Here is a 55,827-nt window from a genome sequence, read left to right as displayed (position 1 = left end):
GCGGGCGGCATGAAGTGCCCGGCCCGGCCCGCCAGGCGCCGGGCGATGCTCCCCCGCGTGCCGTGCAGGTGGAGGAACCGGACTCGCGGCGCGTGTGCGCGCAGCAGGTCGCGGTAGACGACCCTGAGGGCCGAGCAGCTGATCACCCCGCCGCTCTCGTCGTGGTCGGCCAGCCACCGGCCGACGAGCTGCAGCCACGGGAGCCGGTCGGCGTCGTCGAGCGGCGTTCCGGCGGCCATCTTGGCGATGTTGTCCGGCGGATGGATGCCGTCGGCGTCGGCGAACGGGACGCCGATGCGCCGGGCGATCGCGGCACCTACGGTCGACTTGCCCGACCCGGAGACCCCCATGACGACCAGGAGCGCGGGCCGGTCGCCCGTCATGCCTGCGCTCGTCATCGGACCTCCCATCCTGGCGCGCCGATCAACCCAGTGTGCCGTCCGAGTAGGCTCGGGGACGATGGAGAACACGCCGGACTTCGCGAAGCTGATCGAGCACCTGCAGGGCGAGGAGTACGCCGTCACCGAGCCGGTGCCGGGCGTCCTCCACATCAAGGGCCGGTTCTCGAACCCGGAGCGGATCGCCCTGCGTGCCGCTGCCGAGGCCGGCGACGTGGCGCTCGCGGTCTGGGCGACCAGTCACCACGACGACTGGGCACTCGTGGCCTGGGACCGTCCGGAGCTGGTGACCATCACCCAGAAGGGCGCCACGCCGCAGCGCTGGCGGCACCGTCGGCCGCCGGCCACGCTGCGGCCCGACGCGCAGACCTTCCTCGAGGGCGCGTCCTCGCCGTTCGACATCGTCACCCGGCCCAAGCACCAGCCGACCGACGCCGCCCGCGAGATCCTGGCCCGCTTCGGCATCACCGACCCGCCGCCGCCGGGCTGGGTCCCGCCGGTCGTGGAGGCGCCGACGGTGCCCGACGTCCGCGAGACCAAGGTGCCCGCCGCCGGGGCCAAGCCGGCCCGGGCTCCGCGCGCCACCAAGCCGAAGCCGCCGGCCAAGCCCGTCGCCGCGGAGCCGGTGATCGCGATCTGCCCGACCTGCTTCATGGCGCTGCCCGCGACCGGCATCTGCGACAACTGCGGCTGACGATCCGCGATACTCGACCCGTGACCGAGGCGAGTGCGGCGAGCGCGGCCGGCGACGAGCGCAACGTGCTGGGCGGCGCGCTCCAGCCGTGCGGGACCGATCCGATGACCGGCTTCCTCCGCGACGGCAACTGCTCCTGCGGCCCGCAGGACATCGGGATCCACGCGGTCTGTGCCGTGATGACCGAGGAGTTCCTCGCCCATCAGCAGGCCGTCGGCAACGACCTCTCGACGCCGCGCCCCGAGTGGCGGTTCCCCGGCCTGCACCCCGGCGACCGCTGGTGCGTGGTCGCGGCGCGCTGGCTCCAGGCGTACGCCGACGGCGTGGCCGCGCCCGTCGTGCTCGCGTCGACCAACGAGCGCGCGCTGCGGCTCATCCCGCTCGAGGTGCTGCGCGAGCACTCCGTCGACGTACCGGACGACCTGAGCGGGCTGGGCTGACGCCGAGCATTCACAGCGTCAGGCCGCACCCGTCCCGCCGCAGAGGTCGTCGGGCGATGCCACCCGCACCTCGACGTCGTTGGCCAGGTGCACCGGCCAGCGACCGTCGAGGGTGACCAGACCACGGGCCCAGGCGAGGTCGCCGGGCGTGCGCATCGACGGCCCCGGGCGGGCGTAGAGGAAGGCACAGGCGAGGCCGTGCTCGAGGGCGTGGCAGGTCAGCACCCGCAGGTTGTCGAGGTCCTCCGGCCCCGGCTCGAGCGGGACACCGACGACCTCGGCCAGGTGCAGCGGCCGGTCGCCGTCGAGGAAGAGCGTCCACAGCTGCGCCTCGGCGAACCCGAGCCGGCCCATCAGCGCCCGCCACAGGTGGTGGAGAGCGGCCTGGTCGCCGATGGGCGGCATCTGGTCCGGCGGGAGGAGGGGCGGGATGTCGTCGTCGGTCATGTCCCGAGCCTGCGCCAGATCGGCGCCCGGCGTCGGCGTCCTCCACAGGGCCCTCGCCGGGGCCGCGGTCACAGCGCCGCGCGGACCGCCTCGCCGTCGACGGTCGCAGCGAGATCGGCGATCGTCGTACCGGCCAGCGAGGTCCGCCAGGCCCGCTCCGCCTCGGCCATCACCTGCGCGACCCCGCAGGGCCGTCGGCACTCCTCCGGCGGCGCGGCCAGGTCGCCCTGCTGACGGATCTCGGTGCAGCGGAAGGCGGGGTCGGGTCCGTCGATGGCGCGAACCACGTCGAGGACCGTGATGCCGGCTGGGTCGCGGGTGAGCGCGTACCCGCCGTCACGGCCCTCGCTCGGCTGCACGATGCCCGCCCTGGCGAGCGCCTGGAGGTGCTTGGCGAGGTAGGTCTTGGAGACGCCGTGCAGCTCGGCGAGGCGCCCGCCGGACAGCGGCCGGTCGGCCTGGCTGAGCACCACGCAGCAGTGGATCGCCCACTCCACGCCCGCCGACAGCTTCACGCGCCCACCCTAGTGTCGCCTCGCGTCGCCCTCAGGTGCGGGCAGCCAGCCACGCGTCGTACGTCGTGGGGGCCAGCCAGGCGTCCGCTCCGGGCGTCGGCGTCAGGGCCGCGTCGTCGAGGACGGCGCCGAAGTAGCCGGCCGCGGGATCGGCGGTGACGGTACGCCGGTCGCCGGTCGCCGCGAGCCACCGGCGGACCAGCTCGTCGATGCCGAGCGGCTCGGGGCCCGCGATCTCCACGGTCCCCTTGACCGGCGCGGCGGTGACGATCTCCGCCAGGCGCCGCACGACGTCGGCGGATGCGATCGGCTGCAGGTGGGCGGGCGTCGCGCGGACGGTGTCACCGTCCGTGCCGGCGTCGGCGATGCCGGCGACGAACTCGAAGAACTGGGTCGAGCGGACGATCGTGAACGGCACCGGGCCGTCGAGGACGCCCTCCTCCTGGGCGAGCTTGGCGCGCATGTAGCCGGCGTCGGTAAGCCGGTCGGCGCCGACGATGGAGAGGATGACGTGATGCGCCACGCCGGCCTCGGCCTCGGCGGCGAGCAGGTGGCGCGTCGAGTCGCGGAAGAACGCGAGGACGTCGTCGTCGGCCCAGGACGGCGAGTTGGTCAGGTCGACCACGACGTCCGCACCGGCGACCGCGGTCGCGACGCCCTCGCCCGTGGTGGTGTCGATCCCGGCTTCGCGACCGAGCGCGACGACGTCATGCCCCTCGTCTCGCAGCCGGTCACGCAACTGACGGCCGATCAGCCCTGCCCCGAAGATGACGATCCTCATGCCGCACTCCTAAACGTGGATAGTGTTTGTCGTAGATTACTCGGACAAACACTATCCACGTCAAGTCGGGCGCCTCGCGCGCGGAGGTGCGGGCGCTCCAGGAAACCGCCCGCCGAGGACCGAGGTCGCGGGCGCTCCGCGCCACCGCGCGGGCCGGCGTCAGCCGACGCCGGCCTGCGCCTCGTCGGTCACCGTGACACCCTCGGCGAACTCGACGACCTGCTGGTCGCTGAGGCCGAGCGTCTCCCAGGCCTGGACCACGACCCGGTGCTCGCCGTCGTCGTACGTCAGGACCTGCGCACCGTCCTCCGTCGTGCGCAGCCAGCCGTCGTGCGTCCCGACGGCGACCGGCGCGCCCTCGGGCTCGCCCGTGACCGAGGACGACTCGAGCATCACGACCAGCTTGTCCTCGAACACGTCGAGACCGCTGTGGTCGTCGGCGCGGGCGACGTTGAGGTTGTACGGCGTCGCGCCCTCGAGCACGAAGCCCGCCGGGACCTTGGCGACGACGAAACCGGGCTGCTGCGCACCGGTGTAGGCGACGAGCTCGACACCCACGTCGGGGCTCGGCGCCGCGACCGGCGGCGGCGTGGCCGGCGTCCGGTCGGCGCTCACGGCGATCGCCACCCCAACGCCCGCGACGGCGGCCAGGGTGAGGCCGGCGGTGCCGACCCGCAGAGCTCGGCGCCGCGACGCGCCTCGGCCACGCGCGAGGTCGCGGCGTACGGTCTCGTCGGTCGGCTCGGGCTCGGCGCCGCCGAGGCGGTGCAGGCGGTCCATGAGCTCGCGGGCGTCGGCGTCGGTCATGACTGATCTCCTTCGTAGGGTGCGGCCGGGATCGGCGCGGCCTGCGGGAGGAGCTCCCGCAGCTTGGCGAGACCGCGAGCCGTCTGGCTCTTGACCGTGCCCGGGCTGCACCCGAGCGCGTCGGCGACGTCCTCGACGCTGAGGTCCGTGACGTGGCGCAGCACCACCGCCGCCCGCATCCGCTCCGGCAGCGCCCGCAGGGCGCCGAGGAGCTCGGCATCGACCGCCTCCTCGGCGAACGCTGCCGTCGTCAGCCGGGCCGGCCGGTCCGGGAGGTCGGCGGTCACCGTCTCCCGAGCCACCGACGGGCGCCGACGGTGGTCGATGAACGCGTTGACGAGCGCCCGCCGCGCGTACGCGTCGATGCCGCCGCGACGAGTCGCCCGTCCCCAGGCGAGGTACAGCCGCACCAGCACGCCCTGGACCAGGTCCTCGGCGAGATGGTGGTCACCGGCGGTCAGCACCACGGCCGTGCCGAGCAGGTGGGAGCGGCGACGGCGTACGAAATCCTCGAACTCGGCGTCGCGGGCCTTCGGTCTCATGCTCCCTACACGTGCGGCGGATCTCCTGGGGTTGCATCCACCGTAGGTCGGTTCAGCCGTAGTGGCAGACGTACCCCAGGGTCTCCGCGACCTCGATGTCAAAGGACGAGTCGCCGGGCACGCCGAAGGACTCGCCCGCGGCGTACTCCTGCCACTCGTCGGTGCCGGCGAGCCGGATCCGGCATCGCCCGGCGTTGAGCTCCATCACCTCGGGCGCCGCGGTGCCGAAGGTCAGGCTCGCCGGGAAGATGACGCCGGCGGACTTCCGGGTGCCGTCGGCGAGGAAGAACGTGTGGCTCACGCAGGCGCCGTCGAAGTAGACGTTGGCCCGCGGATCGAGGGTGACGTTGTCGTACGTCGCGCGCTGGGTGCTGTCGGTGGTCACGGGCGCGAAGCCTACTGGCGCGCGTAGGTCAGCACCGCGCAGCCGTTGTCGAACGTCCGCAGGCCGTCGAGCCGGAACGCCTCGGGCGCGAACGGCCGATCGAGCATCCGGACGCCGCTGCCCGCGATCACGGGATACTTCTTCACCACGAGCCGGTCGATCTCGCCGCTCACCTCCCCGGCCAGGCGACCACCGCCGGCCAGGTAGACGTCGTACGGCGAGTCGGTCGCCTTGAGGCGGCGGACGACCTCCAGCGGCGACTCCGCGGTGATCTCGACCGGGCCGTCCGCGGCGGGCAAGGAGCCGCTGACGACGACGGTGCGCAGGTGGTCGTAGGGGTCGGCGATGCCGGCCGCGAGCGCCGGGGCGTAGGTGCGCCGGCCCATCACGACGGTGTCATAGCGAGCCAGCGGCGCATCGGCCACGCCGAGCGCGGCGCGCAGGTGACCGGGCTGGAGGTCGGCGTACTCCTCGGCGAGGAAGGCCAGGAAGTCGTCGGAGAGTCCGAAGAAGTCCACCTCGTCCTGGGGTCCGGCGATGAAGCCGTCGAGGGTGACACCGATGTAGTAGGTCAGCGCGGGCATGACGAAGAGACAACCACTACAGATGAAGTACGTCAAGTGTCCTTGTTCAACGGCGGTCGTTCGGGCAGGATGCGGCCATGGCCCACAACCCCGCTCGCCGCGGCGAGCTGCTCGACGCCGCCACCGACCTCCTCGCCGCCGTCGGCGCGCGCGGGCTGACCTTCCGCGGGGTCGACGAGCAGGCGGGAGCACCGACCGGGACGACGTCCAACTACTTCCGCTCCCGCGACGAGCTCCTGCGCGAACTCTGCGACCACGTCTTCGCCCGGCTCGCCCCGGACCCGGCCTACGTCGCCGACCGGCTGGACGCCCCCCGCACCCGCGAACTCGAGACCACCCTCATGCACGACCTGATCGAGCGCGCGAACGCCGACCGCGCCGGCCACCTCGCCCTGTTCGAGCTGCGGATGGAGGCCTCGCGCCATCCCGCGCTGCGCGAGGTGTTCACCGCGCGGTTCCGCGCCAACCTCGACGCGATCACCGCCGACCACGTCGACGGCGGCTTTCCAGGCGGCCCCGAGGCCGCGTGCGTGCTCTATCTCGCGATGACCGGCTTGCTCTTCGAGCACCTGACCCTTCCCGGGCTGCACGCCGACGGACCGGAGGAGCTCGGCGCGTTGGTGTCCGGCCTCGTGGAGCGGATCGTGCCCGCCCGCTGAGCGCGTCGGTCGGCTCAGCCGGGCGTCGGGGCACGCGGACTGCGGCGGTATGCCGACACCGTCGGGTCGCCGTCCAGCCAGAACCGCCACGGCACGTCGGCCGCCTTGGACACCCCGACTCGGGGGCCGCTGGCGATCCGCGGCCGGCCGCGGCACTCGGGTCCGAGGCGGACGCCGGTGAACTCGCCGTCGTCGCCCTGCTCATGGTCCGCCAACAGGTCGGTGCCGAGGTCGGCAAGCGTGATCCCCAGCGCCTGGGCGAGATTCCCCGGTCCCCTGGCCAGCTGGACATCCCGCTCCGGCGGGGTCTCGCCGCGACGGAACCGGGCCAGCTCGTGCCCGCTCGTCACCTCGCCGGCGCGCAGCAGCACCGCTGCGCCGATCTCGGTCGGCCCGGTCACCACGTTGGCGCAGAAGTGGATGCCGTAGGAGCGGTACACATAGAGCCGGTACTCCGGGCCGTACATGATCTCCGAGCGCGGCGTGCGCGTGTAGGCATGCGAGGCCGGGTCCTCGCACCCGCCGTACGCCTCCACCTCGGTGATCCGCACGGTCACGCCGTGGCCGGAGATCGTGCGGCCCAGCAGCGCCCGTGCTCGCCGTACGACGTCGGCACGGTGGCTCACCTCGCCCCCCGCCTTGCCAGCGCTCCCCCGGTCCACCGTTCGTCGGCGCTGACCTCGGCCACGACCTCCAGCCAGTCGGGCACCTCCCGCGGCGCGGCGTCGCCGTCATCGATCTCAGCCAGGAGCGTGCCGTCCTCGAGCTCGTCGACCACGAGGTGCAGATCATCACGGTGCACGTGGTGCCGCCGCTTGCGCAGTCCCTGACCCGGCAGCTGGTCCCACAACAACGCCCACTCCGCGTCGTCGAGGTAGAGGGACGTGCAGGCCACCGCAGCCGGGCCGTCCTCGAGCCGCACCTTGTGCCCGAGCTTGCGCACCACGGATCCGTCCGGCATCCGCACCTCCCGCAGGCGCAGCCGCGAGCCGTCGACGTACCGGTCCTCGATCTGCCACACCTCGCTCACCCCGTCCGGGACCGCCGCCACGAGGAACCGCCGCTCACGCTCCACCACCGCGTACTTCAGGGACACCATGCGCCCATTCTCGTGCACCTGCCCGCGACGGCAGGTCGCGATGATCGAGAGACATCAGACATCGCGGCCACGCAAGGCAGTGAGCGCCGCGGCACCGGTCCCGGCGACGACGAGGGCGAGGATGCCGAGTCCGGCGCCCGGGGCGAGCGCCCCCGGATGGTGGACGACGTCGTACGACGCCTGCCCGGCGGTGATCGGCCAGTACTTCTCGAACCAGCCGCCGAGGCGGCCGGGCAGGCCCGGCCCCAGGGCCGGCACCAGGAGGAGGACGCCGACCAGGACGGCCAGGCTCGCGGTCGCCGAGCGGCCGAGCACCCCGACGGCGATGCCGGCCAGGGCGACCAGGGTGAGGTAGAGCGTCGCGCACAGGAGCGCTCGCACCACCCCGGGGTCGGTGAGGCCGGCGGCAGGGATGCCGGTGCCGTCGAATGCGAGCTGGACGGCGAAGAAGCTGGCGAGCGTCGTCACCAGAGCGGTCCCGAGCGCGACGGCGGTGAGCACGATGGTCTTGGCGGCCAGCAGCCGCGCCCGCGAGGGGACGAACGCGAGGCTCGTCCCGATCGTCCCGGTGTCCTGCTCGTTGGTGATCGCGAGTGCTCCCAGCATGCCGACGAGGAGCTGAGCGAAGAGGAACCCCTTGAGGCTGGTCGCGGTCGGATCCCAGTCGCCGGGGAGGCTCGAGGCCGGGTCACCGAAGAAGTCGGAGGAGCCGAGCACACTCAGGGCCACGCCCGCGACGACGGTGCTGAGGACGACGAGCCAGGTGCTGCGCAGGCTGCGGAGCTTCGTCCACTCGGAACGAACGAGGCTCATCATGCTCGACTCCCATGGTCGGTGACGTCCTGGGTGATGCGGAGGAAGACGTCCTCCAGCGATTCGCGGAGCGGAGTCAGCTCATGGAGCGTGATCCGCTCGTCCGCCGCCAGCCGCCCGATCGAGGCCGACTCCATCCCGGTGACCTGCAGTCCGGCGCGAGGCGTCAGCTCGACGCCCGCGCCCGCCTGACGGAGTGCGTCCGCGAGCCGTGCTCGCTCCGGCGTACGGACGGCCACGGCCTGCGCGGTGCGGGCGCTGACGAAGTCGTCGAGGGACGACTCCGCGATGAGCCGTCCCTGGCCGATCACGATCAAGTCGTCGGCGGTGAGCTCCATCTCGGACATGAGATGGCTGGAGAACAAGATGGTGCGGCCCTCGCGGGCCAGGTCGCGCAGCAGGGTGCGGATCCACCGGATCCCCTCCGGGTCGAGTCCGTTGAGGGGCTCGTCGAAGACGAGGACGGGCGGGTCGCCGAGCAGCGCGGTCGCGATGCCGAGCCGCTGGCCCATCCCCAAGGAGAACTCGCCGGCCGGTCTGTTCGCCGCTCCGGTGAGGCCGACGAGCGCCAGCACCTCGGCGACTCGCTCGCGGCCGAGACCGGCCGTCTGCGCGTAGGCCAGCAGGTGCTGGGCGGCACTGCGCCGCGGATGCACGGATCGCGCATCCAGCAGGGCGCCGACGGCACGCGCGGGGTCGCTCAGGTCGACGAGGCGACGTCCCCCGATGGTGATCGATCCGCCCGACGGCGCGGTCAGCCCGAGCAGCATCCGCAACGTCGTGCTCTTGCCCGCCCCGTTGGGTCCGAGGAAGCCGGTGATGACGCCGGGGCGCGCGGTGAAGGTCAGATCCTCGACGACCGCCGTGACGCCGTACCGCTTGGTCAGGCCCTGGGCCTCGATGGCCAAGCCCCGCTCCACGCCCTCGTGGATGGTTCCGATCGGTCTCAGAGGTGCTGTCTTCATGACCACCACCCTGGTTCCGGATCCTCAACGTCCGCCTGCGAGAAGGTCAACAGGTCCTCAACGAGGGCGCCGGCCCGCCCCGGCTCGACCGGCGCAGGGGGAGGATGGCCTCGTGCAAGATGCAACGACGGTGCTGGTCGCCGACGACGACGAGGACATCGCCGGCCTCATGCGGGACTACCTCGAAGCCGGCGGATATCGAGTGAGCGTCGCCCACGACGGGCTCACGGCGCTCGACGCCGTCGGACCGCACCTGAGCTGTGTGCTGCTCGACGTGGACATGCCGGGGCTCACCGGGTTCGAGGTCCTGCGCCGCATCCGCGAGACCTCCGACGTCCCGGTCCTGCTGCTGACCGCGCTGGGCGAGGACCGGGACAAGCTGCGCGGCCTCGGACTCGGCGCTGACGACTACATCGTCAAGTCGGCGTCGCCCGCGGAGGTCGTCGCACGCGTGCACGCCGTGCTGCGGCGCAGCCGGCGATCGGCGACCGACGATCCCGGCGAGGAGCTGCTCGACTACGGCCGGCTGGTGATCGACGTCCACGCTCACGAGGTCCGCATCGACGGCGCGGCCCAGCCCTTCACCGCCCGCGAGTTCGAGCTGCTGGAGCATCTCGCCCGACACCCGCGCCGGATCATCACCCGCGAGCAGCTCTTCGACCGCTTCTGGGGCGAGTACGGCGACCGGCACACGCTGACGGTCCACATCAGCCGGGTGCGGGAGAAGATCGAGGAGGACCCCGCCCGACCCCGCCATATCGTCACCGTCCGGGGCGTCGGCTATCGCTTCGAGGGCGAGCGCGTCACGGCCACCGCCCGGGGAGATGACGGGTGAGCGGGCACCGGCGCAGAGCCCTGTCGGTCCGCGCCTGGTTCGCCCTCGCCGCGGTCACGATCTTCCTGGTCGTGATCGTGGTCGCCCTCGCCGTCGTCTCCCTGATCGGAGACCGAAGCCCCTGGGCCACGTCGGCCGGCGACGGTGAGGGCCCGGTGACCCGGCTCCTCATCACCACGCTCGTGATCGGCACGGCCGCGGCCATCGCCGCGTTCGCCTTCAGCCATCCGTTCGTCCGGCCGCTCCGCGCCGCCCGGCAGGCAGCGGACCGGGTCACCGAGGGCGACCTCACGGTGGCGCCTCCCCGCTCGCGGGTGACCGAGATCGACGAGTTCGGACTCGCCTTCGGCTCCATGACGACCGCGCTGCGCCACTCGCTGCAGCAGCAGGAGGCGCTGGAGAGCGAGCGACGACTCTTCATCGCCGCGATCGCGCACGACCTGCGCACCCCGTTGTTCTCGCTGCGCGGCTATCTCGACGGTCTCGAGACCGGTCTGGCGGACGACCCCGAGCGACGGCGCCGCTATCTGACGGGGGCCAACGAGAAGGCCCGCATGCTCGACCGGCTCGTCGGCGACCTGTTCGACTACGCCCGGCTCGAGTACCTCGACCCGGCCCCCGATCGCCGGCGCCTCGACCTGGCCGAGCTCCTAGACGACGTCGCCGAGGGCATGCGCCCCCAAGCCGAGACGAAGCGGATCACGCTGACGTCCCGACCCGCCCTCGGCCCTTGCCCGGTCGACGCCGACCGCCATCAACTCGCCCGGGCCATCAACAACGTGCTCGACAACGCCCTGCGCCACGCACCCGAGGACGGCCGTGTCGAGCTCGGGTGCGGCCAGGCCGGCGACGCCGTCTGGCTCACCGTCCACGACAACGGCCCCGGCATCCATCCCGACCACGTCCCCCACCTCTTCGAGCCGCTCTACCGGGCCGATCGCAGCAGCCACGCCGGGAGCGGTACCGGCCTCGGGCTTGCGATCACCCAGCGCATCGTCTCCGCCCACGGCGGCACCATCGCCGTCGACAACGCCCCCGCAGACGGCGCCTGCTTCACGATCACCCTGCCGCGACCAGGCGACGGCGAAGATCGCCGGTGAGGTCCCTGGTGACCCGTGCGACGATCGGCCCGTGGAGATCGAGGTCGTCGGCGCCGTCATCGTCCGGGACGGACTCGTGCTGTGCGCGCGGCGCCGGCCCGGCGGGGAGACCGGCGGGCTGTGGGAGTTCCCCGGCGGGAAGATCGAGCCCGGCGAGACCCCGCGGCAGGCCCTCGAGCGCGAGATCCGCGAGGAGCTGTGCTGCGAGGTTCTGGTCGGCGATGAGATCACCACCACGACGCACGCCTATGGCTTCGGGATCGTCACGCTGACGACCTTCCGCTGCGAGCTGATGAGCGGTGCACCGGTACTGACCGAGCATGCCGCGGTCGCCTGGCACCCGATGGCCTCGCTCCTCGACCTGGCGTGGGCGCCGGCCGACGTACCGGCCGCACGGCTGCTCGTCGCCGGTGCGGCCGACGTACCGAAGGTGTGACTCGCCGGCCAACGGGCATCTGGCTTCAGAAGGCCGCTTGCGCGGACACGATCGAGGAGCTGAGCACATGCAGACCCTGCTGCGACGGACCACGAGCACCCTGGCCCTGCTGATCGGCGGCGTCGCGCTGTGGGCCGGCGCCGGGACCGTCCCGGCGTCGTACGCCGCGCCGGCGGCGGTGTGCGAGGGCGAGCCGGCGACCATCGTCGGCACCGAGCGAGCCGACAAGCTCCACGGCACCCCGGGCCGCGACGTGGTCGTCCTCAAGGGCGGCAACGACCAGTTCCGCGGCGGCGACGGCGACGACCTGATCTGCGCCGGGGACGGCGACGACAACATCTTCGGCGAGGGCGGCGACGACACCGTCCTCCTCGGTGACGGCGACGACCTCGGCTATGCCACGGACGGTCACGATCTGATCGTGGGCGGTCGCGGCGACGACTTCCTCACCAGCACGGCACTCACGGCCGACCTGCGTCCCGGGCCTGGCGACGACTGGGTGTCGGCCAACTTCCTCACCAGCCCGGTCCGTCTCGGCCGCGGCAACGACCTGTTCATCGGCTACCGCGTGACGGGCGAGATCCGCGGGGGCAGCGGCGACGACCGGTTCCACTCCGAGGTCAGCGGCGCCACGCCGCCGAGCGGCGCCCCCGCCACGACCGACGCCCGCTGGATCGGCGGCTCCGGCCATGACGCCTTCTCCGCCCAGACGCTCCGCAGCCCGCTGACCATCGACGTCGCCGCCGGCGTCGTCGGCTGGGCCGGGGGCAAGATCCGTGTGGCTGGCTTGGAGTCCTTCATGGGCGGCATCGGCGACGACGTCATCACGGGCACCTCCGCCCCCGAGACGCTGTACGGCTGGAAGGGCGAGGACCTGCTCATCGGCCGGGGCGGTGCCGACGAGATCCACGGCGACGGCGGACACGACGTGCTGCGCGGCAACGGTGGCGACGACCGGCTGATCGGCGACCGCGGCAACGACCGTGCCGACGGCGGGCGGGGTCGCGACCGCTGCGACGCGGAGACCACGACGAACTGTTGACGTCGGCCGCTCGGGGTCATTCCAGCGGGCGGCAGCCACGACCGGTTCGCCGATCAGCTCGCCGTCATGGTCAGACCGTCTCAGCCCGCCCTAGATGAGCCCGGCTTCGTAGGCGGCGATCACGAGTTGGACCCGGTCACGAGCGTCCAGCTTCGCAAGGATGCGCCCCACGTGGGTCTTGGCGGTCAGCGGGCTGACGACCAGCTCGTCCGCGATCTCCTGGTTGCTTCGGCCCGCGGCGACCAACCGGAACACCTCGCGTTCGCGCGCCGTCAGGGTGGCCAGCCGCTCGGGCTTGGGCACGTCCGGGCGACTCAGCGCGCGGGTGATGACCGCCTTCGTCGCGCCGGGCGACAGCAGCGCGTCCCCCGCTGCGACGGTGCGGATGGCGTCCAGCAGAGCGTCCGGACGAGTGTCCTTGGGCAGGAACCCACCCGCCCCCGCGCGAAGGCCGCGCAGCACGTTGGCGTCCGTCTCGAACGTGGTCAGGATCAGCACCTTACTGCCGCTCGGCTCATCGTCGGCGACGATCTGCCGAGTCGCCTCGATGCCGTCGGTGCTCGGCATCCTGATGTCCATCAAGACCACGTCGGGGCGCAGGTCGCGGGTCAGCCTCACCGCCTCGTCGCCGGTGCCGGCCTCCCCGACAACCTCCATGTCGTCGGCGGAGTCGACCAGCAGCGCGAACGCGCCACGCACCAGAGCCTGGTCGTCGGCGAGCAGGACCCGGATCACGAGCACACCTGCCAGCTCTCCGGCAGCGGCAGCCTGGCCCGTACCTCGAATCCTCCGGACTCGCCCCGCCCGGCGGCCAGCTCGCCGCCGACAGCCTGCGCCCGCGCGGTCATCCCGACGATCCCGAAGCCGGCCGTGGTCACGCTCGACTCCGGTCGTGGGGGCCCGTGATCGACGACCGTGATCCGCAGTTGGTGGCCGTCCTGGTCGAGGCGGACGGTCGCGTGCTTGGCCATCGAGTGTCGAATGACATTGGTGAGCGACTCCTGGATGATCCGATACGCCACGACGGACACCGTCGACGGCAACTCGTCCGGCATCCCGCCGGCCTCCGTGTCGACCCGGACGCCAGCCGCCCCGGCCAGCTCCACCAGACGCTGCAGCTCGCCGAGATGGGGCGCCGGCTCGGTTGGCTCGGCCTCACCACCGTGCAGTACGTCCAGGACGGCACGCAACTCATGGAGCGTGGTCCGGCTCGTGTCCGACAGGTGATGCAGCGTCGTGGACAACTCCCGCAACGACGCATCCCCGCGCATCGGCAGCTGGTCGATCAGGTGCGCAGCGACAGACGCCTGCACGTTCGCGACCGCTAGACCGTGCGCCAGGACGTCGTGCAGCTCGGCGGCGATCAGTACCCGCTCCTCGGCGACCCGCCGCTCGACCTCGTCGGCACGCTCCTGCTCGAGCCGCGCGGTGACGACGGCCTTCCAGTTGTCGTGGAAGCGGACCGCCAGCCCGGCGAAGAAGGCCATGAACAGCCAGCCGAGGCCGAGCAGGGCATCGCCGGCTGTCCCCGACGCCTCGTCAGCGACGACGGGCACGGTCACCGCACCCACCGCCACCAGGACGGCGACGGCCCGCCGCCGTGGCTCGCTGTAACGCGCCGCCGTGAACGCCGCCACCAGTGAGGCCGGCATCGTGGCCTCGTGGGGATAGTCGAGCAGGTGGTACGGCGTCGACACGACGAGAACCGCGAGCACGACGAGGATCGGCCAGCGCCGACGGGCCAGCAACGGCACCGACATCGCGGCCAGGAGCGCGATCGCCCACAGATCCACGCTGCGCTCGCCATCGAAATCGACCGCCTCGAGCGTGATCGCGACGACGACGCCGACCACGAACGACCCCGCCGCCAGCAGCCCATCGGCTGCTGGCGGACGGAGCGCCGTCATCGTTCACACCGTGTCATCAGTACGGTCATCGACACTGTCCTCACTCGCCCGCGAGAGCTTGCTGGGCCACCAGATCCGCGAGCCCAGCGACATCGTCAGTGCGGGAACCACGATGGACCGCACCAGCAAGGTGTCGATGAGCACGCCGACGGCGACCAGTATCCCTATCTCGACGAGCATGACGAGCGGCAGCGAGGCGAGCACCGCGAACGTCGCCGCCAGCACGACGCCGGCCGAGGTGATCACGCCACCTGTCACCGCGAGGCCACGCTTCGTGCCATCGACCGTGCCGTGCCGGAGGGCTTCCTCACGTACCCGGGTCATCAAGAAGATGTTGTAGTCGACACCGAGCGCGACCAGGAAGAGGAACCCGATCAAGGGCACCGATGACTCCAACCCGGCGAAGCCGAGCACCTGGTCGAACAACAGGTTGCACAGTCCGAGGGCTCCGAAGAACGACACCACGACCGTGGCGACCAGCACCAGCGGAGCCACGATCGCCCGCAGCAGCAGCCCGAGGATGACGAGCACCACCAGCAGGATCAGCGGCATCACCAGATTGCGGTCGGTCCTGTTGCTCTCGGCCTCGTCGAGCTTCTCGGCACTCGGACCGCCGACCAGCGCGGCCTCCCCGGCGACCTTGCGCACGTTCTCCCGCAGCTGCTTGATCGTTGCCGTCTCACCCGCGCTCTCCGGAGCGTCGACCGGGAGCACGGAGATCTCCACCCAGTCGTCGCTGGCCCGGCCGATCTCGGCCTGGGCGACCCCCGGCGTACTCTCGACGGCGGCCAGGACCGCGCCGCTCTGGTCCGGCCGGCTCATCACGGTGAGCGGCTGACCGCTCTCGTCGGGGTAGCGCGCCTCGATCAGCTTCGCCCCGGTCACCGAGTCCGGTGTCGAACGGGCGAACTGGTCCAGCTGCGGAAGCGATCCGCTGGCGCCCACGGTGCCCAGCGCGAGACCGCCCAGGATCACCAGCGGAACCGCCCAGCTGACGACGCGGCGGCGCGAGACGAGCTCGCCGAGACGAGCCCACCCGGATCGGGGCTTGTGCGCCTCACCCCCGAGTCGCGGAACGAACGGCCAGAAGATCCGGCGCCCGAGCACCACCAGCAGAGCCGGGAAGAGCGTCAACATGACCAGCAACGCCGCCCCGATGCCCGCCGCACCCACCGGGCCGAGACTGCTGGTGCTGTTGAGATCCGCGGCCGACAGGCACAACAGCCCGGCGACCACTGTCGCCGCCGAAGCGAGGACAGCCGGAGCGGCCCCCCGCAGCGCCGGCAGCATCGCGTCGATCGGCCTCTCGTGGCGGTGCAGCTCCTCACGGTAGCGAGACACGAGAAGCAAGGCGTAGTCGGTACCCGCGCCGAAGACCAACACGATCAGCAGCGCTGAGCTCATGCTCGTGATGGTGAAGTCGAAGATCCGGGTGAGCGCGTAGACGGTACCCATCGACATGATCGCCGCGACCCCGACCGAGGCGAGTGGGACCAGCCACAGCAGCGGACTGCGGTACGTCAGGATCAACAGGAGCGCCACCACCACGGCAGTGGCGAGCATCAACGTCGCGTCGACAGCATCGAAGACCTCGTCCATGTCGGCCCCCAGCGCGGTCGGACCGGTGACATAGGCGTTAAGGCCACTCGGTCTGTCGTCGAGCAGGGCACGCGCATCCGCGGTGGCGCCGGCCTCCTCGGCGACCGCATCACGGTCGAGCGCAAGCGCGTACATCAGGGCCGTGCCGTCCTCGGAGCCGACGATCTCGGGCAGTGCGTCGGTGTCGTTGCCGAATCGCTCCACCAGCTCGGACTGGCCACGTTCGACCGCCTCCCGATCGCCCGGTTGGAGGCCGCCCGGTCGTTCGTACACGACGATGAGCAGGCCGTTCTCGCCGCCTGGCAGGCCGGCCTCGGCCTGGAGCACCCTGGTCGACTGGGCACTGGCGGGCAGGTAGTCGGCCTGCCCATCGCGGGTAACCGAGTCGAGCTTGCCTGCGAGCGAGAAGCCGCCCACCACCAGTCCGACCCACACGGCCACGATGAGCCAGGGCAGCAGGGGCTTGGCCGGTGATCTCTTCGGTCTCTTATCGGCGCCGGTGTGGTCGGGCACGGTCAGTTCAGTGGTCATGGCGATCACGCTGTCAAGCACGCCGGGCTGGCGCGTCCGGCCACGGCAGACACTTCGCCGTACTCCGCGCGGAGTAGGGCGTGGGCCTCCCACCCGACGAGGATGCCGGGGCGGTGCACTCAGATCAGGCGGAAGCTCGGGTACCGCTCGGTGATCTCACGCAGGACCGCCCACATCGACGCGGCGTCGAGGTACTCCGAGAAGTCCGGGCTCGTGGGGAAGGTATCCGCTGCCGGCGTCCACAGGGTGACGTTGGGCCGCCCGGTCAGGGTGCTCTGGCTCCACAGCCCATCGAGGTCGGGCCAGGTCTCGGCGATCGCGCGGGCCCAGGTCCGGCATGTTGCCCGCGACCCCGAGGCCAGCGAGTGGGAGGCGCCGTTGCGTAGTGCCCAGTCGTCGGTCAGGTTCAACAGTCGCAGCGACCGTGTCGGCCGCCACGCCGTCGCCTTCGGTCGTCCGCCGGCGGTGTCGATGACCCTCTGTCGCTGGAAGGTCTCGGCGACCGCGGTCGTGACGTCGAGCGCGGTGTAGGTGACACCGACCTCCGGATGTTCGCCCGGGGGCGGAGGGTGCGGGTCGAACCGCATCGTCGCTGCCGGACCCCAGCGACGCAGGGCCGACCAGGGCAGCACGTGATCGCCGACCGTGCGGTGGATCCGCCAGAGCACCGGCTGCTCGACGATGGCGTCCTCGTCCAGGCGCGTCAGCGGTCCAGCGGGCCGCGTCGGCCGCTTGGGGTACGACGAGCTCACCAGCGGCCCAGCGCGACCAAATGCTCCTCGACGGCCTCCACCGGTCCATGGGAGGACAGGAAGGTCGTCGGGGACTTCCCGTCGAGATCCTCCAGCGGCGTCTCCATGAACGCCCTCACGGCCAGTGGGTGAAGGTCACGAGGGATCAGCGGCACGATCCGCGCGAGCCCAGGGATCGGCTCCACGCCCCGCGCCCCCTTCGACGCGGCGACGAACTGCCACTGCGGCACATAACGCCGCCCCTGCAAGGTGAACGCGTAGAGGGTCTGAGAACTGATCCGGTGGGACACGCGCGAGCGCGAGACCCCCAACATCTGGGCCGCGAGCTCCAGCGACCAGCTCGACTCCAACAGCTCCTCGAGCACCTGCGCGGCAGTGACGGCGCGGTCCCGCTGCACCTCGCCCTCGGCGTACTTCTCGATCGCGACCCGCGCCGCCTCGCCGCCGTGCTCAGCGAGGAAACCGAGGGCGGCCGCGGAGATCGGCGTCGCGCCTGCAGCCGGGGTACGGCTCAACTCAGCGTCGACCTCTTCCGGGGAGAGTCCCGGGAAGTGTCGAGCGAAGACGTCCTGCGCCGTGGCCATGCGCACAGCCTATCAACTCATGCGGTCATGTGCGCCGGTGAAGATCGGCCGCCCGCAAGGACACCCGTCCAGCCGCGCTCGGGGTCCGACCACCTACGTGATCGGACCCCGAGATGCTTGTCGCCTTGTAGGCACCTATGAAGTTGGCCCCTGTCGGTCATCCACCTCGTGGGCTGATACCGGCAGCGGTTGCATCCGATGCGAATGTCGCTCGGTTCAGCTGCAGCCGGAGGTGCTGCCGCAGCCCTCGCACACGTAGCAGGAGCCGGCGGGGCGCATCTTGGTGCCGCAGGTCATGCACAGCGGGCTGTCGACGGCGTGGCCGGTGATCTGCTCGAGGAGCTCGGCGGTGGTCTTGGCGACCTTGGCCTCGACGATCGGGGCGCCGGCGAGCGGGTCCTCGTCGACGACCTCGATGACCTCGGCGTCGACCGTGGCGGCCTTCGCGACCGGAGCCGACTCGACCAGCTCGGAGGCGCTGCCGGTCTCCTCCATCGGCTCGTAGGAGCCGGTCTCGAGGTGGCGCTGGCGCTCCTCGGCGGAGTAGATGCCGAGCGCGGAGCGCTCCTCGAAGGACAGGTAGTCCAGGGCCAGGCGGCGGAAGACGTAGTCCATGATCGACTGGCTCATCCGCACGTCGGGGTCGTCGGTGAGGCCGGCGGGCTCGAAGCGCAGGTTGGTGAACTTCGAGACGTAGGTCTCCAGCGGGACGCCGTACTGCAGGCCGATCGAGACCGCGATCGAGAAGGCGTCCATCACACCGGCCAGGGTCGAGCCCTGCTTGCCGAGCTTGAGGAAGATCTCGCCGAGCGAGCCGTCGTCGTGCGCACCCGAGGTCATGTAGCCCTCGGCGCCGGCGACCGTGAAGGACGTGGTGCGAGCCTGGCGGGACTTCGGGAGGCGCTTGCGGGTCGGCGCGTAGACGACCTTCTCGACGACCTTCTCCACGATCTTGGCGCCCGCGGCGGCGTCGGCCGCGTCGGCGGCGTCCTTCTTGGCCTTGCCGCCACCGTCGGCCAGCGGCTGGCCGACCTTGCAGTTGTCACGGTAGATCGCGGTGGCCTTGAGGCCGAGCTTCCACGACTCCAGGTAGATCTGCTCGATCTCCTCGACCGTGGCCGACTCCGGCAGGTTGACCGTCTTGGAGATGGCACCCGAGAGGAACGGCTGGCAGGCGGCCATCATCAGGACGTGGCCCATGGGCTTGAGCGAGCGCTCGCCCATCGCGGTGTCGAAGATCTCGTAGTGCTCCGGCTTGAGACCGGGTGAGTCCACGACGTGACCGTGCTCGCCGATGTAGGCGACGATCGCCTCGATCTTCTCCTCGTCGTAGCCGAGCTTCTTCAGCGCCCGCGGGATGGTCTGGTTGACGATCTGCAGCGAGCCGCCGCCGACGAGCTTCTTGAACTTCACCAGGGAGAAGTCGGGCTCGATGCCGGTGGTGTCGCAGTCCATCATGAAGCCGATGGTGCCGGTCGGCGCGAGCACCGAGGCCTGCGCGTTGCGGAAGCCGTTGGTCTTGCCGAGCTCGACGACCCGGGCCCACTCCTCGCTGGCGAGCTTGTGGACCTCGGCGTCGGCGATGTGCAGGGTGCGCACGTCGTCGTTGGCCGCCTGGTGCTTGCGCATGACCCGGTTGTGGGCCTCGGCGTTGCGGGCGTAGCCGTTGTAGGGGCCCACGATCGCGGCGAGCTCAGCCGAGCGGCGGTACGACGTGCCGGTCATCAGCGACGTGACGGTGGCCGCCATCGCGCGACCGCCCTCGGAGTCGTAGCCGAGGCCCATCGCCATCAGCAGCGCGCCGAGGTTGGCGTACCCGATGCCGAGCTGGCGGTAGTTGCGGGTCGTCTCGCCGATCGGCTCGGTCGGGAAGTCGGCGAAGCAGATCGAGATGTCCATCGCGGTGATGATCAGCTCGACGGCCTTCGCGAACAGGGGGGCGTCGAAGGTGTCGTCGTCGCGCAGGAACTTCAGCAGGTTGAGTGAGGCCAGGTTGCAGGAGGAGTTGTCGAGCGACATGTACTCCGAGCACGGGTTGGACGCGGTGATCCGGCCGGTCTCGGGGTTGGTGTGCCAGTCGTTGATCGTGTCGTCGTACTGCAGGCCCGGGTCGGCGCAGGCCCACGCGGCCTCGCTGATCTTGCGGAACAGGCTGCGGGCGTCGACCGTCTCGATGACCTCGCCGGTCATCCGGGCGCGCAGGCCGAACTCGGTGCCGTTCTCGACCGCGCGCATGAACTCGTCGTTGACGCGCACCGAGTTGTTGGCGTTCTGGTACTGGACCGAGGTGATGTCCTTGCCGCCGAGGTCCATGTCGTAGCCGGCGTCGCGCAGGGCGCGGATCTTGTCCTCCTCGCGCCACTTGGTCTCGACGAACTCCTCGATGTCGGGGTGGTCGACGTCGAGCACGACCATCTTGGCGGCACGACGGGTCGCGCCGCCCGACTTGATCGTGCCGGCCGAGGCGTCGGCGCCGCGCATGAAGGAGACCGGGCCGGAGGCGGTGCCACCGCTGCTGAGGAGCTCCTTGGAGGAGCGGATCCGGGAGAGGTTCAGGCCGGCGCCGGAGCCGCCCTTGAAGATGAAGCCCTCTTCCTTGTACCAGTTGAGGATCGAGTCCATCGAGTCGTCCACGGACAGGATGAAGCACGCCGAGACCTGCTGGGGGGCGGTCGTGCCGACGTTGAACCAGACCGGAGAGTTGAAGGAGAAGTACTGGTTCGCCAGCAGCCAGGTCATCTCGTGCTCGAAGACCTCCGCGTCCGCCGCGGACGCGAAGTAGCCGTGCTCCTTGCCCGCCTTGACGTACGTCGACACCACCCGGTCGATGAGCTGCTTGAGGCCACGCTCCCGCTCGGGCGTGCCGACCGCGCCGCGGAAGTACTTGGTGGTGACGATCGTGGAGGCGTTGAGCGACCAGAACGCCGGGAACTCGACACCGAGCTGCTCGAAGACGGTCTCGCCGGTCTTCCAGTTGGTCTGGACGACGTCGCGCCGCTCCCAGGTGATCTCGTCGTACGGGTGCACACCCTCGGTGCTGAAGACCCGCTGGATCTTCAGGCCGCCCTTCGGGTAGCTGGCCGTCTCACTGGTCGTCTGGCTGCTGGCCGTCTCGGTCATGGCTCTCCTGGTCTCCTCTGTGCGGCGGGTCGCCGGGTTCGGCGGTCGGCGGTCGTCTGCGATGCGGCGGGACGGGGCTCCTGCACGAGGCGGGAGCGGCGCCTTGGGGGAAGGGTGGTGGCCCGGCAGGCAGCTTCCCCACTACCTGCCGGGCGTCTGTGGTCAGCCCGTCGGGGCCGTTGTCTCGAGACTCGCCGACGGGCGGGCCGCCACCACCGGGGTGGAGGTGAGCTGACGCTCGGCCCGCATCAGGGAGATCTCGTTCTCGAAGTCGGCGGCGGAGTCGAAGCCGCGGTAGACGGAGGCGAAGCGGAGGTAGGCGACCTCGTCGAGACGGCGCAGCGGGGAGAGGATCGCCAGGCCCACCTCGTGGGCGGCGATCTCCGGGCTGCCGGCCAGCCGGAGCTGGTGCTCGACCTCCTGACCCAGCCGGGCCAGGTCGTCCTCGTCCACCGGGCGACCCTTGCAGGCCTTGCGGACGCCGGCGACGGCCTTCTCGCGGGTGAACGGCTCGGTGGCGCCGGAGCGCTTGAGCACGGTCAGCTGCATGGCCTCGACGGTCGTGAACCGCTTCTCACAGCTCGGCGCCTGGCAGACCCGGCGCCGCCGGATGGAGCAGCCGTCGTCCGCGACCCGGGAGTCGAGGACCTTGGTGTCGTTGTGCTTGCAGTACGGACAGTGCATGGCTCCTCCTCCCGAGCGTACGAGCTGTGGACAAGTCCCGCCTGGGCCCGTGGCACTTGTGGAAAACCGGGCGGGATCTGTGCGTTTCCACCCTGGTCCTGTGGGCGACGGCGGGCCGTCCTGTGGACTAGATGTGGAGAACTACATCGTTGTAACTACTAGATGTAGTGGTAACCGTACGCCCCGGTCACCATCGATGCAAGCGGGCCTCGACAGGAGTTCGGCGGCGACCGGCGCGGCGACGCGTTTGCGCAGGTCATGGCACACGAAGGCACCTCGAGAACCGTTCCGACAGGGCGTGTCGGACCCGCCACCGCGACCCCGATGGGCGGGTTGCCCGGGCAATCCAGCCACCCATCGGCAACAATGACCGCCGTGACGGGTGGCAAGCGCGCTGGCGATCGAGCGAAGGCGAGATTCCGCATCGACGTGCTGCTGATCGCGCTCGGCGGCACGCTGTCCATCGTGGCCTGGGGATACCTCGTCATCGCTGCGATCGACTTCGGCGCCACCGCCCGGCACGACGGCAAGGCCAGTGCCTGGGCGCTCGCGGCCGTCGCGTCCCTGGGCGCCACGCTCTGCCTCTTCCTCACCTTCATGCTGGCCATCCGCCTGTCCCGGGCCCTCGGCCTCAGCGCGCACCACCACGAGCCGCGGCCCAAGCGCGACCCCGGCACCCCCAAGGGCGGCAAGCGCGCCGCACGCTGACGCGCGAAGGGCGGGATCCGGTTCGGTCGGATCCCGCCCTTCGTCATTTTCCCCAAGGCCAATGCTGGCCCCTATCTCCGCTGGGGTCGAGGCAGCGGAGAAGCTTCTGAAGGTGCCGCGCGACGCCGCCGGCCCGTGGCCGACCCGCCCATGGCCGACCCGTCAGGACGACGACGGGACGCGCAGCTCCTGCCCGACGTAGACGACGCTGCCGTCGAGGGTGTTGAGCTGCTGGATGGTGCGCATCGCGTCGCGCACGTCGTCACCGGAGCCCACCGCGACATCGCTGGCGATGTCCCACAGGGTGTCACCCGGAGCGACGGTCACCAGGTCGACCTGTGGCGCACCGGCCTGGTCGCGGGTCGCGGCCGAGCCGGCGGCCAGCCAGACGGCGACCAGGGCGACGACGGCGAGCGCCAACAGGAAGACGACCGTGCGGCCGCGCCGGGTCAGCCGGACCTGGCCGCGGGAGCGGACGGTGCTCGTCGCGCGGCGGGCGGGGACGACGCGGGGGGCGAGGGTGATCGTGCTCATGGTGACCTCCGGGGGAAGTGGACGTGGGCCTTGCGAGGACAGGTGCTGTCTACGCGGGGGGTCCGACGGAAGGTGATCGATCAGGCGTTCGATCGAACATGTGTACGAGACTAGATCAGGTGTTCGAAGAAATCCAGCATCCGTTCGAAACTACGTTCGACCGGCGTGTCGCGACACGCGGTTCGAACAGATGTTTGAAAGCGCGCGGGGATTCGGTTAGCGTCGAGCCACCGGTGCGGTCGTCGCGGACCCCACCATCCGATGCCGATCTGGAGGGCACCCCATGGCCGAGCGCAAAGGCACCGACCGCAAGGTCACCGGGCAGGCGAGCAGCGTCTCGGAGCTGCCCGACGGACCCGCCGACGCCACCGGCCTGACGCCGCGCCAGCAGCGGGTCCTGGCCCACATCAAGGACAGCATCGAGAAGCGCGGCTACCCGCCGAGCATGCGCGAGATCGGTCAGGCCGTCGGCCTCACCAGCACCTCCAGCGTCGCCCACCAGCTGCGCACCCTCGAGGAGAAGGGCTACCTCAAGCGCGACCCCAACCGGCCGCGCGCGCTCGAGGTCTTCCTGCCCGAGGTGATGGCGGCCCGGCGCGCGATGGGCTCGGCCGAGGAGACGTCGTACGACGAGACGGGGATCGGCGACGCCGCCCCGGCGCCCGCCAACGTGCCCGTGGTCGGTCGGATCGCCGCCGGCGGCCCGATCCTCGCCGAGGAGCGGATCGAGGACGTCTTCCCCCTGCCCCGCCAGCTCGTCGGCGACGGCCAGCTGTTCCTGCTCGAGGTCAGTGGCGAGTCGATGATCGAGGCCGCGATCTGCAACGGCGACTACGTCGTGATCCGCCAGCAGCCCACGGCCGAGAACGGCGAGATCGTCGCCGCCATGATCGACGGCGAGGCCACGGTCAAGACCTTCCAGCGCAAGGCCGGCCAGGTGTGGCTGCTCCCCCACAACCCGGCCTTCGAGCCGATCGACGGCACCAACGCGACGATCCTCGGCAAGGTCACGGCGGTTCTCCGGCGGGTGTGAGGTTTGCCTGACTGGTCGGTGACATAGGGTCAGGACGTCCTGTCGCCGTACCTAAGGCCGGTCCCGATGCCTCGTCGCAGCCACCTCCCCTTCCCCGGGCTGCCCCTCCGTACCCTGCTGGGCGCGCTTCTCGCCGCCCTCCTGATCGTGCCGCTGTCCGGCGGCGCCGCCCAGGCCGATCCGGCCCCGGCGGCGCCGGCCGCCGCCCCGCTCCCCGTGGTCGCGGCCGACGACCCGGTCGCGCAGGAGCTGGCCGAGCAGGCGCTGGAGAAGGTCCAGGAGCTGATCGAACCGGCCCCGTCCGCGACGCCGGCCACGGCCGACAGCGCGGACCTGACCATGGCGCTGCGCGACCTGGCCGTCACGCGCGAGGACCTGCCGCCGAGCCTGCAGGAGGACGCGGCCCGGCTGCTCGCGCGGCCCAGCACCGCCCACCGCCCGCCGCCCGGCAGCGGCGGGATCGAGTGCACGCCCGGATCCGGGCTGCCCTGCTACACGATGGGCGAGGCCGCCCCGGTCTGCGGCGGCGGCATCTGCGTCCACTACGTCACCGGCACCGCCGACGCGGCCACCCCGCCCTACGTCAACGCGGTGCTCTCAGTGATGAACAACGTCGCCAGCCGGTACGCCGCCGCGGGCTACCGCGCGCCCGTCGGCGACGGCGTCAACGGTGGGGGCACCAACCTCTTCGACGTCTACCTCGCCGACCTCGGCTCGCGGGGTCTGTACGGCTACTGCACGACCGACCAGCGCGTCTCCGGGCACGTCACCGCCCCGGCGTACTGCGTCCTCGACAACAACTACGCCGAGTACGGCGCCGTGCCCGGTCCGCTCGCGAACCTCCAGGTCACGGCCGCCCACGAGTACTTCCACGCCGTCCAGTTCGCCTACGACGTCAACGAGGAGACCTGGCTGCTCGAGGCCACGGCGACCTGGGCCGAGGACGAGATCTACACCGACATCAACGACAACCGCCAGTACCTCAAGGGCGGCCCGCTGGGACAGCCGGCCCAGTCGATGGACTACCAGCGGGGCCTGGCGCCGTACGGTGCGTGGATCTTCTTCAAGTACCTCAGCGAGCGCTTCCCGGCCGTCAACGGCCCCGGCGGCATGCCGGTCATCGTCCACGACATCTGGGAGCTGGCGGCCGGTGCCCCGAACGCCCGCCAGGCGATCGGCGCCGCCCTGGCCGCGCGCGGCACGGATCTGCGCACGCAGTTCGGCCGGTTCGCCGCGGCCAACCGGCAGCCGGCGCTGAACTACGCCGAGGGCGCCGCCTACATGCGGGCCCGGCTCTGGCGCGGAGTGAAGCTGACGAACTCGCGGCGCTCGTTCTCCGACCGCACCTCGCTCAACCACCTCGCCTCACGCACCATCCGCTTCAAGTCGAAGGTGTCCGGCAAGGCGCGGGTGCGCATCCATGTCGACGTCCCCAAGCGTAAGAAGGGCGGATACGTCATGGTGACCATCAAGAAGAAGGGCAAGACGCCCGTCACCAAGATGGTCAAGATCAACCGCAAGGGCGACAAGACCAAGGCCTTCGCCTTCGGCAAGAAGGTGAAGTGGGTCGAGGTCACGCTGGCCAACGCCGGCAAGAAGGATGCCAAGGCGTCCGTGAGTGCCCGCGTGGTGCGCTGACCCGGCGCAGACTGAATCTCAGATCGCGTCGACCCGGCGCAGATTGAACTTCTCGAAGTTCAATCTGCGCCGGGTCGGCGTCATTCCGGGTTCAATCTGCGACGGGTCGGGCGCTGAGCCGGCTGAGCGCCTGGCGCACCACCCTGGGGTCGGTCGTCGACCACATGGGCGGCAGGCTGGCCTTGAGGAACGAGCCGTAGCGGGCGGTCACCAGCCGCGGGTCGAGGACGGCGACGACGCCGCGATCCTCGGTGGTGCGGATCAGGCGCCCGCTCCCCTGCGCCAGCAGCAGCGCCGCGTGGGTGGCGGCGACCTGCATGAAGCCGTTGCCGCCGGCCTGGTCGGCCGCCTTCTGGCGCGCGCTCATCAGCGGGTCGTCGGGCCGCGGGAACGGGATCCGGTCGATGATCACCAGCTGGCAGGTGTCGCCGGGGACGTCGAGACCCTGCCACAGGCCGAGGGTGCCGAACAGGCAGGTGTGCGGGTCCTCCACGAACTGGCGGGCCAGCTCGGGCAGCTGGGCCTCCCCCTGCGCGAGCGTGGTGAGGTGGGGCAGCGCCTTGCGCACGTGCTCGGCCGCGGCCTCGGCGGCCCGGCGGCTGGAGAAGAGACCGAGCGTGCGGCCGTCGGCCCGGTCGACGAGCTCGGTGATCTCGTCGAGCTGGGCGGGGCCGAGGCCGTCGCGGCCGGGCGGAGGCAGGTGGCGGGCGACGTACAGGATCCCCTGCTTCGCGTAGTCGAACGGGCTGCCGACGTCGAGGCCGCGCCACGGCTGCGCGTCGTCGGGTACGTCGCCACGCGGGCCGGAGCCCGGGCCGTCGGTCCTCTCCGACGGCTTCAGGCCGACCGAGCCCGCCACCGTCGCGAAGTCACCGCCGAGCATGAGCGTGGCGGAGGTGAGCACGACGGTGTTGTCGGCCAGCAGCTTGTCGCGCATCTGGCCCCAGACTTGGAGCGGCGCGATGCACAGCATCGGTGGGATCCGGTCGGTGCCCTCGGTGCGCCAGAGCACGTCTGCCTCGGAGTTGGCGGCCATCCGCTCCGCGGTGGCGAACACCTCCTGGACCATGCCCTTGGCCTGGGTCATGGCCGCGTCGGGCTCGCTGCCGGTCTCCGTCTTGGGGAAGGCGCCGGCGCAGGCGCGGGCGGCGTCGCGGACCAGGACGAGCGCGTCGGCGAGCGCCTCGGGGACCTGGTCGAAACGGCCGGCCGGGGCGTCGGTGACCGCGGCCCGCAGCGCGTCGGCCGCGTCGGCGAGGTCCTCGGCCTCGTCGCCCTCGACGTGGCGGATGCTGCGCCGGGCGGCCCGCTCGACCTCCGCGGCCCACAGCTCGTCGGTGGCAGCCTGGGTGACCCGGCCGGCGAGCTCGTGGGCCTCGTCGATCACCACGGCGTCGTAGTCCGGGATCATCGGGATGCCCTCGATGGCGTCGATGGCGAGCAGCGAGTGGTTGGTGACGATGAGGTGCGACTTCTGGGCCTTCTCCTTGGCCCGCTCGGCGAAGCACTCCTCGCCGAACGGGCACTTGCTCGCGCCGAGGCACTCGCGGGCCGTCACGCTGATCTGGCGCCACTCCTTGTCGGTGTGACGGGGCGCGTCGTCGCGCTCACCGGTGCCGCGGCGGTCCTCGGCGGCCTTCTCCGCCCAATCGCGCAGCGCGAGCACCTTGCGGCCCAGCGCGCCCATGGCGTCCTCGGCCTGGATCAGCTCGCCCTGGTCGTCGGGCGCGCCCTCGCGAACCCGGTGCAGGCAGGCGTAGTTGGACCGGCCCTTGAGCACGGCGTACGACGCGTCGACGCCGGGGACGGTGCCGACCGCCTCGACCAGCCGCGGCAGGTCGCGCTCGACCAGCTGGTGCTGGAGGGCGAGGGTCGCGGTGGCGATGACGACCCGCTGGTCGTGCAGCAGGGCCGGGACGAGATAGCCCAGGGACTTGCCGGTGCCGGTGCCGGCCTGGACGAGGAGGTGCTCCTTGCCGGCGAAGGCGTCGGCGACGGCCTCGGCCATCGCCACCTGGCCGTCGCGGCGCCGGCCGCCGAGGGCCTCCACCGCCGTCGCGAGCAGGTCGCGGACCGGGGACGTCCGGTCGTCTGCGGTGGTGGTCACCGCAGAACCCTAGAGGGTCGCGCCGACGTCCTTGCGCGCCCCTCCACAGCTCACCGCAGGAGTTCCCGGACCCGGGTCGCGACCCGGTCGCCGAACACCCGGTGGCCGGCCGCGTCGGGGTGCAGTCGGTCCTCGGTGTAGGTCAGCTCGACGTCGAGCATCGACAGGTACGCCGCCCCGTGCCCCGCCGCGAGCCGGGCCAGCGTCGCGTCGACGGCCGCCACGTCGTCGTACCGGAGGCGGGGTGCGGGCGGCGGTCCCACGACCAGCACCTGCCGCCCGGCGAGCACCTCCATCAGCCGGACGAACCCTGCTTCCAGGTCGGCGCGGGGCTGGTCGGCGTCGTTGAGGCCGCCCTCGACGACGAGCAGGTCGGCCCTCTCCTCGGCCCCCTCCTCGGCACCGGCCTCGGCGGGCGTGGCCACCGAGGCCCGCGCCCGGGTGCCGTAGGAGACGTCGCCGCACGGGCTGGCGCCGACGCTGAACCCGCTGCCGGAGAAGCCGTCGACGCGGACCCGGCCGGGCAGCCGGACCGGCCACGACTCCTCCGGACGCGCGCCGGCGCCGACGGAGTAGGAGTCGCCGATCACCAGGACCCGGGCGCCCGCACCCGTGACCAGCGCGGCCCGCACCTCGGCCCGCTCGCCCCGGGCGACGCACGGGTCCGTCCGGGCGCCGGCGCGGGCCAGCAGCGTCGTGCTCACCACGGCGGTGAGGACGAGCGCGAGCAGGCCGAGGAGGAGTCGGTGCCGGGTCACGCCGGGATCATCCGTCGTACCGGACATCGGAGTAGCCGAATTGGCGAAATCGCAACCGAATTGTCCGGTACGACGAGGAGGCCGGCCTCAGACCGCGTAGGCAGCGAGCTCGCCGGCCAGTGCCTCGGTGGCCCGGCCGGTGATCCGGGTGCCGTCGGCGGTGTGCTCGAGGGTGCCGATCTCGCCGTCCTTGTGGATCCGGTCGATCAGGTCACCGCGCGCGTAGGGCACGAGCGCGGTGAACTCGACCCGCGGGCGCGGGAGCTCGCCCTCGACCGCGGCGATCGCCTCGGCGATCCCCTCGCCGGTGCGCGCCGAGACCGCGACAGAGTGCGGCTCGCGGCGCAGCACGCGGTCGACGACGACCGGGTCGGCCGCGTCGATCTTGTTGACCACGACCAGCTCGGGGACGTCGGTCGCACCGATCTCGGTCAGCACCTCCCGGACCGCGGCCAGCTGGCCCTCGGGGTCGGGGTGCGAGCCGTCGACGACGTGGACGATCAGGTCGGCGTCGGCCACCTCCTCCAGGGTCGAGCGGAACGCCTCGACGAGCTGGTGCGGGAGGTGCCGGACGAAGCCGACCGTGTCGCTCATCGTGTAGACGCGGCCGTCCGCGGTGGAGGTACGCCGGGTGGTCGGGTCGAGCGTCGCGAACAGGGCATCCTCGACGAGCACGCCGGCGCCGGTGAGGCGGTTGAGCAGCGAGGACTTGCCGGCGTTGGTGTAGCCGGCGATGGCGACCGAGGGGATCTCGTTGCGGCGGCGCTCCTGGCGCTTGGTGTCGCGGGTGCCCTTCATGACCTTGAGGTCGCGGCGGAGCTTGGCGATCTTGTCGTTGATCCGGCGGCGGTCGGTCTCGATCTTGGTCTCACCGGGGCCACGGCCGCCGATGCCGCCGCCGTCGGCGCCGACCCGGCCACCGGCCTGGCGGGAGAGGTTGCCACCCCAGCCGCGCAGGCGCTGCTTCATGTAGCTGAGCTGCGCCAGCTCGACCTGGGCCTGGCCCTCCTTGGACTTCGCGTGCTGCGCGAAGATGTCGAGGATGAGCGCGGTCCGGTCGACGACCTTGACCTTGACCCTGTCCTCGAGGTTGCGCAGCTGCGAGGGGGCGAGCTCGCCGTCGCAGATCACGGTGTCGGCGCCGGTGGCCTGCACGATCTCGCGCAGCGCGTCGACCTTGCCGCGACCGATGTAGGTCGCGGGGTCGGGGAAGGTGCGGCGCTGGTAGATCGCGTCGAGCACCTCCGAGCCCGCGGTCTCGGCGAGCAGGGCCAGCTCGGCCATCGCGTTCTCGATCTCGCTGATGGCGCCGCCGGTCCACACGCCGACGAGGACCACGCGCTCCAGGCGGAGCTGGCGGTACTCGACCTCGGTGATGTCCTCGAGCTCGGTGCGCAGGCCGGCGACCCGGCGCAGCTCGTGGCGCTCGACCAGGTCGAGGTCGCCGGTGGTCAGGTCCGCGCCGGCGTCCACGTCGCCTGCGGGCGTGTCGGCGTAGCCGGACTCGAAGTCGTCGAATTCGGTGTCGGGGTCGTCCCAGCCCTCGGTGGCACGCAGGGCGTCAGCGAGGGAGAAGTCTTCAGCACGGTTCGTCATAGGCGTCGTCCAGAGTAACGACGAGCGCCACGAGATGCTTCCCGATTATCCGAGGCTCACGGCGACGCCGGCTCCTGCAGCGCGAGATTGCGGATGTCGGTGCACGACAGCCGGCCCGCGTAGTTGAAGCACGCGCGCAGCTGCAGTACCGCGGGCGGGGCGAGGGTGCCGCTGCCGTAGGGCTCCTCGATCGCGTGCCAGGTCAGCGGCCCGGTGGTCGACCGTGCGCTCGACGGGGCCATCGCGCCGGACCACGGCGTACCGTCCGCCGTCGTCACCTCGGTCGCCGACCGCCAGCCCGACTCACCCGCGACCCGCCAGTGCAGCGAGCCGTAGGTCGACCCCGGCGGGCCCGACACCTCCACGGCGTACGACGCCGGGCTGCTGGCGTTGGCCGCGGGCGCCGACCACACCGGCGCGGGACCGGTGCCGTAGGACAGACGAGCCGGCTCGCTGACGTTGCCGGCCGGGTCGCCGGCGACCACGACCACCTCGTGCCAGCCGGCGACGGGGGTGTAGGGCACGGTGGCGACGCCGGAGGCGTCCGCGCCGACCACGAACGCGTGCCCGTCCGCGGTGACGGTGAACCAGCTCGTGCCCGCGCCGCCCGTGAGGGTGAGCGTGTCGGAGGCCGGGACGGTGGTGGTCCAGGTGCCGTCGACGAACCGCGCGGAGCCGACGGCCGCCGTCGGGGCGACCGTGTCGACGACGAGCCACAGGGCCGTCGGCTCGGCGCTGAGGTCACCGGCCTCGTCGCGGGCCGTCGCGGTGACGGCGTACGCGGTGCCCTCGGCGAGGACGCCGGCGGGCACCTGGACCGACGCGGTGCCACCGGAGGCGACCTCGTCGCTGGTGCCCGTCCACACGACGTCCGCTCCCTCGATGATCTCGAAGACGGCCGCGACGGGGCCGCCCTCGGGATCGGACACGACGGCCGAGAGCGTCGGGGTGGCGGAGCGGACCCAGCCGTGGGCACCGGGCGTGGCGCTCAGCTGAGTCGGGGTGGCGGGAGGCTGGTTGGGCTCGGGAGCCGGGGTGTAGGTGATGGTGAGCGTCGGCAGCTTCGCGGGGTCGCCGTTCTCGAGCGAGCGGTACGCGCGGTAGCCGGTCGCGTTGCTCTCGCTGTCGGCCCGGACCTGCAGACCGTGGTTGGTCGCGCCGCCGGCCCAGGCCTGGACGATGGCGGTGGCGTCCCAGGCCGCCTCCCCCTCGTCCGCGCAGCCGGTCCTGCCGTACGCCGCGCTGGTGGCCGCCGATCCGGTCGCCGTCGCCTGCGGCTGGGTGCTCCACTTGATGCCCTCGGTCCAGGCCGACGTGACCCGGGAGACCCGCACCGGGGAGCCGGTGCACGAGCCGGTGGCGAAGTTGCTCATGGTCAGCTCGGCGTCGACGACAGTGGCACCGGCGAGGTCCACGGCGGAGGTGTCGAAGGCGAGGAAGGACCGCGCCTTGACCAGGCCGTAGTTGCTCGATCCCACCTGGAGCTCCGGCGAGGTCGGCCGTCCGGCCTGCCCCAGGCCGGTGCGCACCCAGGTGTCGACGGTCGCGGACAGCGTGACGGTGGTGGTGCCGTCCGGCGCGCCCGGGTCCTCGGCGTCGGCCCGCACCGGGACCTGCAACGAGGCGGCGACGACCGCCGCGCCGGCGGCCGCCGCGGCCCAGCGGGCCGCTCGGCGCGTGCGGCGGGTCGTGGAGACGCGCTGGCTGGAGAAGATGTCCGTCATGGGTGTCCACACCGGCCTTCGTCGGACGGGGCCCTCATGACGCGACGCACGCCACCCGTCGGTCGCACGCTAGGCGACCGACGGCCCGCGCGCAGCGAAATTCGCGCAGACTCCTCACGCGGGCTCGAGCGCGCGCTCCCACAGCACGGTGCCGGCACCGTCGTAGAGCCGGACGGTGAGCAGCCCGGAGGCGGCGATATCGAGGTGGCCGAAGTACTGGTTCGTGGCGTGCGGCGCGACGTCGAGGCGGCCGGTCTCGGCCTCGCCCTGGGAGAAGACCACCTCCGGGCCGAAGGTCCGGTCCAGCTCGTGGTCCTTGACCCAGAAGGGCGAGGAGGCGACCGGCCCGGAGACGAACTCCCAGAACGGGTCGAAGTCGGTGAAGGCGGCCTTCTCGGGGGTGTAGCGGTGGGCGGCGGTGTAGTGGACGTCGCCGGTGAGCCAGACGACGTTGCGGACGCCGTGGCGCTTGAGGGCGGACAGCACCCGCGCCAGTTCGGGCTCCCGGCCGATCGGCGCGCCGTCGCCCTTGTTGGCGTAGCCGTCGAGGTCGGTGACCCGGTTCGTCGGGGCGGAGAGGGGCAGGTCGGCGCAGATCGCCTTCCAGGTCGCGGTCGACGAGCGCAGGCCGCGCACCAGCCACTCCTCCTGGTCCCTGCCGAGCAGTCCGGCCGTGGTCCGGCCGACGACCGGGTTCGTGTCCGGGTTCGGTCCGCGCCAGCTGCGCATATCGAGGCAGAACAGGTCGAGGTGCTGGCCGCGCGGGACCTTCCGGTACAGCCGCCGGCCGACGAACCCGTCGCCGCCGGCGGGCGCGAGCCGCCGCACCGGGACCGGCTGGTACTCCTGCCAGGCACGGCGTCCGCGGATCGCGAGCACGTCGGCCCGCCGCTCGGCGTACCGCTCGTCGTCGATGGTCTCGCCCGGCCACCAGTTGTTGCAGGTCTCGTGGTCGTCCCACATCGCGACGGTGGGCACGGCGGCGTAGAAGGCGCGCACGTTGTCGTCGCGCAGCGGGTACCGGTGCCGGCCGCGGAGCTGGTCGAGGGTCTCCGAGACGACCATGACGTCCTCGGTCAGCTCGTTGCGCCAGGTGGTGCCGTCGTCGAGGAGCACGGTCTCCTCCATCGGCTCGTCGGCGTAGATCGTGTCGCCCACGTGTACGAACAGGTCGGGGTGCAGTCCGAGCATGGTGCGGTACGTCGTCAGCCCGCCGCGGGCGCGGTCGATTCCCCAGCCCTGTCCGCAGGTGTCGCCCGACCACACGATCGACTGCGCGGCGGCGTGGATCGGCGCGGTGGCGAAGGTGAGCGGCAGGGGTGCGCTGCGCTCCCCGTCGGGTGTCTCGAACCAGACCTCGGCGTCGTACGGGCGGCCGGGCGCCAGATCGGTCAGGTGCACCCGGGCGGTGAAGTCGGCCCGCTCGTCCGTCCAGGGACCGCGCACCATCCGACGCTGCCGACCGTTGCTGTGCAGGCGGACCATGAGCCGGCCGGGCCGGAGCGCTCGCGACCAGATCACCGCGGAGGTGGTGGTGACCTCGCCGCTGCGCACGCCGGAGGTCAGGTCCCGCCGCCGCTCGACGAGAGCGGGCGAGCGACCGAGCAGACCCAGAGCGGGGATCGACGAGCCGGAGAGGCCGGCCACGATCGTCGTACGTCGGCCGACGCGGAGGTCGGCCAGCCGGTCGGTCAGGTGGGTCCGGTCGTCCCCGAGCAGCGTCACGTTGCGTCAGCGAACCGCTCCTCAGCGACCTGGTCCTGACCACGACGCTGCGGGTCGGTGAACATCGGCCGGCCCCCGCGTGCCGCACCTCACGTATCGTCGGCGGCATCCGCTCGTTGACCCGATGTGAGATTCGGTCGGCCGGGGGGCGACAACCGCGGATGGATCGTGGTTGGCGTATCTCTCCTCATCATCGTGATCAGCGTCGTCGTCGGACGCGGCGGAGGCGACAACGACGACGGCGCGGCGGCACGCCCCCGGGCGACGCCGTCTCCCTCGGCGGACGCCGGACCGGGCGGGCTGCCGTCGGAGGTTCCGTCGACCTCGGCGACGCCGAGCCCGACCGCGGACCCGACGGGCGCCGCGCCGCGCAGTGCTCCGAGTGGCTTCGCGGCAGGCACGGGAACCCTGCCGCCGCTGAGCATGCCCGGGCTCACCGGCAAGGGCGGCAGCGCGTCGCTGCCGAAGATCCGGGTGCGCCTGGAGGTCTTCTCCAAGTCGCCGATCGGCATCGTCGGCTACCAGGTGCCGACCAGCCTGACCGACCCCTCCGGGACGGTGAAGGGCGTCGGCACCCGCTGGTCGCTGACCACGATCGCCTACGGCAACCCCGACTACGCGCGCCTGTTCTTCGGCGCCGGCCCCTCCGGGACGCCGGTGACCTGCGTGATCACGATCAACGGCAAGGTCACCGAGCGGCGGTCCACGGAGGGGCCGTACGGCCAGACGATGTGCCAGGGCTGAGCCCCGGCGGCTCCCAGGAGTGCGGGACTACTTCGGGGGCATCCGGATGCCGCCGTCGACCCGGACGACCTCGCCGTTCATGTACGCGTTGGTGAGGCACTCGATGACCATGCTGGCCAGCTCGTCGGGGACGCCGAGGCGCTTCGGGAAGAGCACGCTCTCACCGAGCTTGGCCTTGAAGGCCTCCGCCTGCTCGCCCTCGCCGTAGATCGGGGTGTCGATCAGGCCGGGGGCGACGGTGTTGAGCCGGATGCCGGACGCCGCGAGATCGCGGGCGACCGGGAGGGTCATGCCGACCACGCCGCCCTTGGAGGCGGAGTACGACGCCTGGCCGATCTGGCCGTCGAAGGCGGCCACACTGGCGAGGTTGACGATGGCGCCGCGGCAGCCGTCGGCGTCGGGCTCGTTGAGGCTCATCGCCGTCGCGGCCTGGCGGACCATGTCGAAGGTGCCGATCAGGTTGATCGCGACGACCTTGGTGAACGCCTCGAGGGAGTGGGCCGACTCGAGCTGGCCGTCACGGCCGATGGTGCGCTGGGCCCAGCCGATGCCGGCCGAGTTGACGACCGCGCGCAGCGGGGCGATGTCGGCGGCGGCCTTGACCGCGCCCGCGATCTGCTCGGTGTTGGTGACGTCGACCTGGGCGAAGACGCCGTTGATCTCGGCAGCGAGGGCTTCGCCCTTGTCGGCCTGGAGGTCGGCGACCACGACGGTCGCACCCTTCGCGGCGAGCTGGCGGGCGGCGGCGGCGCCGATGCCCGAGGCGGCGCCGGTGACGATGGCGGAGGATCCGGTGAGTTCCATGGTCCGGAGCATAGGGCGGCCCCTTCACCGTGACACCGTCGGTGTCAGAGTCAGAGACTCAGAGTGAGGTCGTGCCCTCGGCGACGACCACGGCCGGGCCGGTCATCAGGATCCGGTCGTCGGCGGTCCAGGTGATCCGGAGGGTGCCGCCGGGGAGGTCGACGCGGTACGCCGTGTCACGGGCCGCGCCGTCCGCCAGGGCGCTGGCGACCATGACCGCGCAGGCGCCGGTGCCGCACGAGCGGGTCTCGCCCGAGCCGCGCTCGTGGACCCGCATCGCGACATGACCCGGCCCGCGGCGTACGACGAACTCGACGTTGACGCCCGCCGGGTAGACCGCCGGGTCGTGGGTGGGGGCGTCGAGGAGCGGGCCGACGTCGGCGAGGTCGGCGCCGGTGTCGGTGTCGGTGTCGGTGTCGAGGAAGGCGACCGCGTGGGGGTTGCCCATGTCGACGTGCAGCGCCGACCAGGACCGGTCCCCGATCGCCACGGTGGTCTCGTCGAGGACCTTCGGGATGCCCATGTCGACGGTGATCTCGCCGTCGGCGGCGCCGCCGGCGAAGGTGAGCACCTTGACGCCGGCGCGGGTCGCCACCGGGACCGGCGCCGTCGGGTCGACCAGGCCCCGCTCGGCGAGGTGGCGGCCGAAGACGCGCACCCCGTTGCCGCACATCTCGGAGACCGACCCGTCGCTGTTGCGGTAGTCCATGAACCACGCGGCGTCCTGGCCCCGCGCGGCGTCACCGGCGGCCTCCGCCCGGATCACCCGGAGCACGCCGTCGCCACCGATGCCGGCCCGCCGATCGCAGAGCGCGCGCACCCGTTCGGCGCTCAGGTCGCCGTGGACGGTGCCGTCGGGGTCGGGCAGCAGGACGAAGTCGTTCTCGGTGCCGTGGCCCTTGAGGAAGGGGTACACCCGTCCAGGGTAGGCCGTCGTTCCGCAGGTGGACGCATCGTGCCGGCGGATCAGACCGGGGTCCGACGCGGTGGGCGCCGCCGGCTCCTAGCGTCGTCGCCATGACCCGCGCCCTCACCTTGACCACCGCGGCCCTGGTGGCCGCCGTCCTACTGGCTCCCGAGCTCCTGGCCTCGCTGCTCATCGGTGACTACTCCGGCGTGGGGGCGCTCCGCGACGCACTGCCGGGAGCGTTCGCCGGCCACTGGCGCCTCGGCGACGGCGCCGTGACCGGCGACCTGGCCGACGCGGTCGACTACTGGGCCGCGTTCCACGTCGTCAAGGCCGCCGCCGCCGGCGCCCTGCTCGGGGTGCTCGTCCTCGCCCTCGGCCGGGTACGGCGAGGGCCGGGACGGGTCGCCCTGCTGACCCTCGCCGTCCTGGCCGCGGTGGTGCTGATCGCCAACGTCCAGGGGGCGGTCGCCCCGCTGTCCTCGCTGCTGTCGATGGTGCCGTCCGGCGCCGCCGACCTCGCCCTCTCCTCGGACGAGACGCCCGCCTTCGCCGCCCTGGTGCGGGACTTCGCGCTCTACCACCTCGCGATGGTCGCTCTGGCCGCCGGTGCCGCCCTCGTCGTCGCCCGCCTCGGAGCGCGTGCCTGGCGGCACGGGCGCCGCACGGCGGCAGTGGTGGCAGGCGGCGCCGTCGTCCTGCTCGGCGTCGTGACGCTCGCCAATGCCTCCACGGTCGCCGACCCGGAGCCCGCGCTGCGCGGGTTCCTGGAGGCCGCCGCGGTCAGCGGCAGTGCTTGAGCACCACCGGGTCGACCCAGCCGGTGAACGGCGAGCTGCTCGAGGTCGTCTTGATCCGGACCCGTGCCCGGACGGGGTACTTCATGCCGCTGATGAAGCTGTCGAAGACGACCTCCCCCCTGCTCCGCCACGGGGACGCGCGGACGACGACCCCGGTCCAGACACCGTTCTCGAAGTGCTGGATGTGGCTGCGTGCCTTCACCCGGCGCTTGGCCGTGCGGGCGTCGACCCGCACCTGGACGCCGTAGAACCCGGGCCGGTCGAACTGGCAGGCCTGCACCTTCGCACCCGCCTTCTTGCGCAGCGTGGTCCAGCCGCGCTTGCCGCGCTCGGCGATGCCCTGCGAGCTGTCGACCGGGCCGTCGACCGGGCTCACCGTGCTGGTGACCGACGGCGAGGCGCCGGCCGGCACCGGTGCGGCGACCAGGGTCAGGCCGGCGACCAGGCCGGCGATCGTCGTACGGCGCATGGGAACCTCCGAGATGTCCGACGTGCTGGTCACGTCGACCAGGGACAACGCTAGACGAGTGCCGACTCAGCCGTAGAGGTGCTCCTCGTAGCGCGGGCCGTAGTGGGCGTCGAGCACCTCGATGCTGTCGCCGGGCCGTTCGAGGCGCTGGGCGACGACAGCGCGGCGCGGGACGCTGACCTCCGGGTCCCAGGTCTCGGGGCGCCACAGCCGCGAGCGGAGGAACGCCTTCGCGCAATGGAAGAAGACCGTCTCGATCTCGACCACGACCGCCAGCAACGGCCGGTGTCCCTTGACCACCATGGCGTCGAGGAAGGGAGCCTCGCTCACCAGGCGGGCCCGTCCGTTGATCCGCAGCGTGTCGCCCCGGCCCGGGATGAGGAAGTTCAGCCCGACCTGGGGGTTGGCGAGGATGTTGCGGTAGCCGTCGGCCCGCCGGTTGCCCGGTCGTTCGGCGATCGCGATGGTCGTGTCGTCGAGGACGTGCACCAGGCGGCCGGCCGGGTCGCCCTTCGGGGAGACGTCGCAGCGTCCGTCGGCGTCGGCCGTGGCGACCATGCAGAACGGCGCGGCCGCCAGCCAGTCCCGGTCGATGTCAGTCAGTGCGGACCGCTCCTTGTCCCGCGCCGCGGCCGTCGGCACGCCGAGCAGCGCGGTCAGCGCGTCGGCGTCGGTGATCTCGGTCCAGGTCTCGCTCGAAGCCTCGGTCGTCACGGACTCAGCGTAGGCACGACCACACCCGCGGCCCCGCCTCCCCGGCGCGTGGGCTCCGCCACAGCCGTCAGGCGGCCGTCCGGGCCGAGCTCGACCGCGGCGACGGCGCCGATCTCCGCGGCACTCGAGCCGGGCGGACCGGCGACGGTGAAGGTGTGCCCGTACGCCGCCAGCGCGGCGCCGTAGGTGTCGATGAAGGCCTGCTCGGCGGTGACGGCGGCCGTGTTGCGCTGCGACGCGCGGGGGGCGGCAACCGCGTCCGGAAGGCTGAGACCGAGGTCGAGTCGGTTGAGGAGCACCTGCAGCACGGTGGTGATGATGGTCGAGCCGCCGGGCGAGCCCAGCGCCAGCACCGGCCGCCCGTCACGGAGCACGATCGTCGGCGCCATCGAGCTGCGCGGCCGCTTGCCGGGCTCGATCCGGTTGGGGTCGTCGGGGTCGTAGACGGTGGAGAAGTCGGTCAGCTCGTTGTTGAGCAGGAAGCCGCGGCCCGGCACGACGATGCCGGAGCCTCCGGTCTGCTCGATGGTGAGCGTGTAGGCGACGACATTGCCCCACCTGTCGGCCGTGGTGAGGTGCGTGGTCGAGAGGTTCTCGGTGTCGGCGTCCCTCTCGGCCCGGCCGGTCGGCTCGGCGCAGACGCCGTCGTAGGACGCCACGTCTCCCGCCGGGACCGGCTTGGTCGCCGCCGTCTCGGGGTCGAGGGCGCAGGCGCGCTCCTGGGCGAAGGTGTCGTCGAGCAGCGCACCGACAGGGACGTCCTCGAAGGCCGGATCGCCGACGTACTTCGCCCGGTCGGCGAACGCGAGGGCGGTCGCCTCGAGGTAGTGGTGGAGGGTCGGGACCGCGCCCGAGGGCCGGAACCGCTCGAGGATGTTGAGCGACTCACCCACGGTCGTGCCGCCGGACGACGACGGCGCCATGCCATAGACGTCGTGGCCGCGGTAGCCGATCGACGTCGGCTCCCGGACCAGGGCCTCGTACGTCGCGAGGTCCTGCACCGTCATGCTGCCCGGTGGAACCGGGAGATCGGTCGCGCCGCTGAGCGGCGGCTGCTGCACCGTCCGCGCCACCTCGGCGCCCAGCCGGCCGTCGTAGAGCCAGCCGATGCCCTTCGCGCCCAGCTGGCGGTAGGTGCGTGCGAGGTCCGGGTTGCGGAACCTGCTGCCCGCCTCGGGCACGCCGTCGGCGAGGAACAGGTCGGTGCTGCTGGTGAAGGTCCGGAAGCGCTCGGCGTTCTCGCGGGTCTGCAGGGCGAAGGTGCCGTCGACGACGAAGCCGCGCTGGGCGAGTCGGGCGGCCGGCCGGAGCGCCGCGGCGAGCGAGAGGCTCCCCCACCGGTCGAGTGCGGTCTGCCAGGTGGCCGGTGTCCCGGGGACGCCGACCGAGACGCCGCTGGTCACCAGCTCCGGGGTGAACGGGTAGGGCTTCCCGGTCGCGGGGTCGACGAACGCGTCGGGGCGGATCCCCGACGGCGCCGTCTCGCGACCGTCGATCGTCTCCACCTCCCCGGTGACCGCGTTGTAGTGCACCAGATAGCCGCCGCCGCCGACCCCGGCACTGTAGGGCTCGGTGACGCCGAGGGCGGCCGCCGTCGCGACGGCGGCGTCGACGGCGTTGCCGCCGCGCCGCAGGACCTCCAGGCCGATCGCGGTCGCGTCGGGGTCGACCGAGCTGACGGCTCCGCCGTACCCGGTGGCGGTCGGGACCCTCGGTGGCTGTTGCGGGCCTGGCTTCGCGACGACCGGCTTCGCGACGGCCGGGCCCACCGGCACGGCGGTGCCGAGGGCGGCGACGGTGGTCGCGGCGACGAGGGCGGTGGAGACGGCGAAGGTACGGCGCACGATGTCCTCCCGAGAAGTTGGACCGGTCCCTTCCACCATCCCCCCGCTGTCAACCCGTGCGGTCCTCCGTGAGTGGTCCGTCCACGCGGTAGCGGGCGGTGACGAAGGCACCGTTGCGGGCGGTCTCCTCGAGCCTGAGGTCGAGCCGGCGCGGCAACAGCGGGCGACCGGCCCCGAGGACGACCGGCGCGATCGACACGATCACGTCGTCGAGCAGTCCGGCGTCGGCGAACTGGCCGGCGAGGTCGCCGCCACCGACCACCCAGACGTCGCGCTCCCCCGCGGCGGCCCGCAGGTCGTCGTACACACCGGTGACCGCGCCCTTCGCGAAGCGCACGTCGGCGCCGTCGGGCGCGGGCAGCTCGCGGGACGTCATCACCCAGGTGGGCTGCGCGTAATACCAGGCCTCGCCGGTCTCGGCGAGGTGGGCGAGCACCCACTCGTAGGTCGTCGAGCCCATCACCAGGGCGCCGATGCTCTCGATGAAGGCGCCGTAGTTCTGGGGTCCGGCCTCGTCGAGGTCCTGGCGCAGCAGCCAGGCGAGCGAGTCGTCCGGGTCGGCGAGGAAGCCGTCGAGTGTCGTGGCGGTGTAGTAGACGGTGCTCATCGGTCCTCCCCGAGCTCGCGCCGCAGCCAGTTGATCGGGTCGCCGTCGTCGACCTCGACCCCGGCCGCGCGCAGCCAGACCCGGGTCAGCTGACGCCGGTACGCCGAGAAGGTCAGCACGTGCGCCGCGATGCTGCTCAGCACGAACGACTCCGGCGGCTCGCACAGCGCGTCGACGATCCGGTCGTCCCAGGCGTGGCGTCGGTCGATGTCGCGCACCGCCGCCAGCCAGCGGGCGGCTGCTGCGTCGTGCCGCTCCAGCAGCCCGGCGGGGCCGGGCGACCGGTCGACGTCGGGGAAGTCGGTGCCCTCGACGGCGGCCAGCCAGACCTCCTTGGCGAAGACGGTGCGCTCCAGCACTGCCGCGATCGACTCCTCCGGCCCCTCCCACGACGCCACCTGGTGGCCGGGGGCGCGGACCTCGCGCCAGGCGGCGTCGGAGAGCCCCTTCGCCAGCTCGATCAGCTCGCGGGTGTCGTCCAGGTCGTGGCGGACCATCTGATCGGTGACGGGACTCATCGCTCGCTCTCCTGCGTGGACCCACAGGCTCGTGGGTGGATGGAAGTGGATGCCGTTGGCCGCGGGCAGCCAGACGCTGCCGTGTCCCCCGCCGGCGTCGCTCGGCGGATGTCCGTAGGCCCGGGCGAACGCGCGGCTGAACCCCTCCAGCGACGCGTACCCCGCCTCCCACGCGGCGTCGGTGACCTGGCCGCCCTGCCGGATCCGCCAGGCGGCCCGCTCCAGCATCACCCGCCGTCGCATCGCCACCGGTGCCTCGCCGGCGTCGCGCGAGAGCACCCGGGTGAAGTGGTACGGCGACGCGAACGCCCCGCCCGCCATGTCGGCGAGCGTCCGGTTGTCCTCGTCGAGCACCGCGTCGAGGAGCTCGCGCAGGCGGTCACGGCCGGTCATGGGTCCAGTGTGCTGCTTCGACCACTGCCGGTGCTTGACCGTTCTTGCCCACCCCGCTCGAGTGCTTGTAACTAAGGGTTACCCCGCATTTTTCAGTGCAACAGCACCCGGGTAGTAGCAACAGCGCCCGGGTAGTTCCGTTGCCGGCCCACGGATCACGAGGCAGGGCGCGGCCAGCGGTCCGCGTCCGACGGACCCGGGATACTGGTCATCTACCCGGGCGCTGTTGCTACTACCCGGGTGCTGTTGTGCCGCTTTTCGAGGGGTAACCCTTAGTTACAAGCATCAGCCCGCCAGCGGAGACCAGCACCTCGGGCCCGAGCCACTTGCACGCGATCAGCGCGAGCTCGAGGTCGAGACGCTCCTCGCCGAGGGGCTTTCCCCGGGCCTCGACGGCGCGGTCGACGCGGTACTTCACGGTGTTCTTGTGCAGGTGCACCCGGGCGGCGGTGGCGACATAGCTCTCCCGCTCCTCGACGAACGCGAGCAGCGTCTCACGCAGGCGGGCGGCCCCGTCGGTGTCCTCGGCGAGGTCGCCGAGAGCGCCGAGGACCAGGCGCCGCGTGGCGGGCAGGTCGTGGGCGAGGAGGGCGGCGGCGCGGACGGTCGGGTCGGCGTAGCTCACCGCGCGGCCGGCGGGGTGCTGACCGAGCTGGGCGACGGCGTGCGCGGCGGCCGCTCCCTCGTGGGTGGTCCGGAACCCGGGCTCGCCGGCGCCGGAGCGACCGGACGCGACGTGCACCTGACCGTCGCCGCCGGCGAGCACTTCGTCGATGCCGGCCGCGTCGAGCTCGCCGGTGCGGCCGATCGGGAGCCAGGCCCAGGCCGTCTCGCGGTCGCGGGGGACGAAGAGCGGCTGCCCGGCAGCGCCGATGCGCTCCGCGATCCGGGCGACCGTCCGCTCGACCGCGGTGAGGTCGGTGAGGTCCCCGGCTCCGGGGGCGGTCCACAGCACGAGGCCGAGATGGTGCTGGCGCAGCCGGTAGCCGAGGGCGACCTCCGTCGCCGCGAGGTCGAGCCGGTCGCCGCGCAGCAGGGCGTCGACGGTCTCGCGCTGGACGGCGCTGCGGTTGGCCAGCCAGCGCTCGCGCTCCTCCTGGTAGGCCTGCACGACCTCCTCGGAGACGGCGTCGATGTAGAGGAACGACGTGTCGGTGAGCAGCTGCGTCGTACGCAGGGCGAGCGTCGGGTCGTCGATGCCGCCGGTGATCTGGGCGTGCGCCCACTGCAGGATCAGCTGCTGACCGATCCGGTAGGCGCGCAGCAGCGCACTGGGCGGCGTGCCGCGTTGGGCCAGGCGCCGCGCGTACTCGACGGCCGCGGTGGGAGCGTGCACGTCTCTGACCCGGATGTGCCCCCGCATCAGGTGGACGAAGGTCTCCAGATTGGCGCCCGAGCTGCCGACCAGCAGCTCGACCAGCGCGGGGTCGGTCGGCAGCTCCGGGATCCGGTCGCGGAAGGCGTCGACCAGCTCGGCGGTGAGCTCGATCTGGCGCTCGGCGAGCAGCGCGGCGATCCCCTGGATCTCGGTCTCCGGATCCGACACGCGCCCCTCCTTTGGATCGTCGCACCAATGCGTGACGGCGATCACGCCATGGTGCCAGAGGAGCATGCCGGTCCGCCTTGGCTGTCGGGGCCTTCATCCGTGCCCGAGTTTGGTTCGAGAGACCAAGAACGGTGGTCCGAGCCGGTCCTAGCGTTCCGGCATGACTCTCGACCACCTCACCTGGCTGCCCTGGCTGCGCCCCGCGTCGTACGACGACCGCCCCTGTGTGCGCGACGAGCGGAGCGAGCTGACCTACCGGGTGTTCGGCGAGCGGGTGGACGCCGCGGCCCGGCGGTTCGCCGGTCTCGGCGTCGGCCGGGGCGCGGTGGTCGCGGTGATGCTGCCCAACCGGGTCGAGCTGCTCGTCGCGATCATGGCGGCCTGGCGGCTCGGCGCGGCGGCGACGCCGGTCAACCCCACCTTCACCGCCGTCGAGGCCGCGCACCAGATCGAGGACTCCGGCGCCGTCCTCGTCGTGACCGGCGACCCGGACGCCCGGTTCGCCACGGCGACCACCCTCGCCGTCGACGACCTGGCCGCCGCCCCGCCGGACGCACCCGCCCTGCCGCCGGCCCGGACCTCGACCGGCGACCTGGCGCTGCTCGTCTACACGAGCGGCTCGACCGGGCGCCCGAAGGGCGTCATGCTCGACCACGGCAACATCGCCGCGATGATCTCGAGCATGGGCGAGGCCGTCGGCATCGACGCCGACGACCACTGCCTGCTGGTGCTGCCGCTGTTCCACGTCAACGCGATCTGCGTCAGCTGGCTCACCCCGATGTCCGTCGGCGCGCAGCTGTCGGTGCTCGCGCGCTTCCACCCGGTGGAGTTCCTGCAGGCGATCGAGCGGCTGCGCCCGACGTACTTCTCCGCGGTGCCGACGATCTATGCGCACCTGGTCGCGCTGCCTGCCGAGGTGCGGTCCGACACCAGCTCGGTGCGCTACGCGATCTGCGGCGCGGCACCCGCGCCACCGGAGCTGTTCACCGCTGTGGAGCAGAGGTTCGGGTTCGCGTTGGTCGAGGGCTACGGGCTCTCGGAGGGCACCTGCGCGTCGACCTGCAACCCGGTCGACGGGCCGCGCAAGCCCGGCACGGTCGGCCCGGCGCTGCCCGGGCAGCTGGTCGCGATCATGGCGCCCGACGGCACCCTGGTCCCGGCCGGCGAGCGCGGCGAGGTCGTGATCAAGGGCGCGAACGTGATGCGTGGCTACCTCAACCGCCCGGAGGCCACGGCCGAGACCCTGGGCGACGGCTGGCTGCACACCGGCGACGTCGGGATCCTCGACGAGGACGGATATCTGCGGATCGTGGACCGGATCAAGGACATGATCATCCGGGGCGGGGAGAACATCTATCCCAAGGAGATCGAGAACGTGCTGCACGCAGCCCCCGAGGTGCTCGAGGCGGCCGTGGTCGGCGGGCCCGACCCCGTGTACGGCGAGGTGGTGGTCGCGTTCGTCTCGCCGCGGCCCGACGCGGGCACCGACGGCATCGACGTCGACGCCCTGCTCGCGCGCTGCCGCGAGCGGCTCACGAAGATCAAGGTTCCGGTGGCCCTCCATGTGCTGGATGCTCTTCCCAAGAACCCCGTCGGCAAGATCGACAAGCCCGCGCTGCGGGCCCGACTGAGCGGAGCCTGACCATGGGATTCCTCAAGCCCGCGCCGGAGCCGATGCCGCCGGCCGAGTTCCTCGCCCTGCCGCTCCAGGAGCGGATCCGGGTGCTCAGCACCAACTGGGTGACCGAGGGCTTCAACACACCGCGGATGCTGCACGTCGTCTACATCCTCAAGATGCTCGGCCTCTACTTCGCCGTGGGCCTGGCCATCACGTCGTGGACCACCGACTACGTCCACTTCACCGACCCGGGCACCTGGTTCGACAATGTCGTCGTCTACCAGAAGCTCGCGGTCTGGCTGATGCTGCTCGAGGTGATCGGCCTCGGCGGCGCGTTCGGCCCGCTGTGCGGCCACTTCGTGCCGATGCTCGGCAACATCCGCTACTGGCTGCGCCCCGGCACGATCCGGATGGCACCGTGGGGTCGCCGGGTCCCGCTCACCGGCGGCGACGAGCGGACCGTCGCCGACGTCGTCCTGTACGTCGCCGTACTGGCCAGCCTCGTCTACCCGCTCGCCGTGCACGCCGAGGCGGTGCCCTTCCTGCCCACCGGGACCGGCCCGCAGGAACTCGTCCCGCCGCTGGCGTTCCTGCCGATCCTCGTGACGATGCCGCTGATGGGCCTGCGCGACAAGGTGGTCTTCCTCGCGGCCCGCTCCGAGCAGTACCTGCCGATCATGCTGTTCTCGGCCACGCTCGGCGCGATCGCGCTGAGCGACAGCGCGACCTCGGCGGACTTCGTCAACCTGGTCATCGCGTTCAAGATCATCATCTGCGTGGTGTGGATCGGCGCCGGCGTCTCCAAGCTCGGCGAGCACTTCATCAACGTCGTGCCCCCGATGGTCTCCAACAGCCCCGGCCAGCTCAATGTCGTCAAGAGACTGCACTACCGGCGCGCGCCCGAGGACATCAGGCCCAGCCGGCTGGCCTGGTTCATGGCCCACGTCGGCGGCACCACCGTCGAGATCCTCATCCCGATCGTGCTGCTGCTGACGACCAACGACACCGTCGCCCTGCTGGGCGCGGCGGCGATGCTGGTGTTCCACATCTTCATCACCTCGACGTTCCCGCTCGCCGTACCCCTCGAGTGGAACGTCTACTTCGGCTACATCGCGATCGTGCTCTGGGGAGGCACCGCTCTCGGCGCCGGGTTCGACGCGTCGACGTACAACATCTGGGAGTTCTCCGAGCCGCTGCTGCTGATTCCGGTCTTCGCACTGCTGCTGTTCGGCCCGGTCCTCGGCAACCTGCGCCCCGACCTGGTGTCCTTCCTGCCCTCCATGCGGCAGTACGCCGGCAACTGGGCCTCCGCGGTCTGGGCGATGAGGCCGGGCGTGGAGCAGCGGCTCAACGAGCTGCTGCTCGTCGAGACGCAGAACGACCAGCTGCAGCGGATGCCGGGGATGACCTACACGGCCGACGAGGCCGAGATGACCGTGCAGAAGGCGCTCGCGTGGCGCTCGATGCACAGCCAGGGCCGTGGTCTGTTCTCGGTGCTGCGCGAGCACCTCGACGATCTCGACACCCGCGACGTGCGGGAGGGCGAGTTCATGTGCAACATCCTGGTCGGCTGGAACTTCGGCGACGGCCACCTGCACGACGAGCGGCTGATCGCCGCCGTGCAGAAGCGGCTCGGGCTCGAGCCCGGTGACCTCGTGGTGGCCTACTGCGAGTCGCAGGCGACGCCGTGGCGCCGGTCGCGGCCGCAGGAGTACCGGGTGATCGACGCGGCACTCGGCATCGTCGAGCGTGGCACCTGGGACGTGCGCGACTGCGTGAAGGAGCAGCCGTGGCTGCCCGACGGGCCGGTGCCGCTGGCCGTCACCTGGACCGCGTCGGGCTACGGCCGGCAGGCCACTCTCACCACCGGCAAGGACCCGGTGGGATGAGCACCGCCGTCGTCGTGGGCAGCGGCCCCAACGGGCTCGCCGCCGCGATCCACCTGGCCCGCGCCGGCCTCGCCGTCACCGTCGTGGAGGCGCACGACCGGCCGGGCGGCGGGACCCGGACCAGCGAGCTCACCCTGCCGGGGCTGCTCCACGACGACTGCGCCGCATTCCACCCGACCGGGGTCGCTTCGCCGTACTTCGCCTCGCTCGGCCTCGAGCGCCACGGCCTGCGCTGGCTGTGGCCCGAGATCGACCTGGCCCACCCGCTTGACGACGGCCGCGCCGGCATCGCGACCCGCGATCTCGCGGCGTCCGCGGCCGCACTCGGCGTCGACGCGGCCGCGTGGAAGCGGATGTTCGGCCCGGCGGTGCGCAACTTCGACGACCTGATCACCGAGGTGTTCCAGCCGCTCGTGCACGTCCCCGCGCACCCCATCACCCTCGGTCGATTCGGGATGAAGGCGCTGCTGCCCGCGACCGTGCTGGGGCGCCGGTTCCGCGACGAGCCGGCTCGGGCGCTGTTCACCGGCGTCGCCGCCCACAAGTTCGGGCGCCTCGACCGGCCACTCAGCGCCTCCGTCGGACTGATGCTCGCCGCGGCCGCGCACGCCGTCGGCTGGCCGGTCGCCGAGGGCGGCACGGAGTCGATCACGCGGGCGCTGCTGGCCGAGCTGGCGTCGTCCGGCGGCGCGGTCGTGACGGGCGTCCGGGTCACCTCGCTCGACCAGCTGCGCGACCTGGCCGGCAGCACGCCCGATGTCGTCGTGCTCGACACCGCGCCGGCCGGCGTACTGGAGATCGTCGGCGACCGGCTGCCCGCGCGTGTCCGCCGGGGGCTGTCCCGCTACACCTACGGACCGGCCGCCTTCAAGGTCGACCTCGCGATCGAGGGGGACATCCCCTGGACCAACCCGGACTGCGGACGCGCCGGCACCCTCCACCTCGGCGGCAGCGCCGCCGAGATCGCCGCCGTCGAGGCGGCCACGGTGCGCGGCGAGATGCCGGAGCGGCCGTTCGTGCTGCTCGGCCAGCAGTATCTCTGCGACCCGTCCCGCTCCGCCGGCGACAGCAATCCGATCTACGCCTACGCGCACGTCCCCCACGGGTACGCCGGCGACGCCACCGACGCGATCATCGGTCAGATCGAGCGGTTCGCCCCCGGCTTCCGGGATCGGATCCTCGCCGTCTCGACCCGTGACCCGGCGGCACTGGAGGCCTACAACGCCAACTACGTCGGCGGCGACATCAGCGCCGGCGCCAACACCGCGCCGCAGATCGTCTTCCGCCCCCGCCCCACCCTGAACCCCCACGCGCTGGGCCTGCCGGGCGTCTACCTGTGCTCGGCGGCCACCCCACCCAGTGCGGGCGTGCACGGGATGGGTGGGTTCCACGCCGCCGAGGCGGCGCTGCGCCGGCTGCGGTGAGCGTCAGGGAAGGCGATTGGCGATCGCCAGGTTGGCCCGCAGCTCCTCGGCGTTCTGGGCGACGACATAGGCCGGACGGTCGCGCTCGACACGCCAGGACTCGCTCAGCGGGCCGATGTTCACGGTGTCGAAGCCGAACTCGTCGTAGAGACGGGTGACGAACTCCACCGCGTCTTCGTGGTCGCTCGCCGTCGCCAGCACCCTCCGGCCCGGGCTGCCGGCAGGGGACCCGTCGGCGACGATGTCCGTCGCGACGATGTGGTTGAACGCCTTGACGACCTTCGACGTCGGCAGGTGACGCTGCAGGATCTCGGACGTCGTGGTCTCACCCTTGTCGAGCGCCTCGATGTGCCCGTCGCGCTCGAAGTAGTAGTTGTTGGTGTCGAGCACGACCTTGCCCGCGAGCGGCTCGACGGGGACCTTCTCGACAGCATGCAGCGGAACCGTCACGACGACGACGTCGCCGGCGGCACCCGCCTCCTCCGCGCTCGCCGCCCGGGCCCGGGGCCCGAGCTCGGCCACGAGATCCCGGAGCGTCTCCGGCCCACGGGAGTTGGCGATCACCACGTCGTAGCCCGATGCCACCGCCGCCCGCGCGACGTTGCTTCCGATATTTCCCGCGCCGATGATTCCCAGAGTGGTCACGAAGTCACCAACGCCTCCCGGCCGCGGGTATTCCGCGAACCGTCTCGAGCGCCTTCGCCACGAGACCGGGATCGTCGTACGCCAGCCAGGTGATCCGGGGGTCGTTGCGCCACCAGGCCAGCTGCCGACGGGCGAACTGCCGGGTCGCGATGACGGTCCGCTCGATCGCCTCGTCGGTCGTCATCTCGCCGGCGAGGACCGCGAGGGCCTGGCGGTAGCCGATCGCGAGCGCGGCCGTGCGTCCCTCGGCGAGACCCTCACCCCGGAGCCGCTCGACCTCGGCCAGCAGGCCGTCGTCGAACATGCGCCGGACCCGCGCCTCGATCCGGGCCTCCAGCACGCCCCGGTCGATGGCGATGCCGAGCTGCACGGTGTGTGGGTCGACGTACTCCTGGACGGGGAGGCTCGCGCTGAACGGCGCACCGGTGATCTCGATGACCTCGAGGGCGCGGACGACGCGGCGGCCGTTCTCGACCTCGATCCGCTCGGCCGCGACCGGGTCGAGCTCGCGCAGCCGTGCGTGCAGGGCGGCGCTGCCCACCTCGGCCAGCTCGGCCTCCAGCCGCGCGCGGACCGCTGGGTCGGTGCCGGGGAAGTCGAAGCGGTCCAGGATCGCCCGGGTGTAGAGCGCGGAGCCGCCCACCAGCACGGGGGTCGCGCCGCGCGACCGCAGCGACGCGATCGCGGCACGGGCCCAGCCCTGGAACTCCGCGACCGTGGCCGGATCGCGGACCTCGAGGGTGTCGAGCAGGTGGTGCGGGATCCCGCGGCGATCGGCGAGCGGCAGCTTCGCCGTACCGATGTCCATGCCGCGGTAGACCTGCATCGCGTCGGTGTTGACGATCTCGCCGCCGAGCGCCTCGGCCAGGTCGAGGGACAGCGCCGTCTTGCCGCTCGCGGTCGGGCCGACGACGGCCACGATCGGAGGCATGGTCGGGCTCGACGGCATGGGGCTAGTGTGGCAAGGACCCACATCCGGCGGCCCACTCGGGCCGGGACCGCGAGGAGCACACGATGGGATTCCTGGACAAGCTGAGGGGCGCCAAGGACACCGTCGCCGACAAGGTCGGCGAGACGGTCGACAAGCACGGCGACAAGATCGAGTCGGGTCTCGACAAGGCGGCCGGCTTCGTCGACGACAAGACGGGCGGCAAGTATCACGACAAGATCGAGAACGCGACCGGCAAGGCCAAGGACGCGCTCGGCAAACTGGACGGCGATGAGCCCGGACCGGAGCAGCCCCCCGGCGGCGACATCCCGCCGTCGCCCTGATCATCTCCCCGCGACGCGGGCTAGGGTGTGGCCGGTGGCCCAAGGCGGGCCGTCGTACTCACACCTCTGGGGGTTTCTCGTGGGCTTTCTCGATGACGCCAAGGACAAGCTGACCGACGCCGTCGACAGCCAGGGCGACAAGATCGGCGACGCGGTCGACAAGGCCGCCGACTTCGCCTCCGACAAGACCGGCGGCAAGTTCGACGACAAGATCGAGCTCGGTGCCGACAAGGCCAAGGACGCCCTCGACTCGCTCGACGGCAAGAACGACGACATCAGCTGACCGGCCGGCGCCGGCAGCAGCGAGCACCTCGGTGACCGTCCAGGATCCTGTGACCGGGAAGACCCGCTTCGCGGTGGTCCCCGCCTCCTACGTCCTCCTCCTGCGGGACACGGAGCGCGGCGGCACCGAGGTGCTCCTGCAGTTGCGCCAGAACACCGGCTACATGGACGGCCACTGGGCCGCGGCGGCAGCCGGGCATGTCGAGCGCGGCGAGACCGCCGAGGCCGCCGCGCGGCGGGAGGCGCTCGAGGAGATCGCGGTCAGCGACCTCGACCTCGTCTTCGCCACCGCGATGCAGCGCACCGCCCACGACCTGCCGATCGACGAGCGGATCGACTTCTTCTTCACCGCGCGCTCCTGGTCCGGTGAGCCGCGGGTCGTGGAGCCGGAGAAGTGCGCGGACCTGCGCTGGTTCCCGCTCATCGAGCTGCCCACCCCGGTGGTGCCGCACGAGGCCGTCGTCCTCGCGGGCCTGCGCCGCGGCGACCTGCCGGCCCTGACCCACCACGGCTTCTGACCCGCTCGTCCACGGCGCGGATGAAACCGGTCGCGCCGGATACCGCTCTCTCAGGTGCTCCCGACCCACGAGGGAGGAGAGTCATGAGCAAGAACGAGGAGGGCGGCAGCCTGCCGCCCGCGCCCACCCCGGTCGCCGAACCGCCCGCGCCACCGCCGGGCGGACCGAACCGGATCGAAGGGGTCGGCGGCGACGGCGCCTACAGCACGGAGCCCCGCGACCCCCTGCCCTGGAACAACCCGGCGACCGACGACGAGCTGCCGGCCGAGACCGTCACCCCCGAGGACACCGACACCGAGGCCACCCGGGGCAACCCGGAGGTGCCGCCGGAGCGCGAGTCACCCGCGTAGGAGCCGGGTCTCCAGCCGCGTCTCGACGGCGTGGCCGTCGGCGCCCCGCTCGACGAGGTACGCCGCCTTGCCGGCCTCCTCCGTGAGCGCCTCGACCAGCTCGGTGCCCCGGTAGTGCAGGCCGACGCCGTCGTCGGTGGCGTGCCCGGTCGGCAGCGTCCCGGCCGCGATGAGTTCCTGGAACAGCGGGCGGCGCTGCTCCTCGGAGTCGTAGTGGACGCCGTTGGACCAGGGCAGCAGACCGAGTCCGTTGGTGATCGGGCGCAGGTCGGGACCGAAGGAGTCCGTCGTCCCGCCGCTGTGCCAGCAGATCGACCCGGCCGAGACGCCGGTGAGGACGACGCCGGCCTGCCAGGCCTCGCGCATGACCTCACCGACCCCGTGCAGCTCCCACATCGCGAGCAGGCCGGCGACGCTGCCGCCCCAGACCCAGATCACGTCCTGGGCGAGCAGGTGCGCGCGGATGTCGGGCACATTGGGCATCGTGAAGAGGGACAGATGGCTGCCCTGGAATCCCGCCTCCTGCGCCAGGTCGTAGAAGTCGCGGATGACCGCCGGCTGGTCGCCGCAGGCGGTCGCCAGGAAGCACACGCGCGGCGCCCGGCCACTCACCCCCGCCAGGTCGACGGCGTACCTCGTCAGGGGTCCGACGGACCACTTGGTGCGCACGCCGGGCACGACCCCGCCCGAGGTCGCGACGATGGTCGGCGCGTCGGCGGGCACGGCGGCTCAGCCGCAGACGGGGGCGTCGGGCAGCGGAGCCGGCGCGCCGATCGAAGGCATGCCGAGGCCGACGCCCTGGGGCGCCACCGGCTCGGCGGTCCGGCGCTCCCACGCGTCCCCCGAGCGGGTACGCCGCAGCGCGCGCACCGGCCCGTCGGCGACGAGATGGTGGGGCGCGGCGTAGGTGACCTCGACGGTGACCATGTCACCGGGGCGTGGCGCGCCGTCCACCTGCGAGAAGTCGGCCTCGAAGTGCACGAGCCGGTTGTCGGGCGCGCGGCCGGAGAGCCGGTGCGTCTCGGCGTCCTTGCGCCCCTCCCCCTCGGAGACCATCAGCTCGAGCTCGCTGCCGATGAGTCGCTTGTTCTCGTCCCAGGTGATCTCGTTGACCAGCTCGACGAGCCGGTTGTAGCGATCGGTGACGTCGGCCTGTGCGACCTGGTCGGGCAGGGTCGCGGCGGGCGTGCCGGGGCGCTTGGAGTACTGGAAGGTGAAGGCGCCGGCGAACCGGGCCTCCCGGACGACCTTGAGGGTCTCCTGGAAGTCCTCCTCGGTCTCACCGGGGAAGCCGACGATGATGTCGGTCGTGATCGCGGCCTCGGGCAGCGCGGCGCGGACCCGCTCGATGATCCCGAGGAACCTCTCCTGCCGATAGGAGCGGCGCATGTCCTTGAGGACCTTCGAGGAGCCCGACTGCAGCGGCATGTGCAGGCTCGGCATGACGTTCGGCGTCTCGGCCATCGCCTCGATGACGTCGTCGGTGAACTCCGCCGGGTGCGGGCTGGTGAAGCGCACCCGCTCCAGGCCCTCGATCGCTCCGCAGGCCCGCAGCAGCTTGGAGAACGCCTGCCGGTCGCCGAACTCGACGCCGTAGGCGTTGACGTTCTGGCCGAGCAGCGTGATCTCCGAGACGCCCTCGGCGACGAGCGCCTCGATCTCGGCGAGGATCTCGCCCGGCCGGCGGTCCTTCTCCTTGCCGCGCAGGCTCGGCACGATGCAGAACGTGCAGGTGTTGTTGCAGCCCACGCTGACCGACACCCAGGCGGCGTACGCCGACTCGCGCTTGGTCGGCAGCGTCGAGGGGAAGACGTCGAGCGACTCGAGGATCTCGACCTGCGCCTCCTGCTGGCTGCGCGCGCGGTCGAGCAGCGCCGGCAGGGAGCCGATGTTGTGGGTGCCGAAGACGACGTCGACCCACGGCGCCTTCTTGACGACCGTGTCGCGGTCCTTCTGGGCCATGCAGCCGCCGACGGCGATCTGCATCCCGGGCCGCCTGGCCTTGACCGGGGCGAGGTGGCCGAGGTTGCCGTAGAGCCGGTTGTCGGCGTTCTCGCGCACGGCGCAGGTGTTGAAGACGACGATGTCGGCACAGTCGGCCTGCTCGCCCGCGGCGTCCTTGTCGAACGCGCGGTAGCCGGCGTCCTCGAGCAGGCCGGAGAGGCGCTCCGAGTCGTGGACGTTCATCTGGCAGCCGTAGGTGCGGACCTCGTAGGTCCGGGGCTGCTCCTGCGTGGTGCTCATGACATGCCCACAGTACGAGCGCGGAGCCCCATCGCGGAAACCGGAGGAGTGACCACGACCCACCCGGCACGACGGGGCCGAACACGAACGAGCACGAACGTTTTACCTTCGAGCGCCCGCGGCAACACGACCGGCCGGCTGATCGAAACGTCGACGAAACCGGGAATTGCGAAGGTTCACTGACGCCGAGCCGCGTCCTGTGGCTCCTCTCGGGCGGCGCTCGTGTCGCCAAGCAGGAAGTCCTCCATGTCACCACTGTCCCGTCATGCCCGGCGGGCGGCGGTAGCCCTCGCGCTGCCGCTGTCCCTCGCCGTCCTCGTCCCGCTGTCCCCGCTCGCTCCCGGCGCCGCGGCCGCTCCCGTCCCGTCCGGCCCGGCGTCCGGCGACGACTGGTCGGTCACGACCGTCCCGGGCGGCTACGAAGTCAGCGTCGAGCTGGATCAGCGGCTCCCGGTCGTGTCCGACGCCCCGACCATCGAGGTCGACGGCGCCAGTATCGGCATCGCCATCGAGTCCGCCGACGGCCTGTCCCTGACGGCCTTCACCGCAGATCCGTCCGTCGCCGACGCCACCGAGGTCGAGCCGGGGTGGGCGAGCCGCTCGTCGGCGCCCGCGACCGCCGTGGCGCACGAGGAGGTGCTGCCCGAGGCCGCCCTCGCCGCCGCGCTGGAGGAGGACCCCGCCGCGCCGGGTGCTTTCACGTGGACCGAGTCGATCTACAAGTTCGGCGACCAGTCCGTCGATCTCGCCGCGATCGGCGGCGTCCGCGGCGAGGTGGAGGGCAAGCTGTACCTGTCCGACGCTCCGGGTGAGCGCCCCGTCGTGCTGCTGCTGCACGGCCGCCACACGTCCTGCTACGGAACCAGCCCCAACCCGCTGCGCTGGCCCTGCTCGGCGACGCAGAAGTCGATCCCCAGCTACCTCGGATACGACGGCACGGCGCGCGCCCTCGCGAGCCGTGGCTACGCGGTCGTCTCCATCTCGGCCAACGCGATCAACTCGAACGACAACCAGCTCGCCGCCGATCAGGGCGCCCAGGCGCGCGGTCAGCTCATCCTCGACACCCTCGACCTGCTGGCCGACGCCGGCGCCGGCCGGCCGGTCGAGCTGCATGACGACGCGACGGGCGACGACGTCTCCCTCGACGAGGCCCTCGACAAGGGCACCGTGGCGCTGGCCGAGCGGGCCGACGGCTTCGTGACGCCGCCCGCGCCGCTCGACGACGTGTCGGCAGCCGACCTCGTCGGCAGGTTCGACCTGGACCACGTCGGGATGATGGGCCACTCCCGCGGCGGCGAGGGGGTCGCCTCGGCCGCGGTCCTCAACACCCTGCGCGAGAAGCCGTTCGGCATCGAGTCGATCCTGCCGCTGGCGCCGGTCGACTTCGGCCGGATGACGGTGCCGGACGTCGCGATGAACGTCGTCCTCCCCTACTGCGACGGGGACGTCTCCAACCAGCAGGGCCAGCACCTGCTGGACGACTCCCGGTACGCGTTCGGCGACGACTCGCTGCGCACCGGGACCTGGGTGATGGGCGCGAACCACAACTTCTTCAACACGGTGTGGACGCCGGGCGTCTACCTGAACGCGGTCAGCGACGACTGGAGCGGCAGCACCGCACGCCGTACCGAGCCGATCTGCGGCACCGACCCGTCCGTCGCGGACACCTCGATCCGGCTGACGCCGCAGGAGCAGTACGACCTCGGCACCGTCTACATGACCGCGTGGTTCCGGACGACCATGGGCGGCGAGGAACAGTTCCTGCCGATGTTCGACGGCACCGGCTCGGTGCCGGAGGTGCTCGGCGACGAGGACGTCCGCACCCAGGCCACGGCCCCGTCGTCGGCGCGCTCCACCATCGCGTCGTTCGAGTCGGCGAGCTCGCTGATCCGCACCTCCGGGACGGCCACGGCGACCGTGTGCGCCAGCCTCGCCGGCCGCACGGTGGGCCAGGAGACACCGCCCTGCGCGTCCAACGCCATGGGCTCCTCGACGGTCCCGCACTGGACGCCGGCCAGCAATGGCGGCAACGTCCCCGCCACACCGGCGACGCTGCTGAGCTGGAGCGGCAGCGCCGACGACCTGCGGGTCTCGGTGCCGCAGGACAAGCGGGACGCGTCGGCCTACGACCGGCTCAGCGTGAAGCTGATGGCGGGCGAGTCGGTCGCCACCGACACCGACCTGACGCTGACGGTCGTTGACGGCACCGGCGCCGCCTGGAGCTCGCCGGTGAGCGCGATCAATCCGCAGGCGCTGGTGCGGCTGCCGGCATCGGCGACCACGACCGGCACGACCTACCTGAAGAAGCTCGTCTTCCAGCAGGTCGTGGTACCCGTTGCCGACATCGCCGCCGGCGGGGTCGACCTGACCGACGTCCGCGAGATCCGGTTCACCGGCGCCGCCGGCAGCGACGCCTCGACGACCGGATCGGCGTACCTGTCCGACCTGGCGTTCGAACGCTCCGCGGTCGGCACTCCGGCGCCCGGCGCCGAGCCCACCCTGGACGTCTACGCGCCGTACGTCGACGAGGGCAACGGTCCCGGCACCTACGACATCGCCGTGGTGCTCGACAAGCCGGCAGCGACGCCCGTCACCGGCTATGCGTCACTGCTCGGCTCGACCACGGGCCGCGCCGGTGCCGCGATGGAGAAGGTCACCTTCGCCCCCGGCGAGACGTGCAGGGTCGTGACGGCCACG

57 protein-coding genes (2 of these 57 only partly in view) are annotated in these 55,827 nt (G+C 72.0%); 20 read left to right on the top strand and 37 right to left on the bottom strand.

Translation table 11 applies throughout. The annotated features are described in order from the left end of the window. Positions 1-398 carry the 5' portion of a gluconokinase gene (locus RB608_RS08425; RefSeq protein ID WP_308087364.1) on the bottom strand. Its footprint begins 130 nt before the window's first position, so only the first 398 of its 528 coding nucleotides appear in the window; the start codon lies at positions 396-398; the stop codon falls past the left edge of the window. 61 nt (positions 399-459) lie between these two features. Between RB608_RS08425 and RB608_RS08420 the strand changes: the two genes are divergently transcribed. Together RB608_RS08420 and RB608_RS08415 are read left to right on the top strand one after the other, a co-directional pair. Continuing rightward, a complete protein-coding gene (locus RB608_RS08420) occupies positions 460-1,092 on the top strand; it encodes a hypothetical protein (protein WP_308087363.1) in 633 nt (210 codons plus the stop codon). 20 nt (positions 1,093-1,112) lie between these two features. Next, positions 1,113-1,532, top strand: a complete 420-nt coding sequence (locus RB608_RS08415; protein ID WP_308087362.1) for a DUF2237 domain-containing protein — start codon at positions 1,113-1,115, stop codon at positions 1,530-1,532. A gap of 18 nt (positions 1,533-1,550) precedes the next feature. Here the strand turns inward: RB608_RS08415 and RB608_RS08410 are convergent, their stop codons facing one another. The 7 genes from RB608_RS08410 to RB608_RS08380 form a co-directional block, all read right to left on the bottom strand. Next, entirely contained in the window at positions 1,551-1,979 is a 429-nt protein-coding gene (locus tag RB608_RS08410) for a hypothetical protein (RefSeq protein ID WP_308087361.1), read from the bottom strand. A gap of 68 nt (positions 1,980-2,047) precedes the next feature. Continuing rightward, the gene (locus tag RB608_RS08405; RefSeq protein WP_308087360.1) at positions 2,048-2,494 is read right to left on the bottom strand and encodes an Rrf2 family transcriptional regulator; all 447 of its coding nucleotides are present in this window, start codon (positions 2,492-2,494) and stop codon (positions 2,048-2,050) included. 31 nt (positions 2,495-2,525) lie between these two features. Next, a complete protein-coding gene (locus RB608_RS08400; protein ID WP_308087359.1) occupies positions 2,526-3,275 on the bottom strand; it encodes an SDR family oxidoreductase in 750 nt (249 codons plus the stop codon). Positions 3,276-3,434: 159 nt separating this feature from the next. Continuing rightward, positions 3,435-4,082 (bottom strand): hypothetical protein, encoded by a 648-nt coding sequence (locus RB608_RS08395; RefSeq protein WP_308087358.1) that lies wholly within the window; start codon positions 4,080-4,082, stop codon positions 3,435-3,437. Then, positions 4,079-4,624 (bottom strand): SigE family RNA polymerase sigma factor, encoded by a 546-nt coding sequence (locus RB608_RS08390; protein ID WP_308087357.1) that lies wholly within the window; start codon positions 4,622-4,624, stop codon positions 4,079-4,081. Before RB608_RS08390 ends, RB608_RS08395 begins: the two co-directional genes overlap by 4 nt. 52 nt (positions 4,625-4,676) lie before the next feature. Beyond that, the gene (locus tag RB608_RS08385; RefSeq protein ID WP_308087356.1) at positions 4,677-5,009 is read right to left on the bottom strand and encodes a pyrimidine/purine nucleoside phosphorylase; all 333 of its coding nucleotides are present in this window, start codon (positions 5,007-5,009) and stop codon (positions 4,677-4,679) included. A gap of 11 nt (positions 5,010-5,020) precedes the next feature. Further along, entirely contained in the window at positions 5,021-5,593 is a 573-nt protein-coding gene (locus RB608_RS08380) for a dihydrofolate reductase (RefSeq protein WP_308087355.1), read from the bottom strand. 77 nt (positions 5,594-5,670) lie between these two features. On the opposite strand from RB608_RS08380, the gene RB608_RS08375 reads away from it, so the two are divergent. Then, the gene (locus RB608_RS08375) at positions 5,671-6,252 is read left to right on the top strand and encodes a TetR family transcriptional regulator (RefSeq protein ID WP_308087354.1); all 582 of its coding nucleotides are present in this window, start codon (positions 5,671-5,673) and stop codon (positions 6,250-6,252) included. A 14-nt stretch (positions 6,253-6,266) separates the two neighbouring features. Here the strand turns inward: RB608_RS08375 and RB608_RS08370 are convergent, their stop codons facing one another. The 4 genes from RB608_RS08370 to RB608_RS08355 are packed head-to-tail and all read right to left on the bottom strand — an operon-like array spanning position 6,267 to position 9,129. Beyond that, entirely contained in the window at positions 6,267-6,878 is a 612-nt protein-coding gene (locus RB608_RS08370; protein ID WP_308087353.1) for a DNA-3-methyladenine glycosylase, read from the bottom strand. Further along, complete coding sequence (locus RB608_RS08365; RefSeq protein ID WP_308087352.1) at positions 6,875-7,351, bottom strand: hypothetical protein; 477 nt, start codon at positions 7,349-7,351, stop codon at positions 6,875-6,877. The genes RB608_RS08370 and RB608_RS08365 overlap by 4 nt, the downstream gene beginning before the upstream one ends. Before the next feature lie 54 nt (positions 7,352-7,405). Further along, positions 7,406-8,167, bottom strand: coding sequence for an ABC transporter permease (locus tag RB608_RS08360; protein ID WP_308087351.1), 762 nt, complete (start codon positions 8,165-8,167; stop codon positions 7,406-7,408). Next, positions 8,164-9,129, bottom strand: coding sequence for an ATP-binding cassette domain-containing protein (locus tag RB608_RS08355; RefSeq protein WP_308087350.1), 966 nt, complete (start codon positions 9,127-9,129; stop codon positions 8,164-8,166). The genes RB608_RS08360 and RB608_RS08355 overlap by 4 nt, the downstream gene beginning before the upstream one ends. Positions 9,130-9,241: 112 nt before the next feature. Here RB608_RS08355 and RB608_RS08350 point away from each other — a divergent pair, with 112 nt between their 5' ends. The 4 genes from RB608_RS08350 to RB608_RS08335 all read left to right on the top strand — a co-directional run bounded on the left by RB608_RS08350 (position 9,242) and on the right by RB608_RS08335 (position 12,542). Further along, the gene (locus RB608_RS08350; protein WP_308087349.1) at positions 9,242-9,964 is read left to right on the top strand and encodes a response regulator transcription factor; all 723 of its coding nucleotides are present in this window, start codon (positions 9,242-9,244) and stop codon (positions 9,962-9,964) included. Continuing rightward, entirely contained in the window at positions 9,961-11,064 is a 1,104-nt protein-coding gene (locus RB608_RS08345) for a HAMP domain-containing sensor histidine kinase (protein WP_308087348.1), read from the top strand. Before RB608_RS08350 ends, RB608_RS08345 begins: the two co-directional genes overlap by 4 nt. A 31-nt stretch (positions 11,065-11,095) precedes the next feature. Then, the gene (locus RB608_RS08340; protein WP_308087347.1) at positions 11,096-11,500 is read left to right on the top strand and encodes a (deoxy)nucleoside triphosphate pyrophosphohydrolase; all 405 of its coding nucleotides are present in this window, start codon (positions 11,096-11,098) and stop codon (positions 11,498-11,500) included. 67 nt (positions 11,501-11,567) lie between these two features. Continuing rightward, positions 11,568-12,542: a calcium-binding protein gene (locus tag RB608_RS08335; RefSeq protein ID WP_308087346.1), complete on the top strand. Its 975-nt coding sequence runs from the start codon at positions 11,568-11,570 to the stop codon at positions 12,540-12,542. A gap of 90 nt (positions 12,543-12,632) precedes the next feature. Here the strand turns inward: RB608_RS08335 and RB608_RS08330 are convergent, their stop codons facing one another. The 7 genes from RB608_RS08330 to nrdR form a co-directional block, all read right to left on the bottom strand. Next, the gene (locus tag RB608_RS08330; RefSeq protein ID WP_308087345.1) at positions 12,633-13,277 is read right to left on the bottom strand and encodes a response regulator transcription factor; all 645 of its coding nucleotides are present in this window, start codon (positions 13,275-13,277) and stop codon (positions 12,633-12,635) included. Next, positions 13,274-14,449 carry a sensor histidine kinase gene (locus RB608_RS08325; protein ID WP_308087344.1) on the bottom strand — a complete coding sequence of 392 codons (1,176 nt, stop codon included), beginning with the start codon at positions 14,447-14,449 and terminating at the stop codon, positions 13,274-13,276. The genes RB608_RS08330 and RB608_RS08325 overlap by 4 nt, the downstream gene beginning before the upstream one ends. 3 nt (positions 14,450-14,452) lie before the next feature. Further along, positions 14,453-16,579 carry an MMPL family transporter gene (locus RB608_RS08320; RefSeq protein WP_308087343.1) on the bottom strand — a complete coding sequence of 709 codons (2,127 nt, stop codon included), beginning with the start codon at positions 16,577-16,579 and terminating at the stop codon, positions 14,453-14,455. Positions 16,580-16,698: 119 nt separating this feature from the next. Beyond that, positions 16,699-17,331: an RES family NAD+ phosphorylase gene (locus RB608_RS08315; RefSeq protein WP_308087342.1), complete on the bottom strand. Its 633-nt coding sequence runs from the start codon at positions 17,329-17,331 to the stop codon at positions 16,699-16,701. After that, on the bottom strand, positions 17,328-17,915 hold the full coding sequence (locus RB608_RS08310; RefSeq protein WP_308087341.1) for a hypothetical protein: 588 nt from the start codon (positions 17,913-17,915) through the stop codon (positions 17,328-17,330). Before RB608_RS08310 ends, RB608_RS08315 begins: the two co-directional genes overlap by 4 nt. Positions 17,916-18,131: 216 nt before the next feature. Beyond that, positions 18,132-21,035: a vitamin B12-dependent ribonucleotide reductase gene (locus RB608_RS08305; protein WP_308087340.1), complete on the bottom strand. Its 2,904-nt coding sequence runs from the start codon at positions 21,033-21,035 to the stop codon at positions 18,132-18,134. A 162-nt stretch (positions 21,036-21,197) separates the two neighbouring features. Beyond that, positions 21,198-21,719, bottom strand: coding sequence for a transcriptional regulator NrdR (gene nrdR / locus RB608_RS08300; RefSeq protein WP_308087339.1), 522 nt, complete (start codon positions 21,717-21,719; stop codon positions 21,198-21,200). A gap of 375 nt (positions 21,720-22,094) precedes the next feature. Here nrdR and RB608_RS08295 point away from each other — a divergent pair, with 375 nt between their 5' ends. Continuing rightward, on the top strand, positions 22,095-22,427 hold the full coding sequence (locus RB608_RS08295) for a hypothetical protein (protein ID WP_308087338.1): 333 nt from the start codon (positions 22,095-22,097) through the stop codon (positions 22,425-22,427). Between the two features lie 162 nt (positions 22,428-22,589). Here RB608_RS08295 and RB608_RS08290 read toward each other — a convergent pair whose 3' ends face one another. Next, positions 22,590-22,961, bottom strand: coding sequence for a LysM peptidoglycan-binding domain-containing protein (locus RB608_RS08290; protein ID WP_308087337.1), 372 nt, complete (start codon positions 22,959-22,961; stop codon positions 22,590-22,592). 283 nt (positions 22,962-23,244) lie between these two features. Between RB608_RS08290 and lexA the strand changes: the two genes are divergently transcribed. Further along, the gene (gene lexA / locus RB608_RS08285) at positions 23,245-23,994 is read left to right on the top strand and encodes a transcriptional repressor LexA (RefSeq protein ID WP_308087336.1); all 750 of its coding nucleotides are present in this window, start codon (positions 23,245-23,247) and stop codon (positions 23,992-23,994) included. Positions 23,995-24,060: 66 nt separating this feature from the next. Beyond that, positions 24,061-25,632, top strand: coding sequence for an MXAN_6640 family putative metalloprotease (locus RB608_RS08280; protein ID WP_308087335.1), 1,572 nt, complete (start codon positions 24,061-24,063; stop codon positions 25,630-25,632). A 91-nt stretch (positions 25,633-25,723) separates the two neighbouring features. Here the strand turns inward: RB608_RS08280 and RB608_RS08275 are convergent, their stop codons facing one another. The 5 genes from RB608_RS08275 to RB608_RS08255 all read right to left on the bottom strand — a co-directional run bounded on the left by RB608_RS08275 (position 25,724) and on the right by RB608_RS08255 (position 33,542). After that, positions 25,724-27,739, bottom strand: a complete 2,016-nt coding sequence (locus tag RB608_RS08275) for an ATP-dependent DNA helicase (protein WP_308087334.1) — start codon at positions 27,737-27,739, stop codon at positions 25,724-25,726. A 50-nt stretch (positions 27,740-27,789) separates the two neighbouring features. Beyond that, positions 27,790-28,497 carry a GDSL-type esterase/lipase family protein gene (locus RB608_RS08270; protein WP_308087333.1) on the bottom strand — a complete coding sequence of 236 codons (708 nt, stop codon included), beginning with the start codon at positions 28,495-28,497 and terminating at the stop codon, positions 27,790-27,792. An 87-nt stretch (positions 28,498-28,584) separates the two neighbouring features. Continuing rightward, complete coding sequence (hflX, locus tag RB608_RS08265) at positions 28,585-30,093, bottom strand: GTPase HflX (RefSeq protein WP_308087332.1); 1,509 nt, start codon at positions 30,091-30,093, stop codon at positions 28,585-28,587. A gap of 56 nt (positions 30,094-30,149) precedes the next feature. Further along, positions 30,150-31,817 (bottom strand): DNRLRE domain-containing protein, encoded by a 1,668-nt coding sequence (locus RB608_RS08260; RefSeq protein ID WP_308087331.1) that lies wholly within the window; start codon positions 31,815-31,817, stop codon positions 30,150-30,152. 114 nt (positions 31,818-31,931) lie between these two features. Beyond that, entirely contained in the window at positions 31,932-33,542 is a 1,611-nt protein-coding gene (locus RB608_RS08255) for an alkaline phosphatase D family protein (protein ID WP_308087330.1), read from the bottom strand. A 168-nt stretch (positions 33,543-33,710) separates the two neighbouring features. Here RB608_RS08255 and RB608_RS08250 point away from each other — a divergent pair, with 168 nt between their 5' ends. Continuing rightward, a complete protein-coding gene (locus tag RB608_RS08250) occupies positions 33,711-34,286 on the top strand; it encodes a hypothetical protein (protein ID WP_308087329.1) in 576 nt (191 codons plus the stop codon). 27 nt (positions 34,287-34,313) lie between these two features. Here the strand turns inward: RB608_RS08250 and RB608_RS08245 are convergent, their stop codons facing one another. Together RB608_RS08245 and dapF are read right to left on the bottom strand one after the other, a co-directional pair. Then, positions 34,314-35,090, bottom strand: a complete 777-nt coding sequence (locus RB608_RS08245) for an SDR family NAD(P)-dependent oxidoreductase (protein ID WP_308087328.1) — start codon at positions 35,088-35,090, stop codon at positions 34,314-34,316. Between the two features lie 58 nt (positions 35,091-35,148). Next, positions 35,149-36,006 (bottom strand): diaminopimelate epimerase, encoded by an 858-nt coding sequence (gene dapF / locus RB608_RS08240; RefSeq protein ID WP_308087327.1) that lies wholly within the window; start codon positions 36,004-36,006, stop codon positions 35,149-35,151. A 101-nt stretch (positions 36,007-36,107) separates the two neighbouring features. Between dapF and RB608_RS08235 the strand changes: the two genes are divergently transcribed. Beyond that, on the top strand, positions 36,108-36,797 hold the full coding sequence (locus RB608_RS08235) for a hypothetical protein (protein WP_308087326.1): 690 nt from the start codon (positions 36,108-36,110) through the stop codon (positions 36,795-36,797). Here RB608_RS08235 and RB608_RS08230 read toward each other — a convergent pair. The 6 genes from RB608_RS08230 to RB608_RS08205 all read right to left on the bottom strand — a co-directional run bounded on the left by RB608_RS08230 (position 36,781) and on the right by RB608_RS08205 (position 42,888). Next, on the bottom strand, positions 36,781-37,299 hold the full coding sequence (locus RB608_RS08230; RefSeq protein ID WP_308087325.1) for a hypothetical protein: 519 nt from the start codon (positions 37,297-37,299) through the stop codon (positions 36,781-36,783). The genes RB608_RS08235 and RB608_RS08230 overlap by 17 nt on opposite strands. A gap of 33 nt (positions 37,300-37,332) precedes the next feature. Then, on the bottom strand, positions 37,333-37,980 hold the full coding sequence (locus RB608_RS08225) for an MSMEG_1061 family FMN-dependent PPOX-type flavoprotein (RefSeq protein ID WP_308087324.1): 648 nt from the start codon (positions 37,978-37,980) through the stop codon (positions 37,333-37,335). Then, a complete protein-coding gene (ggt, locus tag RB608_RS08220; protein WP_308087323.1) occupies positions 37,977-39,824 on the bottom strand; it encodes a gamma-glutamyltransferase in 1,848 nt (615 codons plus the stop codon). The genes RB608_RS08225 and ggt overlap by 4 nt, the downstream gene beginning before the upstream one ends. 49 nt (positions 39,825-39,873) lie before the next feature. After that, positions 39,874-40,431, bottom strand: coding sequence for a dihydrofolate reductase family protein (locus RB608_RS08215; protein WP_308087322.1), 558 nt, complete (start codon positions 40,429-40,431; stop codon positions 39,874-39,876). Then, a complete protein-coding gene (locus tag RB608_RS08210; protein WP_308087321.1) occupies positions 40,428-41,342 on the bottom strand; it encodes a helix-turn-helix transcriptional regulator in 915 nt (304 codons plus the stop codon). The genes RB608_RS08215 and RB608_RS08210 overlap by 4 nt, the downstream gene beginning before the upstream one ends. 232 nt (positions 41,343-41,574) lie before the next feature. Then, positions 41,575-42,888, bottom strand: a complete 1,314-nt coding sequence (locus RB608_RS08205; protein WP_308087320.1) for a helix-turn-helix domain-containing protein — start codon at positions 42,886-42,888, stop codon at positions 41,575-41,577. Positions 42,889-43,048: 160 nt separating this feature from the next. Between RB608_RS08205 and RB608_RS08200 the strand changes: the two genes are divergently transcribed. Genes RB608_RS08200 through RB608_RS08190 form a run of 3 tightly spaced genes read left to right on the top strand, consistent with a single transcriptional unit; the run spans position 43,049 to position 47,819 of the window. Beyond that, the gene (locus RB608_RS08200; protein WP_308087319.1) at positions 43,049-44,530 is read left to right on the top strand and encodes an AMP-binding protein; all 1,482 of its coding nucleotides are present in this window, start codon (positions 43,049-43,051) and stop codon (positions 44,528-44,530) included. Between the two features lie 2 nt (positions 44,531-44,532). Then, positions 44,533-46,395: a DUF3556 domain-containing protein gene (locus RB608_RS08195; protein WP_308087318.1), complete on the top strand. Its 1,863-nt coding sequence runs from the start codon at positions 44,533-44,535 to the stop codon at positions 46,393-46,395. Then, entirely contained in the window at positions 46,392-47,819 is a 1,428-nt protein-coding gene (locus RB608_RS08190; RefSeq protein WP_308087317.1) for an NAD(P)/FAD-dependent oxidoreductase, read from the top strand. The genes RB608_RS08195 and RB608_RS08190 overlap by 4 nt, the downstream gene beginning before the upstream one ends. 3 nt (positions 47,820-47,822) lie before the next feature. Here the strand turns inward: RB608_RS08190 and RB608_RS08185 are convergent, their stop codons facing one another. Next, the gene (locus RB608_RS08185) at positions 47,823-48,464 is read right to left on the bottom strand and encodes an NADPH-dependent F420 reductase (RefSeq protein WP_308087316.1); all 642 of its coding nucleotides are present in this window, start codon (positions 48,462-48,464) and stop codon (positions 47,823-47,825) included. A gap of 4 nt (positions 48,465-48,468) precedes the next feature. Further along, positions 48,469-49,413 carry a tRNA (adenosine(37)-N6)-dimethylallyltransferase MiaA gene (miaA, locus tag RB608_RS08180; protein WP_308087315.1) on the bottom strand — a complete coding sequence of 315 codons (945 nt, stop codon included), beginning with the start codon at positions 49,411-49,413 and terminating at the stop codon, positions 48,469-48,471. Positions 49,414-49,478: 65 nt separating this feature from the next. Between miaA and RB608_RS08175 the strand changes: the two genes are divergently transcribed. The 4 genes from RB608_RS08175 (at position 49,479) to RB608_RS08160 (ending at position 50,886) form a co-directional block, all read left to right on the top strand. Further along, complete coding sequence (locus RB608_RS08175) at positions 49,479-49,736, top strand: antitoxin (RefSeq protein WP_308087314.1); 258 nt, start codon at positions 49,479-49,481, stop codon at positions 49,734-49,736. 79 nt (positions 49,737-49,815) lie between these two features. Beyond that, on the top strand, positions 49,816-50,019 hold the full coding sequence (locus RB608_RS08170; protein ID WP_308087313.1) for an antitoxin: 204 nt from the start codon (positions 49,816-49,818) through the stop codon (positions 50,017-50,019). Positions 50,020-50,068: 49 nt separating this feature from the next. Continuing rightward, positions 50,069-50,536 (top strand): NUDIX domain-containing protein, encoded by a 468-nt coding sequence (locus RB608_RS08165; RefSeq protein ID WP_308087312.1) that lies wholly within the window; start codon positions 50,069-50,071, stop codon positions 50,534-50,536. A gap of 83 nt (positions 50,537-50,619) precedes the next feature. After that, positions 50,620-50,886, top strand: coding sequence for a hypothetical protein (locus tag RB608_RS08160; protein ID WP_308087311.1), 267 nt, complete (start codon positions 50,620-50,622; stop codon positions 50,884-50,886). Here RB608_RS08160 and RB608_RS08155 read toward each other — a convergent pair. Further along, positions 50,875-51,609: a peptidase E gene (locus RB608_RS08155; protein WP_308087310.1), complete on the bottom strand. Its 735-nt coding sequence runs from the start codon at positions 51,607-51,609 to the stop codon at positions 50,875-50,877. The two genes, RB608_RS08160 and RB608_RS08155, sit on opposite strands and share 12 nt — an antisense overlap. A gap of 6 nt (positions 51,610-51,615) precedes the next feature. Beyond that, positions 51,616-53,130, bottom strand: coding sequence for a tRNA (N6-isopentenyl adenosine(37)-C2)-methylthiotransferase MiaB (gene miaB, locus RB608_RS08150; RefSeq protein WP_308087309.1), 1,515 nt, complete (start codon positions 53,128-53,130; stop codon positions 51,616-51,618). A 246-nt stretch (positions 53,131-53,376) separates the two neighbouring features. Here miaB and RB608_RS08145 point away from each other — a divergent pair, with 246 nt between their 5' ends. Next, a protein-coding gene (locus RB608_RS08145; RefSeq protein WP_308087308.1) for an Ig-like domain-containing protein crosses the window boundary here: on the top strand, positions 53,377-55,827 show its 5' portion. It continues 1,323 nt past the right edge of the window; only the first 2,451 of its 3,774 coding nucleotides appear in the window; it begins with the start codon at positions 53,377-53,379; its stop codon lies beyond the right edge, outside the window.

The sequence above is a fragment of the Nocardioides sp. LHD-245 genome (assembly GCF_030929495.1).
Taxonomy (GTDB): Bacteria; Actinomycetota; Actinomycetes; order Propionibacteriales; family Nocardioidaceae; genus Nocardioides.
This window is presented reverse-complemented; position numbering and strand designations above follow the sequence as displayed.

What these genes read in the sequence shown, in the direction of transcription:
- RB608_RS08420 (WP_308087363.1), top strand. Translation starts at nt 460, where the DNA reads ATGGAGAACACGCCGGACTTCGCGAAGCTGATCGAGCACCTGCAGGGC.
- RB608_RS08410 (WP_308087361.1), bottom strand. Translation starts at nt 1,979, where the DNA reads ATGACCGACGACGACATCCCGCCCCTCCTCCCGCCGGACCAGATGCCG.
- RB608_RS08400 (WP_308087359.1), bottom strand. Translation starts at nt 3,275, where the DNA reads ATGAGGATCGTCATCTTCGGGGCAGGGCTGATCGGCCGTCAGTTGCGT.
- RB608_RS08395 (WP_308087358.1), bottom strand. Translation starts at nt 4,082, where the DNA reads ATGACCGACGCCGACGCCCGCGAGCTCATGGACCGCCTGCACCGCCTC.
- RB608_RS08390 (WP_308087357.1), bottom strand. Translation starts at nt 4,624, where the DNA reads ATGAGACCGAAGGCCCGCGACGCCGAGTTCGAGGATTTCGTACGCCGT.
- RB608_RS08380 (WP_308087355.1), bottom strand. Translation starts at nt 5,593, where the DNA reads ATGCCCGCGCTGACCTACTACATCGGTGTCACCCTCGACGGCTTCATC.
- RB608_RS08375 (WP_308087354.1), top strand. Translation starts at nt 5,671, where the DNA reads ATGGCCCACAACCCCGCTCGCCGCGGCGAGCTGCTCGACGCCGCCACC.
- RB608_RS08365 (WP_308087352.1), bottom strand. Translation starts at nt 7,351, where the DNA reads ATGGTGTCCCTGAAGTACGCGGTGGTGGAGCGTGAGCGGCGGTTCCTC.
- RB608_RS08360 (WP_308087351.1), bottom strand. Translation starts at nt 8,167, where the DNA reads ATGATGAGCCTCGTTCGTTCCGAGTGGACGAAGCTCCGCAGCCTGCGC.
- RB608_RS08355 (WP_308087350.1), bottom strand. Translation starts at nt 9,129, where the DNA reads ATGAAGACAGCACCTCTGAGACCGATCGGAACCATCCACGAGGGCGTG.
- RB608_RS08335 (WP_308087346.1), top strand. Translation starts at nt 11,568, where the DNA reads ATGCAGACCCTGCTGCGACGGACCACGAGCACCCTGGCCCTGCTGATC.
- RB608_RS08325 (WP_308087344.1), bottom strand. Translation starts at nt 14,449, where the DNA reads ATGACGGCGCTCCGTCCGCCAGCAGCCGATGGGCTGCTGGCGGCGGGG.
- RB608_RS08320 (WP_308087343.1), bottom strand. Translation starts at nt 16,579, where the DNA reads ATGACCACTGAACTGACCGTGCCCGACCACACCGGCGCCGATAAGAGA.
- RB608_RS08310 (WP_308087341.1), bottom strand. Translation starts at nt 17,915, where the DNA reads ATGGCCACGGCGCAGGACGTCTTCGCTCGACACTTCCCGGGACTCTCC.
- RB608_RS08305 (WP_308087340.1), bottom strand. Translation starts at nt 21,035, where the DNA reads ATGACCGAGACGGCCAGCAGCCAGACGACCAGTGAGACGGCCAGCTAC.
- nrdR (WP_308087339.1), bottom strand. Translation starts at nt 21,719, where the DNA reads ATGCACTGTCCGTACTGCAAGCACAACGACACCAAGGTCCTCGACTCC.
- RB608_RS08290 (WP_308087337.1), bottom strand. Translation starts at nt 22,961, where the DNA reads ATGAGCACGATCACCCTCGCCCCCCGCGTCGTCCCCGCCCGCCGCGCG.
- lexA (WP_308087336.1), top strand. Translation starts at nt 23,245, where the DNA reads ATGGCCGAGCGCAAAGGCACCGACCGCAAGGTCACCGGGCAGGCGAGC.
- RB608_RS08280 (WP_308087335.1), top strand. Translation starts at nt 24,061, where the DNA reads ATGCCTCGTCGCAGCCACCTCCCCTTCCCCGGGCTGCCCCTCCGTACC.
- hflX (WP_308087332.1), bottom strand. Translation starts at nt 30,093, where the DNA reads ATGACGAACCGTGCTGAAGACTTCTCCCTCGCTGACGCCCTGCGTGCC.
- RB608_RS08260 (WP_308087331.1), bottom strand. Translation starts at nt 31,817, where the DNA reads ATGACGGACATCTTCTCCAGCCAGCGCGTCTCCACGACCCGCCGCACG.
- RB608_RS08245 (WP_308087328.1), bottom strand. Translation starts at nt 35,090, where the DNA reads ATGGAACTCACCGGATCCTCCGCCATCGTCACCGGCGCCGCCTCGGGC.
- RB608_RS08235 (WP_308087326.1), top strand. Translation starts at nt 36,108, where the DNA reads ATGACCCGCGCCCTCACCTTGACCACCGCGGCCCTGGTGGCCGCCGTC.
- RB608_RS08215 (WP_308087322.1), bottom strand. Translation starts at nt 40,431, where the DNA reads ATGAGCACCGTCTACTACACCGCCACGACACTCGACGGCTTCCTCGCC.
- RB608_RS08210 (WP_308087321.1), bottom strand. Translation starts at nt 41,342, where the DNA reads ATGACCGGCCGTGACCGCCTGCGCGAGCTCCTCGACGCGGTGCTCGAC.
- RB608_RS08200 (WP_308087319.1), top strand. Translation starts at nt 43,049, where the DNA reads ATGACTCTCGACCACCTCACCTGGCTGCCCTGGCTGCGCCCCGCGTCG.
- RB608_RS08195 (WP_308087318.1), top strand. Translation starts at nt 44,533, where the DNA reads ATGGGATTCCTCAAGCCCGCGCCGGAGCCGATGCCGCCGGCCGAGTTC.
- RB608_RS08190 (WP_308087317.1), top strand. Translation starts at nt 46,392, where the DNA reads ATGAGCACCGCCGTCGTCGTGGGCAGCGGCCCCAACGGGCTCGCCGCC.
- miaA (WP_308087315.1), bottom strand. Translation starts at nt 49,413, where the DNA reads ATGCCGTCGAGCCCGACCATGCCTCCGATCGTGGCCGTCGTCGGCCCG.
- RB608_RS08175 (WP_308087314.1), top strand. Translation starts at nt 49,479, where the DNA reads ATGGGATTCCTGGACAAGCTGAGGGGCGCCAAGGACACCGTCGCCGAC.
- RB608_RS08160 (WP_308087311.1), top strand. Translation starts at nt 50,620, where the DNA reads ATGAGCAAGAACGAGGAGGGCGGCAGCCTGCCGCCCGCGCCCACCCCG.
- miaB (WP_308087309.1), bottom strand. Translation starts at nt 53,130, where the DNA reads ATGAGCACCACGCAGGAGCAGCCCCGGACCTACGAGGTCCGCACCTAC.